Source organism: Roseovarius sp. MBR-79, from assembly GCF_053628555.1.
In genome coordinates, this window is record NZ_JBRJGP010000006.1 from 163,268 (window position 1) to 219,015 (window position 55,748).

The following is a 55,748-nucleotide window of genomic DNA, read 5'->3' on the forward strand; positions in this document are numbered from 1 at the left end:
AATGATGAACCCGATGAGGACGATCAACCGGACGCGGCGGTGATGCGTGTGAGAGAGCGCATGAAGATGCGCGGAAGAAGAGGCTGAGGCTCGCGCAATGGACAATGCCACGGCCCCAGCCGCGCTCTGGATTTACGCGTTTGTCGCGATCATCATCGCTCTGGTCATGCTTTTCACCGGACAGCCTTGGTGGGCAATCCTGATAACAGCGCCGATCTGGCCACTGTATCTCATGTTGGGGCAGTTCGCGGGTATCCGTCGCGGGAAACCCGCTGACATGGACGGGCCGCGTTGTGTCGCTCGACGCATGGCGCGACCTGACCGCATGGGAGCGACATGGGCCGGATGGGCGGCACTGGTGCGGAAAGCGGCGTGCATGGGTAACGACGACATGACCGGCGATGAACTGCGCGCCCTGCGAAGGCGAAAGGGGCTATCGCGCCCGGCGCTTGCTGCTTTGGCCGGGCTGCACCCCGATTCGGTGAAGTATTGGGAAGGCAAGCCGACGGTTGACCTTCGCGGCTGGGCACCGGAGCGGATATTGAACGCGCTGGGCTATGGCCAACTGTCGCAGAGGCATATTTACCCTTCCGCCCGTTTCCTTGCCCGACGGGAGAATTTCCGCCCACTAATGCGCGCGCGGGGTGGGGTGTTAGGCGGCACGGGAATTATGGCACCCCCTAAAAGGTGCGGGGCAGAGACGCGCAAGGGGACGCCATGCCGGGCCAAGCCATTACCGGGCAAGCGGCGGTGCAAATTTCACGGCGGAATGAGCACCGGGCCGCGAACACCCGAGGGCCGCGAACGTATCGCAGAGGCGCAGCGTCAGCGTTGGCAAGCTTGGAGGGTGACGCGCGGTGCGGTATAACCTTCACTGTGCGTGCAAGGGCTGGGCTTCACTGGCACTAAATTTCTCGACAACGGGCGCTGAGTATCGTTTTTGTTACCACGCTTCACAGGGGGCAAAAAAATCAACGCGCTGGAATCGCCCGTTGCTCAACGTGCCGCCGAACATTTCGTAGCCAACGTATCCCCCCATCCTGTTTTTCCCATTTACCTCTCCGCAAACCCTGACCTCGCGTGAACCGTTGGAAAGCGAAACCTAAACGGCTCGAACGTCTCTGAATTGCGCTGATTCCGGGTCGAAAAATCCTTTGGTAACAGTGTCTTGTATTTGCGCGACCTGCGCGGGGGATAAGCTAACAGGCTTACTTTCCTCAATCTTGGAAAAGGTAGATGCATTGCATCCTGCTAAAAAGGCTACAACCCATACGGAAATAAAATGTCTGTTTACTCTCATGCCCTGTACCTGACGAACCCATATAGTTCGAGGCTATCGGTGGGCTTGGAGTGTGTCAACATTGTGGGGCTAGTTTCGCCAGACAAGGAACGCTGTCTTTCACGTCAACTCTGTCCGATTGAGCGCGAGACAAAGGGTGTATAATTAGGGGGATAAGATAAAAGTGGCCTATCATTTTTTCCATTAAAAACAGGAACTTGCCTGATTTTAATGGTGCCGCTTAGGTGACTCGAACACCTGACCCCATCATTACGAATGATGTGCTCTACCAACTGAGCTAAAGCGGCTTAACCCTTCACACACGGCCATACTATGGCCTTACTAACTTTCAGTCACCAGCCCCAACCCGCTGGCTTCGAACGTCATTCTCGGGCGGACCCGCGCATTACGAATGAAGTGCTCTACCAGCCGAGCCATTGGGGCCACGCGATGCCCCGTTTAAACGACGAAGCGCCGACGTGCAACAGCAATTGAGCGCCGTCACCGGCTCTGCTACCTCTTTGTCATGGCAGACAATAACCGTGGACGAGACACAGGCAAGCTGCGGTTTACGCCCCTCAGGCGCGTGACCCTGCAACCATGTCCGAAGCGGAGGCCGCAGTGCCATCGGGTTCAAAAGAGATGATATCGAAACCGGCGCCATCGTCCTCCAAGGCGACATGAACGACTTTGTCTGCAAGATCAGGCAATCAGGACCGTCTTGCCCCTCGTCGCATCATCCCAAGCCAGCGCGGCGATTGCCGTTGACTTGTCGATCTGGTGCGAGGCGACGCGGCAGAGCATCGCGTCATGCGGATCGTTCGCGGGGTCATCGGTCAGGCCCCGCCGCCCGCTCCATGAGGTCAAACTTCGTGCGAGCGGGCCGGGCAGATCGTCCGGGGTGTGGAAAGTCTTGATCGTGTGGCCCTCGCGTTCCGTGGCACCTCCGCCACGCGCCCCACAGCCGCCTCGCCCGTGACAGGCCGGAACACCCTTGCCCACCATCCGCCAGACGTCGCCCACTGGAACTGCCCCAACTTCCACGTTAAACGGGGCGCGACGCAGGACAAGGGCACAGGCAGGATGGCACGGCATCTCATCACCTCGGCGATTCCCTATATCAACGGGATCAAGCATCTGGGCAACCTGGTGGGCAGCCAGCTTCCCGCTGATCTCTACGCCCGCTACTGCCGCGCGCGGGGGCATGAGGTGCTGTTTCTCTGCGCCACGGATGAGCATGGCACCCCAGCCGAGCTGGCCGCCGCCAAGGCGGGCAAGCCGGTGGCCGACTATTGCGCCGAAATGCACAGCGTTCAGGCACGGATCGCAGAGGGCTTCCGCCTCAGCTTCGATCATTTCGGGCGCTCCTCCTCGCCGCAAAACCACCGGCTGACCCAACATTTCGCCAAGCGCCTGCATGAGGAGGGCCTCATCCGCGAGGTGTCGGAGACGCAGATGTATTCGCCCACCGACGGGCGCTTTCTGCCCGACCGATACATCGAGGGCACCTGCCCCAATTGCGGGTTCGACTCTGCGCGCGGCGACCAATGCGACAACTGCACCAAGCAGCTCGATCCGGTTGACCTGATCAATCCCCGCTCGGTCATCTCGGGGGCCACCGATCTGGAAATGCGCGAAACCAAGCATCTTTACCTGTGCCAGTCTCAGATGAAGGACGAGCTTGAGGCGTGGATTGATTCCAAGACCGACTGGCCGGTCCTCACCACCTCGATTGCCAGGAAATGGCTCAACGATGGCGACGGGCTTCAGGATCGCGGCATCACCCGCGACCTTGACTGGGGCATCCCGGTCAAGCGCGGCGACGAGGACTGGCCGGGGATGGAGGGCAAGGTGTTCTATGTCTGGTTCGACGCCCCCATCGAATATATCGCCTGCGCGCAGGAATGGGTCGAGGCGGGCAAGGGCGCGGATTGGGAACGCTGGTGGCGCACCGACAAGGGCGCGAATGATGTCCGCTACACGCAATTCATGGGCAAGGACAACGTGCCCTTTCACACGCTCGGCTTTCCCGCCACGATCCTTGGGTCGCGCGAGCCGTGGAAGCTGGTGGATTACATCAAGTCCTTCAATTACCTCAATTATGACGGCGGCCAGTTCAGCACCTCGCGCGGGCGCGGCGTGTTCATGGATCAGGCGCTCGAGATCCTGCCCGCCGATTACTGGCGCTGGTGGCTCCTGAGCCACGCGCCCGAAAGCTCGGATTCCGAGTTCACATGGGAGAATTTCCAGGCATCGGTGAACAAGGACCTCGCCGATGTTCTGGGCAATTTCGTTTCCCGCGTGACCAAGTTCTGCCGCTCGAAATTCGGCGAGGCGGTGCCCGAGGGCGGATCATACGGCCCACAGGAAGAGGCGCTGATCGCCCGCCTGACAACCCGCATCCGCGAATATGAGGCGCATATGGAGGCGATGGAGGTGCGCAAATCCGCCGCCGCCCTGCGCGCCATATGGGTCGAGGGCAACGAATACCTGCAAGAGGCAGCCCCCTGGTCCACATTCAAGACCGATCCCGGACAGGCCGCCATGCAAATCCGCCTCGCGCTCAACCTGATACGGCTTTATGCGGTGCTTTCAGCGCCGTTCATCCCCGACGCCGCCGCGTCGATGCTGGCCGCGATGCACACGCCGGAGGGGGGCTGGCCCGGCGACGCGGCCACGGCGCTGGAGGCGCTCAAACCCGGCCACGCCTTCGAGGTGCCAGAGGTGCTCTTTGCCAAGATCACCGACGAGCAGCGCGAGGATTGGGAGGTGCGGTTCGCGGGCGTGAGGGGGTGAGGCCGCACGACGGGGCGACCGGGCGACGGCGGTAGCAGCGCGCCGGAATTCCCCTCTCCACGTTCGGGATCATGGCTCTGTTGGCCTTGCGCGCGCTCTCCCAACCGTCTAGGCCGCGCGACGCATTGCACGAGATAAGCGGGAAGTTCAATCGCCTGCACGCTCTTGGGTCCGCCCGGGAAAGGCGAATGAGGCCAGCGCGCTGGATCGGGGCTTGTGGAACTGGCAGGGCCATAGTGGGGCCAAGACAGAGAGAAGTGGCGCGCCAAGGCGCGCCTCGATTCCGCGCAAGGGGACCTTGCCGTCAACGTCCCCTCAACGCCAAAACCGCCCCCCCCCTCGCACAGCGCCTCGCCCCGGAGGCGACCTAGCGCCTGTCGCGGCTGCGTCCGGTGAGCCGTCCGATCAGGAACGAGGTGCGCGGCGACCAGACATAGGCGGTGCGGGTTTCGGCGCCGGGTCGCTTCCACATCCGCCAGAATCCGAACACCACCAGCGCCCCGTGGCCCATGGCGATCATGTAGAACATGGCAGGCGGGCCGTAGGCCTCTATCAGCGTCGAGGCCATGAGCGGCGCGGCGATGGCCCCCACGGCAAAGAAGAACATGAGCGCGGCCGAAAGCTCCACCCGCTCGGAGGCGTCGGCGAAATCATGGGCATGGGCCGCAGAGATCGAATAGATCGGAAACGTTGTCATGCCGAAGAAGAAGGCCGTGGCCAGAATGCCGGGGGTGCCCAGCCCCTCGATGGTCGCGGTCGTGAGGCACGACAGGATCGCCGCGAGCGAGAGGCCGATGAGCACCCGGCGGCGGTCATGGCGATCCGCCAGCCAGCCCACCGGATATTGCGCCACCGCGCCCCCCAGCACGAAGATGGCCAGAAACCCCGCGATCTGGTCGATGGCAAGGCCGACCTGCTGGCCATAGAGCGGCCCGACCATGCGGAAGGACGCACTCGACAGTGCCGCCACCAGCACCCCCGCCGTGGCGAGCGGCGAGCAGGCGACAAGCAGCATCGGGCGCAGGCGCGGGGCCTCGGGCGTCTCTGGCTCGCGCAGGCGCGACAGGGTGAGCGGCAAAAGCGCCGCGCAACACAGCATGGCCAGCAGGTTGTAGGAGACATAGGCGGCCGGCGTCAGCACCGAGATGATCAGTTGCGCCGCCAGAGACGCCCCCATATCCACCACCCGGTAGACCCCCATGGTGCGCCCGCGCGTCTCGTTGGTGACCTTGGCCTGCAACCAGGCCTCGATCACCGTGTAGCACCCCGCCACGCACAGCCCCGACGCCACCCGCATCAGCGCCCAGGCATAGGGGTTCGTCACCATCATATGCGCCAGAAGGCCGATGGCACCCGCAGCGGTGAAGGCGGCGAAGGCGCGTGAGTGCCCGATCGAGCCCATGAGGCGCGGCGCGAACCAGCACCCGATGAAGAAGCCCACGAAATGGGCCGATCCAAGCAGGCCGATCTCGGTGGTGGTAAAGCCCAGAACGATCCCCGAGAGCGCATCGAGCGGCCCGACGCCGCCGGTCGAGAGTTGCAGGAGCACGACCGACAGGAAAAGCGCGGTGAAGGAGATGAGAAGGCGCATGGTAGGCCCAGCATCGCAGGACCGGGCGCGGCGAACCATACGTTTTCGACATGATCGCGTCGGATTCGGCAAAGGGCCGGGATTGCCGGGCGAGGTGGGGCGACCTCGTCTCCGTGCGCCCGGTCATCCCCGCGCAGGCGGGGATCTCCTGCTGGCAGGAGACCCTCGGGTCAGGCCCAAGGGTGAGACGGGCAAAGGCAAAGGCTGATGTCGGCGCGTGGCGCGCTCAGAGCATGGCCTTGACCTTGGCGGCCACCGCTTCGGCCGTGATGCCGAATTTCTCGTAGAGCACTTCGGCCGGGGCGGAGGCACCGAAATCGTGCATGCCGACGAAATCGCCCTTCTCGCGGCGGCCCCGCTCGCCGTAAAGCCAGCGGTCCCAGCCAAAGCGGATTCCCGCCTCGATGGCCACGCGCACCGGGCCCGCAGGCAGGACGCGGCGGCGATAGCTGTCATCCTGCTCCTCGAAGAGCTCCCAGCAGGGCATGGAGACGACACGTGTGCCGATGCCCTCGGCCTGCAACAGATCGCGTGCGGCCATGGCAATCTCGACCTCCGAACCGGTGGCCATGAGGATCGCCTGACGCTTGCCTGTCGCATCGGCCAGCACATAGGCGCCTTGCGCGGTGAGGTTCTTCGCCTTGTGCTCGCGGCGCAGCGTGGGCAGGTTCTGGCGGGTGAGCGACAGGACCGACGGCGTTTCCCTGGTGCTGAACGCCAGTTCCCACGCCTCGGCGGTCTCGACCGTGTCGCAGGGGCGGAACACCCAGGTGTTGGGCGTGGCGCGGCTGATCGCCAGGTGCTCGACCGGCTGGTGGGTCGGGCCATCCTCGCCCAGACCGATGCTGTCATGGGTCATCACGAACACGGTCGGGATTTTCATCAGGGCGGCCAGACGCATGGCGGGGCGGGCGTAATCGGTAAAGCACATGAAGGTGCCGCCATAGGGGCGGATGCCGCCATGCAGCGCCATGCCGTTCATCGCCGCCGCCATGCCATGTTCGCGGATGCCCCAATGAATGTAGCGGCCCTTGCGGTTATCCACGTCAAAGACGGTCATGTCGCCCGAGCGGGTGTTGTTGGAGCCCGACAAATCGGCAGAGCCGCCGATGGTCTCGGGCAGGATCGGGTTCACGATCTCGAGCACCATCTCGCTCGATTTGCGGGTGGCAACCTTGGGGGCCTCCTCGCTGACCTGCTTCTTGAGCGCCTTGATCCGGGCCGAGAGCTTGGTAGGCACCTCGCGGGCGAAGATGCGCGCGATCTCGGCCTTCTTGGGCGAGGCGGCAAGCCGCGCCTGCCAGTCGGCATGGGCCGCCGCGCCGCGCCGCCCGATGGCCTCCCAAGCCGATTTCACCTCTGCGGGGATCTCGAAGGGGCCATGGGGCCAGCCATAGGCATCCTTGGCCGCCCGAAGCTGTGCGGCGTCGGTCAGCGCGCCATGTCCCTTGGAGGTGTCCTGCGCCGCGTGGCCAAGCGCGATATGGGTCTTGCAGGCGATCATCGTGGGCAGGTCGCTCTTTTTGGCGGCGCTCAGGGCGGCGTCGATGGCAACCGGATCGTGCCCGTCGATCTCGATCACCTCCCATCCGCTCGCGCGGAAGCGCGCGACCTGATCGGTGCGGTCCGCCAGATCAACGGTGCCGTCGATGGTGATGTTGTTGTTGTCCCACAGCACGATAAGCCGCGACAGGCGGTGCCGCCCGGCAAGGCCGATCGCCTCCTGGCTGACACCCTCCATCAGGCAACCGTCGCCGGCGATCACGTAAGTATGGTGATCCATCAGTTTCGCGCCGAAGCGCGCGCGCAAGGATTCCTCGGCCATGGCAAAGCCGACGGCGTTGGAGATGCCCTGACCAAGCGGGCCGGTGGTGGTCTCGATGCCCTTGGCATGGCCGTATTCCGGGTGGCCCGCCGTCCTGGCACCCCATTGGCGGAAATTGCGGATCTCTTCGATCGTCATGTCGGCATAGCCGGTCAGATGCAGGAGCGCGTAAAGCAGCATCGAACCATGGCCCGCCGACAGGATGAACCGGTCACGATCCGGCCAGTCGGGGTTGGCCGCGTCGAATTTCAGGTGCTTCTCGTAGAGCACGGTGGCGGCGTCGGCCATGCCCATGGGCATGCCGGAATGGCCGGAATTGGCGGCGGCGACCGCGTCGAGCGTGAGCGCGCGGATGGCGGTGGCCTTCATCCAGTGATCGGGGTGCGCTTGGCGCAGGGCGGCGATGTCCAAGGGGAGCGTCCTTTGAGTGTGGCTGCGATTGCCCCGCTCAATATCAGCCCGACCGGGAAGATCAAGCGCGGGCCCCCGATGGGGGGCGCATTCGGCGTGTTTACGGGCTAGACTTGCACAAAACCGGGCTGCCTGTTGATTCGTCGCGGCTTTGGTTTCAAAAAAGCAAGGCAGGAAAGCGAGGGATCGGGAAGATGAGCCAGATCGACGAGTTGCAGGCGCGCATCATGGAGGCGCTCGACCGGATCGGGCGCGGGGTCGAGGCGCGCGCGGCAATGGACGATACGAACCAGGGCGGCGCGTCGGAGGCTGCGCTGTCGGAGGCCGAGACCCGCGCAAGCGCCGCCGAGGCCGCGAAATCCGAGGCTGTGGCCCGCGCAGCGGCGTCCGAGGCGGCGCGCAGAGAGGCAGAGGCCCTTGTGACGGCGGCTGAAGAGGCCAGGACCGAGGCTGAAGCGCGCGCAGATGCGGCAGAGGCGGCGAGGGCCGCCGCCGCGCGCGAGGACGGCGTCGATGTCGCGGCGCTGCAAGAGGCGCTCGAGGAGGAAAAGCTCGCCAATGCGCAGCTTGAAGAGCGGGTGAAGGTGCTCCACGCGCGGCTGGCCGAGGCGGAAACCGCACCGACAGGAAAGGGCGACGCGCAGAGCGAGGCGTTGCGCAAGCTCGATGCCGATCTGCAATTGCTGCGCCGCGCCAATGACCAGTTGCGCGATAGCAACGCGGCCCTGCGCGCGGCCCACGAGGCGGGCGTGGCCGAGCCGCATCTGATCAACAAGGCGATGATGGCCGAGCTCGAGGCGCTGCGCGCGGCGCGCGAGGCGGATCGGGACGAGGTGGCGCTTGTGCTCTCGGAGATCGACCGCGCCGTGGCCGGGGCCGACGGCCAGACGGAGGACGCATGATGGCGGAAGTGACGATTGAAATCGGCGGGCGCGCTTTCGAGGTGGCCTGTCAGGCGGGCGAAGAGCCGTATCTGCTGAGCGCGGCCAGGATGCTCGACGAGGAGGCGGCCGTTCTGGCCGCGCAGATCGGGCGCATCCCCGAGGTGCGGATGCTGCTGATGGCGGGGCTGATGCTGGCCGACAAGACCGCCAATCTTCAGGACCGGCTGGCGCAGGCCGAGGCGGAACTGGCCGGGCTTCGCGGCGCGCCCGCGCCCGAGGCCGAGCGGGTGGAGGTGCCGGTGGTGCCAGCTGCGGTGATCGACACGCTGGCCGAGATCGCCGCCCGCGCCGAGGCCCTGGCCGACACGCTCGATCCGGCAGAGGCGGGCTAGGCCGTGCTGCGCCTCGCCGCGCTTGTCGTTCTGGCGCTCTCGGTGGCGCTTGTCGCGTTCATCCGGCTGGCGCCCTCGGACCCCGCGCGCTGGCACCAGATGCCCGGCACGATCACCAACCGCGATCTTGAGGGGGGCGCGATGCGCCGGGTGGCGGGCGATCTGGCCGCGCTCGATGCGATTGCTCGCGCCACGCCGCGCACGCGGGTCCTGGCAGGCTCGGTCGGTGAGGGGATGATCACCTATGTGACGCGCTCGCGCGTCATGGGTTTTCCCGATTACACGACGGTGAGGCAGTCGGACGAGATGCTGGAGATTTTCGCACGGCTGCGGTTCGGGCGCTCAGATCTGGGCGTCAACGCCGCCCGTGTCGACGGCTGGCTGCAACGTCTGGCCGAGGCCCGATGACAGGCAGCCGTCGCTGACCTTGCGCCAGATCGGCACGTTGAGCGACATGCCGCATTTGGCCATGAACATCTTGCCATCCACGCGCAGGCAGATCATTTCGCCCAGTTCGACCCGCGCGCCCTGCGTGTCGGTGCAATAGCATTCCACCGTCTTGCCGCCGATGGTGGCATCGGGAAGCGCGGGCGTGGCCGCGAGCAACAGAAGGGGCAACAGCAATCTCATGTGCATAGTATAGCAACGAAACTGGCCTTGACCAAGTCACGATGATGGGACAGAGGATCGCCCCCATGGTGCCCATGGACAGATTGCAGCAGATCGCCGAACGCTTCGACTATATCGAGGCGCAGATGGCGGCGGGTGGCGGTGATATCGCACGTCTGGGGCGCGAATATGCCGAGCTGCGCCCCGTGGTCGAGGAAATCCGCGCCTACCGGCAGGCGCTGAGCGATCTGGCGGCGGCGCGGGCCTTGCTCGATGATCCCGAGATGCACGAACTGGCCGTCGGCGAGGTGGCCGACATAGAGGCCCGGCTTCCGGAGATGGAGCGCGCGTTGCATCTCGCGCTCTTGCCGCGTGACGTTGCCGATGCCCGGCCGGCCATCCTCGAGATCCGGCCCGGCACGGGGGGCGAGGAGGCGGCGCTTTTCGCCGCGGACCTCATGCGCATGTATCAGCGCCACGCCGAGGCGCACGGCTGGGCCTTCGAGGTGATCGAGGAACAGACAAGCGAACTGGGCGGCATCCGCGAGCTGGTGGCGCGGGTGCGCGGCGAGGGGGTCTTTGCCCGGCTCAAGTTCGAATCGGGCGTCCACCGCGTGCAGCGCGTCCCCGAGACCGAGAGCGGCGGACGCATCCATACCTCTGCCGCCACCGTGGCGGTGCTGCCCGAGGCGGAGGCGGTCGATATCCGCATTGATCCGAACGATCTGCGCATCGATACGATGCGATCCTCGGGCGCGGGCGGGCAGCATGTCAACACCACCGATTCGGCCGTGCGGATCACCCATATCCCCACCGGCCTTGTGGTCACGAGCAGCCAGAAATCCCAACACCGCAACCGCGACATCGCCATGGAGGTGTTGCGCGCGCGGCTTTTCGACATGGAGCGGCAGAAGGCGCATGGCGACCGCGCGGCGGAGCGCGCGGCGCAGGTGGGATCCGGCGACCGGTCCGAGCGCATCCGCACCTATAATTTCCCGCAAGGGCGGGTGACGGATCACCGGATCGGCCTCACGCTCTACAAGCTCGATCAGGTGATGCAGGGCGATCTGGACGAGCTGACCGAGGCGTTGACGGCGGATGCGCAGGCGCGGCTTCTGGCCGAGATGACATGACCGGGGCCGAGGCGCTCCGCGCGGCCGTGCGCAGGCTGGAGGCCGCGGGAATCGATGGCGCGGGGGGGGATGCGCGCGCGCTTCTGGCCGAGGCGATGGGGGTGGCGCGCGACCGGCTCACGCTGCATCTCGGCGATGAGATGGGGGGCGGGGCCACGGCGCGGCTCCACGCGATGCTGGCGCGGCGCGCGGGCCGGGAGCCGGTGGCGCGGATCCTCGGGCGGCGGCTCTTCTGGGGCCGGGAGTTTACCGTCACGCCCGATGTGCTCGACCCGCGCCCCGAGACCGAATGCCTGATCGCGGCGGCGCTGGAGGGAGCCGCGCCCGCGCGGCTGATTGATCTGGGCACGGGAACGGGCTGCATCGCGGTGACGCTGCTGGCCGAGTGGCCCGGCGCGCAGGGCGTGGCGAGCGATCTGTCACCCGCCGCGCTCGCCGTTGCGCGGGCCAATGCGGCGCGGCACGGGGTGGCGGCGCGGCTCGATCTGGTGGAAAGCGACTGGTTCGCCGGAATCGACGGGCGGTTCGATCTGGTCGTGTCCAACCCGCCCTATATCTCCGAGGCCGAGATGGCGGGGCTGGCCCCCGAGGTGCGCGGCCACGATCCCCACATGTCGCTTGGCGATGGCGGTGATGGCCTCTCGGCCTATCGGGCGCTGGCGGATGGCGCACGCGCGCATCTGGTGCCGGGGGGGCGGATCCTTGTGGAAATCGGCTGGCGACAGGGCGCGGCGGTGGCCGGGATTTTCGCCGCTGCGGGGCTGACAGGCATCCGCGTGATGCCCGATCTCGACGGGCGGGACCGGGTGGTGGGCGCTCACCTGCCCGACAAAACCGCGTGAGAGTGGCGAAAAACCGCGCTGCGCGCCGGGAGTCGCGCGCTTTTCGCTTGTCAGGGGGCGGACCGCGTGGTTAGTGGGGACATCGCGCAGGCGGAGGCCCTGACCGGCATCCCGCGCGAGGATCAAGCCAAGACATGTCCGACCCGGCATATTTTCGCGCAACCGCGCATCGCCCGGATCAAGCGGCACTCAGACCACAAGGCTGGACTACATACATATGAGACCAACGAAGTCACGTTCGCGCAACAAGTCGAACAACCGCAACCGCACCGTCGGCAATGTCATCAACCGGGTGTTCGACAGTTCCGGCCCCGAGGGCAAGGTGCGCGGCACGCCGCAGCAGATCATCGACAAGTTCAACCAGCTTGCCCGCGACGCACAGCTTTCCGGCGACCGCGTGGCGACCGAGAATTTCCAGCAGCACGCCGAGCATTATCAGCGGATGCTGAACGAGGCGGCGCGCGAGCAGGAAGCGCGGCGCGAGGAGCACGAGCGCCAGAACCGCGACCGCCAGAATGACCGGGACCGGGGCCAGAGCGGCAATGGCGGGCAGGGCGGCAATGGCGGGCAGGGCGGCCAGGGTGGCCATGGCGGGCAGGGCGAACGCCCGGACCCCGCACAGGCCCCGCAGCCCGATATTTTCGCGCCTGTGACCGGCGAGGAGAGCGGCCTTGTCGAGACGCCCGAGAGCCGCCACGAGACGCGACCCGCCGAGGTGCCGGAGGCATCGCCGGTGAAAAAAACCACGCGCAGGCCCCGCACCCGCAAGCCCAAGCCGGAAAACGGCAACGGCAATGATGGTGGCAATGACGGTGGCACTGGCGGCGGCCCGGAGCAGTCTTCCGGTCCGGCGGAAGCGGCCGAGTAACCGGCTCGCGCGCTTGATCGCAGATGACCGACCCGCAGCCTCGCCAGCCCGTCTTTGTGCTCGTGCGCCCGCAGATGGGCGAGAATATCGGTGCCGCCGCGCGGGCAATGTGGAATTTCGGCCTTGACCGGATGCGCCTTGTCGCCCCCCGCGACGGCTGGCCCAATCCGGCGGCGGGTGCCATGGCCAGCGGGGCGGGGCGGCTGCTGGATGAGGCCGGTCTTTTTGGTGATCTGGGCGATGCGATTGCCGATTGCTCTTACGTGATGGCCACGACCGCGCGCACGCGCGGCCTGACCAAGCCTGTCTTTTCCCCCGAACACGCCATGGCCGAGGCCGCCCGCCGTATAGCGGAGGGCGAGCGGGTGGCGGTGCTCTTCGGGCCAGAGCGCGCGGGGCTGGAAAACGAGGATGTGGCGCGCGCCAACGCGCTCATCTCCGTGCCGGTCAATCCCGACTTTCCCAGCCTCAACCTTGCGCAATGCGTGCTGCTCTGCGGCTATGACTGGCGGCGCGTCACCACGGAAGTTGTGGCCGCGCGCGTGGACATGGCCGGTGCCGACTGGGCCGATCTGACCGAGATTGACCGGCTGGCCGCACATTACGAGGAGCGGCTGGACGCGGCGGGGTTCTTTTTCCCCGAGGACAAGGCAGCGCGGATGAAACTGAACCTGCGCAATCTCTGGAGCCGGATGCCTCTGACGCGCGCCGATGTGCGGATCCTGCACGGCATCATGCGGCAGATGGTCCGGTGGGCCGGGCGTGGTTGAAGGCGTGGGGCGCGCGGCCTAATCTCTGGCGCGATCAGGAACGAGGCGGAACATGGCCAAAAAACGCAGCATTTTCGAGGAGGTGGGCGAGGCGCGCGCCCCCGGGCCCGTGCCGCAAGGCGGGCTCATCGACACAGGGCGTCGCGGCGCGCGGCGGGGTATCCGGCTCTGGCTCATGGGGCTCTTCGCCTTGGTGGTGGTGATGATCGCGGTCGGGGGGCTGACGCGGCTGACCGATAGCGGTCTCTCGATCACCGAATGGCGGCCCGTCACGGGCGCGCTGCCGCCCATGTCCGAGGCGCACTGGCAGGTGGAATTCGACAAGTATCGCGCCATTCCGCAATATGAATTGCTCAACAAGGGCATGACCCTGGCGGAATTCAAATTCATCTACTGGTGGGAATGGGGCCACCGGCAACTGGGCCGCGTGATCGGCCTTGTCTGGGCAATCGGCTTTTTCGGCTTCCTCGTCGCGTGGCAGATTCCGCGCGGCTGGACCGGGCGGCTCTTGCTTCTGGGGGCGCTTGGCGGCGCGCAGGGGGCAATCGGCTGGTGGATGGTGTCCTCGGGGTTGCAGGGCGAGATGATCGCGGTGGCCTCCTACCGGCTGGCCACGCATCTGGGGCTTGCCTTTGTGATCCTCGGCCTTATCGCCTGGTATGTCTTTTCGCTTGGCCGCGAGGAGCGCGAATTGATGCAGGCGCGGCGCGGGCGCGAGGACCGGCTGTTCCGTCTCTCCACCGGGTTCATGCATTTCGCCTTGTTGCAGATCCTCATCGGCGCGTTGGTGGCCGGGATCGACGCAGGCCGCACCTATACCGACTGGCCGCTGATGGCCGGGGGCTTTTTGCCACCCGACATGATGGAATTGAAGCCCTGGTGGCGCAACCTCTTCGAGAACCCCGGCACGGTGCAGTTCATTCACCGGATGAGCGGCTATCTGCTCCTGGCTTTCGGGATCGTGGTCTGGCTGCGGGGACGGCGCAGCGCGCATGGCACCACGCGCGGGGCATTCAATGCCGTCTTTGCCGTTCTGCTGTTGCAAATGCTGCTGGGAATCATGACGGTGCTTTACATTGCGCCCTGGCAACTGGCGATCACGCATCAATTCGTGGCGGTCGTGCTTTGGGTGCTTGTTCTGCGCGCGCGATTCCTGAGCCTTTATCCGCGCGCGCAATCCATCCGGGGAGGATGACATGGCGGCCCATGACGATCTGATGGCGCGCGAGCGCGAAAGTGCCGCTCTGGCGCAGGTGGCGGGACGTCTTGGCTGGGACCAGGAGACGATGATGCCGCGCGGCGCGGCCGAGCAGCGCTCCGAGGAGATGGGTGCCATGCAGGCGGTGCTGCACGAGCGGCGCACCGATCCCGCGCGCGGGCACCTGCTGGCCGAAGCCGAGGAGGAGGCCGACCCCGAGGACACGCAGAGCATGGCCGAATTGCGCCTCATCCGCCGCGATTTTGAGCGGGCCACACGCGTGCCCGCGCGCCTTGCGGTGGCGCTGGCGCGGCTGACAAGCCGGGCGCAGGGCATATGGGCCGAGGCGCGTGCCGCCGACGATTTCGCGGCTTTCGCGCCCACGCTGGCCGAGGTGCTGGCGCTGAAACGCGAGGAGGCGGCGGCGGTCGCGGATGGCGCTGATGCCTATGATGCCCTTCTGGACGAATACGAGCCGGGGATGACGGCGGCGGCGCTGGAACGGCTCTTTGCCGCGATGCGCCCGCGTCTGGTGGCCCTGCGCGGTGCGGCGCTTGATGCGCCCTGGCCCGCGGTCAACGGGCATTTCGCGCATGAGGCGCAGATGCGGCTAGCGCGCGAGGTGGCGCGGCGGTTCGGTTATGACTTCACGCGCGGGCGGCTTGATCTGGCGGTGCATCCGTTCAGTTCCGGCTCGGGCGACGATGTGCGCATCACCACGCGGGTGAGCGAGCGCGATCCGTTCAACTGTCTCTATTCCACGATCCACGAGACCGGCCATGCCTGCTACGAGCAGGGGATCGACCCTGATTACCGCCTGACGCCCTTGGGGCAGGGCGTCTCGATGGGGGTGCATGAAAGCCAGAGCCGCATCTACGAGAACCAGTTGGGCCGCAGCCGGGCGTTCTGCGGCTGGCTTTTCGGGCGGATGGTCGATGCCTTCGGCGATTTCGGCATTGCGGACGAGGACGCCTTCTATCGCGCGGTCAATGGCGTCCATCCCGGCCATATCCGCACCGAGGCCGACGAGGTGCAATACAACCTGCATATCATGCTGCGCTTTGATCTGGAGCGGGCGCTCATTTCCGGCGACCTGGCGGTGCGTGATCTGGAGGCGGCGTGGAACGACCGTTTCGCCGCGGATTTCGGCCACCGGGTCGCGCGCGCCTCGGAGGGGGTGTTGCAGGATGTGCATTGGTCGCTCGGCCTCTATGGATATTTCCCGACCTATAGCCTTGGCAATGTCTATGCCGGCTGCCTGCACACCGCGCTGCGCGCCGATCTGCCCGATCTTGATGCGCATCTCGCCGCCGGAGAGCCGGGTGTGGCGGGCGAATGGCTGCGCGAGCGGGTGCAGCGGCATGGCGGGGTCTACCTGCCCGCCGATCTCATTGCCGGGGCCTCGGGCGCACCGGTCAGCGCGGAGCCGCTGCTCGATTACCTGGAAGAAAAATTCGGCGCGCTGATCGGCTGAGACGGGGGAGGCCCGGCGTGGGCGCGTCAGGCGCGCCCCGCCTCCGACGACAGCATCAGCGCCGAGACACCCAGCCGCGCCAGCGCCGCCTCCCATTTTCCCGCATCCGGCGTGGCAAAGACCAGATCGCTGTCCGCCTCGCAGGTGAGCCAGCCGTTTTGTGCCAGTTCCTGCTCCAGCTGCCCCGGCCCCCAGCCGGCATAGCCAAGCGCGAGAATCGCGCGCTCCGGTCCGTGCCCTGCGGCCAGATCCTCCAGAATGTCGAGCGTGGCGGTCATGCCGAAACCGCGATCCACAGTCAGCGTTGCCAGGTTCGAGCGGTAGCCGTCATCATGCAGCACGAAGCCGCGCCCATGCTCGACAGGGCCACCGAAATGCACCGGCAGGTTGCGCATCGCGTCGCCGGGGGTGATCGAGAGATGGTCGAGCAGGTCCGCCATCCGCAAATCCTCGGTCGGCTTGTTGATGATCAGCCCCATCGCCCCCTCGGGGGAATGCGCGCAGAGATAGACCACCGAAAGCGCAAAACGCGGATCGCCCATCCCCGGCATGGCGATGAGACATTTGCCGGTAAGATCGACCGGCGCGGTGTCTTGATCGGTGTCGCTCATGACCCGAGAATGGGGGGCCGCCTTGGCCGGCGCAAGCGGCGTGTTGACGCTTTGGCAAGAATTCTCGCTCGAATGTGAGTTGGCTTTGCGGGCGAATTGCCCCATTTGACAGTCATGATTAGAACCGCGCTCATCTCGCTTGTCCTCGCGGCGCTTGCGCTGACCGGCCCACTGGCTGCGCGCTCGCCTGACGACATGGTGCGCGTCACCGTGCTTCCGGGGTGGCGCGATGCCGATGGAACGCAGGTGGCTGCTTTGCGGTTCGAGTTGGCCCCTGGCTGGAAAACCTACTGGCGCGCGCCGGGTGAGGCGGGGATTCCGCCGCGCTTCGACTGGCGCGGCTCGCGCAATCTGGGTGCGGTGGAAATCCTGTGGCCGACGCCGCAACAGACCACCACCAACGGGATGCGCACAATCGGGTATGTGCATGACCTTATCCTGCCTGTGCGCCTGACACCCACGCGCGCCGGACAGCCCATCACCCTCTCTGCCGATGTCGAAATCGGGATCTGCAACGATATCTGCGTGCCGGTGGATGCCCGGGTGCATCTTGAACTGCCGCTTGACGCGGGCCCGCGCGATCCGCGCATTGCCGCGGCGCTTGCCGCGCGCCCCTACACGGCCGCCGAGGCCGGCGTGGGCCGCGTCACCTGTGCCGTCTCCCCGATCGAGGGCGGACTTCGCGTCGTGGCCGAAATCGACATGAAACAGATGGGCGCGGCCGAGATGGTCGTGCTTGAGACCAGCAATCCGGACCTATGGGTGGCGCAGTCCGAAAGCGCGCGCACAGGTTCCCGCCTGCGCGCAGAAACCGAGGTCTATCACGCCGACGGGCGTGGCTTTCTGCTTGATCGCAGCGGACTGCGCCTGACCGTGCTCAGCACCGGCGACGCGGTCGATATCCGGGGCTGCGCGGGAAACTGAGGCTCAGAACTTGGGCCGCGCGGGCCGGGTATCGGGCAGCGAGATATTGGCCACCTGTTCGGAAATCGGATCGTTCACCAAGGGATGCGCGTGTGCCCGAAACTCGTCGGGATCGCGCATTCTTTGCCAGCGCCCCCCGGCATAGACCTCCAGCCCGGAATACGCGGCCTTGTAGCCCATCTTGTCGCTGCCCGGCACCCAATAGCCGAGATACACATAGGGAAGCCCGTTTTCGCGGGCGATTTCGATATGATCGAGGATCACATAGGTGCCAAGCGATGCCTTGGGCCGGTCCGGCTCGAAGAACGAATAGACCATGCTCACCCCGTCATCGAGAATGTCGGTGAGGCAGGTCGCCACCAGCGAACCGTCGGGATCGGCATATTCCACCACCCGCGTGCGCACCGGCGTTTCCTCGATCATCGCGGCGAATTCGAACGTGTCCATATCCGCCATGCCGCCGGTCGCATGGCGGCTCTCGAGATAACGCCGGAACAGGGTATATTGCTCTTCGGTGGCCCAGGGCGAGGTGGCGCGCCGGATCAGCCCGGCATTGCGACGGATCGTGCGGCTCTGGCTCTTGGTGGGTGTGAAGGCCGCCACGTTGATCCGCGCCGAGAGGCAGGCCGCGCAATCGGTGCAGGAGGGCCGGTAAAGCACGTTTTGCGACCGCCGGAACCCCTGTTTCGACAACCCGTCATTGAGCCGTTTCGCACCTTCGCCCTGAAGTGCCGTAAACAGCTTTCGCTCCATCCGCCCCGGCAGATAGGGGCAGGGTTGCGGGGCCGTCACATAGAATTGCGGCGCGATCGGCAGCGTGTGGCGCATGAAGTATCCCAAGGTATCCCGGCAGACTCAACGGGACGATAACAACACATTCCCGTGTCGCCAAGAGCCTTGTCACGCCCCTGTCACATCGCCGCACGACGGTTCACCGCGACCGTGCCGAGCACCAGATCGCTCAGCCCCTGACGGCGTGGCTGTGTCAGCATCAGCACGATGGAGATGACCTGCAACACCGGAAGACCAAGGGAAATCGCCAGCCCGAGCGTATGCGCAAAGGCAAGCCCGGTATCGAAGCGGCCCCCGTCGCGCGCACGGAACTCGATCGCCACGAGCTGCATCCCCCACGTGGCCGAGCCGCGCGCGATGGTCACGACCCGGTAAGCGAACCCCACCACGGCCATCAGAACGGGGAAGAAAAAGAGGCCCGTAAAGGCCGTGAACGGCACGATCAGCAGGCTCAGCCCAAGGATCACCACCGTGTCCGCGACAAAGGCCACGAGCCGCTTGGCCGGCACATCGGCGTAGAACTCGGGCTGCGTCTCGGGGTCGGGCAGGTGAAAGATGTCTTGCATGGTCATGAGCCTTAGCTTGGGGGCGCGGTGGCGATTTGCAAGAGGGCCTTGCCGAAATCCTAGCGTTCCAGCACCAGCTTCCCGCCGGTGATCTCGACCCTTGAGAAGCGTTGCAGATATTCCATGCCCAGCAATGATCCGGCCATGTCGCCGCCGTTGACGACCGCGCGCACATCGCCGTCGCGGATCGCCCCCACCTCGACGCGGTCAAGGCGCACCGGTGCCGTGCGCACCTCGCCATTGGCGGTGAAGGCGCGCCCGGTATAGACAAGGCTGCCCGTGTCGATGCCTGCGCGCCGCGCATCCTGCCGGCTCAGCACGATCTGGCTCGCCCCGGTATCGACGACAAAGCGCAGCGGCACGCCATTGACCTGCGCCGTCAGGTAATAATGCCCGTCCGGCGCGCGCGGCAGCTCTATCCGGCCCTCGGCCATCACGCTCTGGCGCGGCTGCACCGTCTGGCGGATATCGCCCCAGAGGCCCACCACTGCGACGGCGCCCAGAAAGATCAGCCCCCAGATCGCCGCATATTGCGCCAGTTTCCCGAGCGACTCGCGGCTTTGCACAAAGAACCAGAGCCCGATGACCGCGCCAAGGATCACCAGATAGACAAGACGGGTTGTGTCAAGCTGTTCCATGCGCGTGATATAGGCGCTCAGCCCGTCAGGCCAAAGCCGCGCAAGCCGTCAAGCACGAATTGCACCGCCAGCGCCGCCAGAAGCATCCCCAGAAGCCGTGTCACCACGTTGATGCCCACCTTGCCCAATGCGCGTTCCAGCAGGCTGCCCATGAGAAACATGAGGAACACCAGAACGATCACCGACAGCATCACCCCGATGACATAGGCCAGCCCCTCGATCCCCGGTTTTTGCCCTGCGAGCAGGATCACCGTTGCGATGGACCCCGGTCCGGCAATCAGCGGAATGGCGATGGGAAAGATCGACGGATCGTCGCCCTCATCCTCTTCGGCGGCGTCGGCCTGTCCCTTGCGGCGTTGGCTGCGCCGCTCGAACAGCATGTCAAGCGCGGTCAGAAACAAGAGCATCCCCCCGGCGATGCGAAAGGCGGGCATGGAAATGCCGACGAACCCCAGCACGGCCTCTCCGAGCGCGGCGAAAAGGATCAGCAAAAGCGCCGAGGTGACACAGGCGCGAATGGCAATCGCCCGCCGCTGTGCCGTGCTCATGCCCTGCGTCAACGCCACGAAAAGCGGCGTCATGCCAATGGGGTCGATGATCACGAAGAGCGTGACAAAGGCGGTGATGAGGAATGCGGTGTCCATGGCGCGTAGCCTATCGCGGTTTTGGGCGGTGCGCCATGGCGTGCGATGCGCTCAGACAGGCGACAAAAAATTTCCGCGATCTGGTGACTTCCGTTCGGTGGTCGCTATTTCCAAAGGCGTGGCGGGTCGGTCCTTTCCCGGCAGCGCCTGTTTGCGTTCGAGACGGTATCGGGCGGCAGCAAATACGCCGATGGTCGCCCGAACACCCACTTGGCATGACATATGAAACACAAAGGCAGGACAGGATCATGACAACCAATTCCTATAGGACGTGGGCGCTTCTCGGAGCGGCCGGCGGTGCGGGCTTTGGGCTTTTTGCCGTTCCATTGATCTACATCCTGGTCAATCTCTTCGCGGGTGGCGTGACAGTCGGTGAGACCGTTCGCTTTGCCATTGCCAACGGGATCACCTGGGGCGTTCTGGGCCTGTTTGCCGGTGTGTTCTGCGGGGTGGTCTACAGGATGCGGACGTCATCCGAGGAGGAGTGATCGCGGCCATGGAGACGGGCGTGACGCAGATGGCGGGTGTCAGGCGTCGAACCGTCGCCTGAGACCGGCTGATCCTAACGCTCCGCCGCCTCCAGCCGCTCCTGTGCCTCGAGCCAGAGCTGCTCGGCCAGCGCCAGCCCGTTCTCGATCTCGGCATATTTCTTCTGCCACTCGGTCACGCCGTGGATGTCGTCATAAAGTGCCGGATCGGCCAGCTTGTCAGCGACCTTCTTTTCCATGACATGAAGTTTTTCAATGCGTTCCTCGCATTTCTTCACGTCCTGCCGCAGCTTCAGAATCGCCTCTTTCGACGGTTTCTTCGGCTTGGCGGTCTTGGGCGGTGCGGGCTTGTCGCTGTCCTGACCGCCCAGAAGCATCGCGCGATACCCGTCAAGATCGCCCTCGAACGGGGCCACGCGCCCGCCATTCACCAGCCAGAGCCGGTCCGCCACCAGCCCCAGAAGATGCATGTCGTGGCTCACGAGGATGATCGCGCCGGTATAGGCCGTCAGCGCCTCCACGAGCGCCTCGCGGCTCTCGATATCGAGGTGGTTGGTCGGCTCGTCGAGGATGAGCATATGCGGCGCGTCCACCGTGGCCAGCATCAGAGAGAGCCGCGCCTTTTGCCCGCCCGATAGGTTTTTCACTAGCGTTTCAGCCTGTTCCGGCCCGATGCCAAAGCCTGCAAGGCGTGCGCGCAGCTTCGCGGGCGTCTCGGTCGGGCGCAGGCGGCGGATATGGTCGAGCGGCGTCTCGTCAAGGTGCAACTCGTCCACCTGATGCTGCGCGAAATAGCCGACACGCAGCTTGGCGGCCTTGTGAACACGGCCCTCAAGCACATCAAGTTTGTCCGCCAAGAGCTTGGAAAGAGTGGATTTCCCCTCGCCATTGCGGCCCAGAAGCGCGATCCGGTCATCCTGGTCGATCCGCAGGTCCAGACGGCTCAGCACCGCCGCCCCGTCATAGCCGACCGAAGCCCCCTCCAGCCGCAGGATCGGCGGCGAGAGCTCTTCCGGCTCGGGAAAGGTGAACCGCCGCAGCGCCGCCTCTTGCGGGGCGGAAATGGGCTGCATCCGCGCCAGCGCCTTGATCCGCGCCTGCGCCTGCCGCGCCTTGTCGGCCTTGTAGCGGAAGCGGTCCACGTAGGATTGCAGATGCGCGCGCCGCTGTTCCTGCTTTTTCGCCTCCGATTGCGCAGCCATGAGCCGCGCCGCGCGGGTCTCGGCGAACTTGTCGTAACCGCCTTGATAAAGCGTCAGTTTCCGGTCCTCGAGATGCAGGATCGCGCCGACCGCGCGGTTGAGCAGCCCGCGGTCATGGCTGATGATCAGCACGGTGTGCGGATAACGCGCGAGATAGGTTTCCAGCCAGAGCGCGCCTTCGAGATCGAGATAGTTGGTCGGCTCGTCCAGCAACAGCAGGTCCGGCGCGGCGAAAAGCACCCCCGCCAGCGCCACCCGCATCCGCCAGCCGCCCGAAAAGGCCGAACAGGGCATGGCCTGTTCCTCGTAGGTGAACCCCAGCCCCTTGAGGATCGCGCTGGCCCGCGCCTCGGCGGACCATGCGTCGATATCGGCCAGCCGTGTCTGGATTTCGGCGATTCGTGCGCCATCGGTCTCTGAAGTGGATTTTTCAAGCAAATCAGAGCGTTCCGTGTCGAAGCTCAACACCGTGTCGAGGAGAGAGACGTCATTGCCCGGCACCTCCTGGGCCACGCCGCCGATACGCGCGCGCGGCGGCAGGCTGATGCTGCCCCCCTCGAGCGCCAACTCGCCCCGGATCAGCCGAAAGAGCGTGGTCTTGCCGGTGCCGTTGCGCCCGACAATGCCCACCTTGTGGCCTTCGGGAATGGTGGCCGAGGCCCCTTCGAGAAGGCGCTTTCCGGCAATGGCATAGGTGATGTCGTTGATGGTCAGCATGGGGGGGAGATGCCGCAATGCGCCGCCCCCGTCAATCGCCGCTTTTCATGACGCGGCCCCCATGCTATCGGGGCCGCGACCTGATCGCGCGGGGCAATCCCGCGCGGCGCAAACCCTGACAAAAGAGGCTGAAATGGCTGTGGAACGCACGCTGAGCATCATCAAACCCGACGCCACCCGGCGCAACCTCACCGGCAAGATCAATGCCAAGTTCGAAGAGGCCGGGCTGCGGATCGTCGCGCAAAAGCGCATCCACCTGACCAAGGCGCAGGCCGGTGTTTTCTATGCCGTGCACGCCGCGCGCCCGTTCTATGACGAGCTGTGCGAATTCATGGCCTCAGCCCCGGTTGTCGTGCAGGTGCTCGAGGGTGAGGGCGCCGTGGCCAAGAACCGCGAAGTGATGGGGGCCACCAACCCCGCCGATGCCGCACCGGGCACGATCCGCGCGGAATTCGCCGAGAGCGTCGGTGAAAACTCGGTCCACGGCTCGGACGCGGCAGAGACCGCCGCCGTCGAGATCGCCTATTTCTTCTCGGGTCTCGAACTGGTCGGCTGATCTGAGAACCACATCAGGAAAGGCCGCAACCCTCTGGTGTGCGGCCTTTTTCATGTCATATGCTGGCGTAATCGCGGAATGTCGGGGCGGGCGCGGGTTTCGGTTTGCCCGTGCCCGGAGAGGGCGCGGGTTTCCCGCCCTTTGGGGGTGTTGCCTGTGGCATCTGCCTCTTCCTTTTTTTGAGGCAGGGCCGCCAAACAGGTGCCCCTGCCATTGATTATCCTTTCAGGAGAGCACGCTATTGTGGCGAAAATGCGGCAGGCTCAGGCCGCCATGTCATCGACGACCGTCACCCCCGCACCGCCGCCATAGCCATCCATTGCCGCAAGCGCCGCGCCAAGACCCGAAAGCCCGATCCGCCGGGTGATGAGCCGCGCGGGATCAAGCCGCCCTGCCGCGATCATGTCGAAAAGGGCTGCAAAGCGGTGCGCCCCGATGCCGCGCGTGCCGTGGAGCGTGATCTGCCGGGAATAGACCAGATCGAGCAGCGGCAGATCCGGGGTGGCGTGGGCCCCGAGCGGCATTCCGATCTGCACATGACGGCCCATCTTGCGCAGGCTTTTCAATGAGTTGTGAAACGTCGCCGTGATTCCGAGGGCGTCGAGCGAGACATGTGCGCCGCCTTGCGTCAGGTCGCGGACGGCCGCGCCGACATCGCCCACGCCGCGCGCGTCAAGCGTCGCGGTGGCCCCCAGATCACGGGCGATGGCAAGGGCGTCGGGCGTCACATCGACCGCAAGGATGCGCGCGCCGAGCGCCGCGCCGATGAGAATCGCCGAGAGGCCCACACCGCCGCAGCCATGCACCGCCAGCCACTCGCCGGGCCGGATCTGCGCGCGGTCCACCACGGCGCGAAACGAGGTGGTGACGCGACAGCCCATCCCGGCGGCCACGGCATAGTCCATTCCCTCGGGCAGGCGCACGAGGTTGAAATCGGCGCGCGGAATCGCAACGCGCTCGGCGAAGGCACCCCACTGGCTGAAGCCGATGACCTGCTGATGATCGCAGATCGTCGGCTCGCCCGCGCGGCAATCGGGACAGGTGCCGCAGCCGAGGATGAAGGGCGCGGTCACCCGGTCGCCCACCCGGAAGGCATGGCATTCCGGCCCGGTCTCGATCACCTCGCCCGCGAATTCGTGCCCCATCACATGGGGCAGCACCACGTCCGGATCGGCCCCTTTCCAGGCGTGGTGATCCGAGCGGCACACACCGCAGGCGCGCACCGCGATGAGCGCGCCATCGCGCGGACAGTCGGGATCGGGCACCTGGGTGATCTCTACGGGGGTGTCGTAACGGGTGAGCAGGGCAGCGCGCATCGGTGGGGGGTCCTTCGGGCCGTTTGGACGAGCCTAGGCGCGCGCCGCAGTCGCGGCAAGGCCCCTCAATCCATCACCGCCACGAGATGCCAGCGCAGCGCGTCATTGGGAACCGGATCGAAATGTGTCACCCGTTTGGAGAGCACCACAAGCTGTGTCACATGAAAGGGGATGAGGGTGCCCGATGTCTCTGTCAGGTAGTATTGCGCCTTGTGGTAAAGCGTGCGCCGCCGGTCGAAATCAAGCTCGGCGCGCGCCTCGCCAAGCATCCGGTCGAATTTCGGGTTGTTGAAATGGCTTTCGTTCCACTTGGCCTCGGAATGGAAGGCCTCGTTCAGGACCTGATCGGCGGGGCGTTCCCCCCAGGAGGTGGCGAACGCGTCCTTTTTCATCCAGACATTCGACCAGTAACCATCGGCGGCGGCATTCACCAGTTCGACCCGGATGCCCGCAGGGGCAGCCTGTTCCTGAAAGGCGACCCCGATCACCGGCCAGCTTTGATCGAGCGAGGAGACGTGAATCTTCACGTCGAGCCCGTCCGGGTGGCCCGCCTCCGCCAGAAGCGCGCGGGCGCGCTCAAGATCGCGCGGGCAGTCCATCTCGGCGCGATACTGGTCGTTGGGGGCCACCGGCGTGTCGCAGGAGATCACCCCGCCGCCGTCAAGCGCCAGTTGCAGCATCTCTTCGCGGTCCACCACCAGACGCAGCGCACGGCGCACGCGCACATCGTCGAAAGGGGCCACGTCATTGCGGAAACTCAGCCCCATCCAGTTCCCCGTGGGGATTTCAAGAAGTTGATATCGCAGGGATTTGTCGAGCGCGCGGCGCAGCACCGGCGCGATCCCGCGCTCCATGTCAAGCTGACCCGAGAGAAACGCCTGAAGCCGCGCCTGCGCGTCCGGTACACCGATCACCTCGATCCGGGCAAGCCGTGGCGCGCCCTCCCAATAGTCCTTGTTGGCGGCGAGGACGGTGATGCCGTCGGGGTCGAACTTCTCGACCTTGAAAGGACCTGTGCCGATGCCTGTCTGATCGACCGTATCGCCCGAGCCCTCGGGGATGATGCGCAGGCGCGGGTCCATGAGTTGCAGGGGAAAATCGGCGAAGGTGGACGACAGCGTCATGCGCACGCTGAGCGGGCCGGTGGCCTCGACATGCTCGATCATCTTGACGGCGGCGCGGGCGGGGCTTCCGTAATCTGGGTCGATCACGCGCGCGATGGAATAGACCACGTCCTCGGCGCGCAGCGGGCGGCCATCGTGAAAGCGCACGCCCTCGCGGATCTGGAATGTCCAGACCGTGCCGTCTTCATTGGGAAACCAGCGGGTCGAGAGATCCGGCTCGGGCGTGCCGCCCCGACCGGGGCGCACAAGGCGGCTCTGGATTTTCTCGATGATCTGGAGAACGCGGCCCTTCGAGGCGGGATCAAGGCTCGATTGCGCCCCGAATCCCACGTTATGGGCGTGGCGGAACGTGCCGCGCGGCTCGGCCCAAGCGGCGGAGGTCAGGACAACAAGGGCAATCAGAGCGAAACGCATCCGGGGCGGGCCTTGGTCAAGTGACGCTGATACGGTTGTCGCAAGACCGCGCGCGAAAGGCAAGTTTTCCGGCAGTCACGTTTTGCGGTCGATGCGCAACGGGGGCCGATCGCCCGTCGTTTTAGGCCGCGCCGGGGATCTGCACCCGGCGGGCACCTTCCTCGAACCCGTTCATGGACTGCGGCCAGACCGCGCCCGGCCAGCGGATCTCCATCTGTTGCAGGCGCGGGCGATAGACGGCTGTGTAGAGCGTGCCGAAGCCCACGGAAAAGGCGGTGGAATAGAGCGGCGGGCGCAGGAAGGCGTTGATGAACCTGTCCTCCGGGTCGCGGTGCAGGGCCAGCCGGTGCAGCAGAAAGCGCTCGCGCTCGACCGTGGCGGTAAAGCGCGCGTGGCTGATCCAGTCGATGTTTTCCTGATGGTTGGTGGCGACGGCGGCATGGGTGATGATCGCGGCGCGGTCGGGGGCCATCATCGCGGTCAGGTATTTGCGTTTGGCATCGAGCACGGTCACGTTATAGCTCATGTGCGTGGGCAGGCGGGCCAGCGCGCGACCTGCCTCCTCGGCGGTCTCGCAGGTCTGCAAGACATAGCGCAGGATCAGCGGCACGCCAAAGCCGTTGCCGACCACGCGCCGCCCGCCGAATGTCAGCGAGATGGCAAGGCCTGCGTCGTTCATCCCGTCAACCAGCCCCCACAGGCCGTCCGAGGTGCCCATCACGCGCCGCCCCTGCCAGCAGGTATTCAGGATCAGGCTGTCGAACGCCTTGGGGTCGTAATCGTAATTGCGCACCAGCACCGGCTCTTCGCCGGTCCAGATCGCCTGACTGCATCCCGAAAGATAGGGCGGCGGGCAATAGAAGCTGAGAAAGCGCGCCGCCTGATCGCCACCGCCCGCGAGGTCGCACAAGGTATCGTAAAGCGGCACGATCTCGGGCATGTGGTGTTCAAGGGCGCGGCGGCTTTCAAGGTACTTCGGGCGTGCGCCGTCGCCATCCCTGAGCCACCACCGCCGGTAATGCGGCCAGTAATCGGCGAAAAGCCCGGCCCATTTCGGGCCGGGCAGGTCTTCACGCAAGGCACGCCAGAGCATGGGCCTTTCCTACAGGATCTTGAACGCCGGGTCCGCGAGCGCGGGGCCTGCATCGACCACCGGCAAGGGATTGCCCGCAACGCCCTGCTTGATGCCGTGGATCCATTTCCGGGCGCGTTCGTTCAACTGGAAGCCCTTGGTCATCGAGCGCCCGCGCGTGACCAGAATACCGATATCGGCCCCCTCGTAGCGGTAATCACCGGGCTGAAGGATGCGCAGGAAGAACGCCTCGTTCTCGGATTCAACCGCGCGGCGGTGATAGTCGAAACGATCGAACACGACGCGGCCATCCTCGAGCATCTTGTAGATGCCGGTCTCGGGGCTGGCGGTGCAGATATCGACGCTGTCATCCGTGTGCTTGATCACCATCTGCGACCAACTGTCGATCATGTCCGGGTTGGCCCAGCGGGCATTCAACTCGTCCACGTCGAGATCGAATTTCTTCTTGGAAAATTCCAGCAGGTGGAACAGGAACAAGGGCGCATCGGCATGGGCAAAGGCGGCGTGGTTGGTCATCGACGACGCCCCGGTGATGCGCGGATTGAGCTCGCCCAGCCACAGGTCGCCGGTCTTCTTGTCGATCAGGAAATCAAGCTCGAAATAGCCGCGATAGCCCTCCTTGCGAAGCTGTTCGCCGAATTTGAAGGTCAGTTCGCGCGCCTTCTGGCGCACCTTGGGCGGAAAGGCGGTGGACAGGATTTCATTGCCGCACCAGCCGCCGCGATAGGGGGTGAGGTCCTTGAAGCCCACAAGCTCGGTCATCAGCGGGCCGACGATGGTGCCTTCCTTGGTGGCGCAGGCCTCGATGGCTGACCCCCGGCAATCAATCCGCTTCATGATCTTGATCTCGCCCTCGCCCACGATCTCATGTTCGTGGCGGCGGAAATCGGCCTCGGACTTGATGAAGAACGTTGTGTGGCCGCTATCGCCGAAGGCCGATTGCAACACCAGATCATGCCCTATCCCGGCCTTTTCGCAGGTCGCGCGCAGATCCTCGTAGGATGTCACCTCGGCCAGAACATTGGGCACGGAAGGAACCCCGGCCTTGTTGCCGATCCGCACGGTCTCGATCTTGTTGTCCATCGCGGTGCGCAATTTGGCCTTGGGAAACCAGACATCGGCGCCAAGCTCCCTGGACAGGCGTTCGGTTTCCTCGTCGAACATAAGGAACACGAATTTCGGCTTGCCGCCGCGCCGCTTGATGAAATCAATCACCTCCTTGTGCTGAAGCAGGTAGTTGTTGATGTCCTCGATCGACTGAAACTCGGCATGGGGCTGCTCGGAGGGGCAGAACACGTTGGGATGCTTGCCGCCGTAACAGTCGATATAGCAGATGTATTTGAAATTCTTGACCCATTCATCAAGCCCCAGAAGATTGAAGTTCGTCGCCGAAATGAAATAGATCGGGTCCTCGTTGCGATGAAAGAAGCGGCGTATCTCGGAGATGTTCCTCAGTGTCGTGGGCATTTTTTCATGTCCTCCCTTATTCGGCTGCGGTCTTGATCTGTTTGGCCTTGGGCAAGGCGGCCAGGGCCTCTGGCGTAAAGACGCGCAAACCGAGATCGGCGCGGTAGCCGTGGATCTCATTGACGTCGAGCGCGCGCATGAAGGCAAGGATTTCCTTGCTGATCACCTGCCCCGGCACCAGGATCGGGAACCCCGGCGGGTAGGGGATGATGAAGCTGGCCGAGACCACCTCCTGCCCGGCTTCCAGCGCGTCCTTGAGCGAGCCGTCGAGTTCCAGATAATCGCAGTTCTTCTCGTCGTAACTGAGATAATAGGCGGTCCTGATGTCGCCCTCGGGCGTCAGGTTGTCGGGGCGGAACGCATCGTGAAAGCGGCTGAAATCCGGCAGCGGCGGGTAGTTTTCTGTCAGGTTCCTGACCCGGCGGTCGAAGGACAGGCGTTCCATCTTGGACGCGTCGTCAAGCAGATCGTCAAGATCGCGGGCGATTTCCACAAGCACCTCGATCAGATAGGCGACCGACGAGCGCGTGGTGCCGATATTGGTCATGAAGAGCACGGTATTGCGTGAGGTCTTGTTGATCTGGATGCCGTATTTGTCCATCAGGATATCGGTCTTGAACGTGTCGCCATCCCATCCGGTCCCGCCCACGGCCAGCGTGACGCGGGTGGCGTCGAGCACGAAATCGTCCAGCTCCCAGCAATCCCACATATCGGTCCAGCCCTGTTCGTTGTCGAAATAGCTGGTGACGCCGCTTTGGCGGTATTGTTCGGGGATCATGTCACCGGCGGTCAGCACCTTGAAATACTTCTGCAACAGCGCATGGCTGCTGATCGCCTTGCGCATCGACATCGCCGCCTCGATCTGGCGCTGCACGAATTCGAACCCTTCCAGTTCCACCTGACGGCGGCCCACATCAAGCGACGCGATGATCTGGTAATTCGGCGAGGTCGAGGTATGGGTCATGTAGGCTTCGTGGAATGACTGCTCGACCTCGCCTTTGAAGTCCTGATCGTTGACATGGATCATCGAGCCCTGCCGCAGCGATGTCAGCGTCTTGTGCGTCGATTGCGTGGCATAGACCCGAACGCGCGCATCGGGCGGCGGAACAAGACGGGTGTCGAGCCATGTCTCGTCAGGGGCATCGGCCAGCGCCTCCTGCTGCGCCTCATAGGTGCGGCGGTGTCCGTCGGTGCGCAGCCGCTTGCGCAGGTTGTTGGCGGTGCGCATGGCGGTGCGCTGGCGATAGGTCGGGCTGAAACGGGCAAAGGCAAACCACGCCTCATCCCACAGGAACACAAGATCGCGCTTGATCGCCAGACACTCCTCCATCACGCGCTCGACGTTGTAGACCAGCCCGTCAAAGGTGCAGTTGGTGAGCAAGAGCATCCGCACACGGTCAAGCTTGCCCGCCGCCTTCAGCGCCAGAAGCTGATGCTTGATCTCGCGCAGCGGCACTGCGCCATACATCGAGTATTCATTGAGCGGATAGCTGTCGAGATAGACCACCTCGGCCCCGGCGAGGACCATGCCGTAATGGTGCGATTTGTGGCAATCGCGATCGACCAGCACGATATCGCCGGGCCGCACCAGCGCCTGCACCACGATCTTGTTGCAGGTCGAGGTGCCGTTGGTGGCAAAGAAGGTCTGTTTGGAGCCGAACGCCCGGCTGGCCAGTTCCTGCGCCTGCTTGATGGGGCCGTGCGGCTCCAGCAGGCTGTCGAGCCCGCCGCTCGTGGCCGATGTTTCCGCCAGAAAGATGTTGGGGCCGTAAAACGCGCCCATGTCCTGAATCCAGTGGCTGCGGCTGATCGACTTGCCACGGCTGATCGGCATCGCGTGAAACACGCCGGTGGGCTGCTTGGAATAGTTCACGAGCGCGGTAAAGAACGGGGTCTTGTTGCGTGCCTCGACCCCGCGCAGGATGTTGAGGTGCAATTCCATGAAGTCTTCCTGATTGTAGAAGACGCGCCGGCAAATCCCCAGATCAAGCCCCGCGATATCCTCGACAGAGCGTTCGGTGACGAGATAGGCATCCAGTTCCGGGCGCACCCGGTCAATCAGGCGGCACAGCTCGGGGCCATAATTCTCGGGCAGCATCTCGTCGATATTGTCCGATCCGCTGGCATTGCTGAGGTATTTTGCCAGGATTTCGTTTTCATTCCTGGATTTCAGAACCAGACCGGGGCGCACCACGATGGCCTGGATGTTGTGGTTGAACAGCACCGCGATCAGCGCATCCTCGAGGCTGGGCACGACAACCGCCTCGTAGTGGAACGGATCCTCCGCGCGGCGCATCCGGGTGACGTTGGAGCGCAACCAGCGTTCCTGCTGCTCGTTGACATTGTCGACGATCAGCACCTCGAAATAGGGGCGCGCCATGGCGCGCGCCTCGGGCGACAGCATCGCCTCGTCATTGTGTTCCTCGTCGTCAAGGCTGTCGCGTTCCAGCGGGATCGTGCGGCGCCGGTAGGCCCCCGTGGTCAGCGCGCGCGTCACCCGCTGGACGCCAAAGGCCAGATCCTCGAAATTGCCGTGATCGAAATGACGCCACAGGTGATCAAAGGCCGACATGCCGGGAAAGGCCCAGTAGGGTTCTATCACCTTGAGGGCTTCGAAAAGGTCGGATACCCGCGATTTCAGCGCGGCGATCTTTCTGGCCTCGGTTTCCCGGCCGATCGAGGTTGTCGCCTCGCGCAACGCGCTCCAGCGGTCAAAGCGCAGCTGCGTTGCCGAATAGTAGTCACTTACCGAGTCCATCGATCAGCCTCCCGCCTGTCGGGCCAGAACGCGATCAATGGTCAAAGGCCGGTATGGCCCGTAATCCTGCGGTCTAACCTACCGTTGTTCTACCCTCGAAAGGGGTCGTTCCGTATCCAAGCGCCCGCTTGTGATTGCGTGCCTCCGCCTCGGCATCGGCGGGGACATCCACATGCAACCCCGCGCGAGAGCCCTGTTGGGGTATTTCAAGCGGCCCAAGTGTCTTCAAGTAGTCGTCCGTGCCACTGTTGCGGTCATAAACGGAAAAATCAACCGATCTGTCACGAAAGCTCTTGAGCACCTGCCCCAGCCCCTTCATGCCCGTCTCGCGCTGACGGCGCACCATCGACAGATCCACCTCGATCGGGAACATGTCTTCCTGACCCGCCGACTGATGCAGCACCAGCGATGTCGGATCGACCACCAGCGATTTGCCGACGCCGCCCGCACCAAGCCCGTTCACGTCGAACACATAGCATTGGAACTGCGCCGCCGTGGCGCGCGCGATGGCCAGTTCCGCGTCGCGGTCGGTGGTGCCGGTCAGCACCGGATGAAGCAGCACCTCGACCCCCTGACTGGTCAGTTCCCGCGTGGTTTCCGGAAACCACATGTCATAGCAGATCGACAGCCCGAAACGGCCCACATCGGGCACATCGAAGACACAGAAATCCGTGCCTGCCGCGATCCCGGCCTCGTAGGGCAGGAAGGGAAACATCTTGGCATAACGGCGGATCACCTGCCCGTCGGGGTCGATCACGACGGCGGTATTGTAGATGCGCCCGTCCACCGGCGAGGTCAGGAACATCGAGCCGGGCACAAGCCAGAGCCGATAGCGCCGCGCCGCCTCGCAAAAGCGGTCGATGACCTCGTTTTCGACGGGCAGGGCGAACTTGTCGAGCGGCCCGAACGGCGCAAGCTCGCTGAACAGGACCATCTGCGTCCAGGGAAAACGCGCCATCAGCACATCCAGCCGATGCAACATGCCATCGACATTCGGTTGCAGGGCGTTGACATACATCTGAACGCCGGCGATCGCAAAGGGGGTCATTGTCTGGGTTCTCCGTGCTTGCAGAGCGGCCCGTCCGGGGCATGATTGATCACTGCTGTTGCGACCTTTTACGCCCTTCCCACCGGAACGGAAACAGCCAATCCGCGCGTGCCGGGCAAGCGGCACCCGGGCGATTCAGCCGTTGACGGCGGGATGGTGTTGCAAGAAATCACGGAATGTCACAAACTCGGGACAGAATGGGTGATGCAGCGGGCATATGTCTATCTCGCCTGCAAAATAGAGACGGTCCGCGTCGCGGGGCCGGAAAGGGATGGTATGTGCCAGGTCTGTAATGCGGCGCTTGCGCGCGGAACGCTTGATTTCTGCCTCTGCGGCGCGCCGGTCACGCAGGCGGCCTTTGCCCGGATCGAGGCCGACTTGCGCCGCCGCGAGATGCTGGGCGGCATGGCGGCCGTCCTGGGGCTGTTCGCGGGTTTTGGTCTGGCACCCGAGCGCGCATATGGGCAGGACGCGGGCCAGCCGATCCTTCTGACGAACCTGCGGTATTTCGACGGGACAACCCTTGCCATGCAGGCGGGGCAGGACATCCTGATCGAGGGCGGGCGCATCGCCGCGCTCATTCCGGCGGGGCAGGGTCCCGAGGGCGCGCGGCGCGTGGATTGCGGCGGGCGGGCGGTCATTCCGGGCCTCATTGACGCGCATTGGCATTCAACGCTTGTGGGGGTGACGCAGCTTCAGGCGATGAGCGCCGATATCGGCTTCGTGCATCTGATGGCGGGGCGGCAGGCGGGGGCGACCCTTTTGCGCGGCTTCACCACGGTGCGCGATGTGGGCGGCCCGGCCTTCGGGCTGAAGCTGGCGATTGATCGGGGCGTGGTGGCGGGGCCGCGTATTCTTGCGGCGGGCGCGATGATCTCGCAGACCTCGGGCCATGGCGATTTCCGCATGGTGAACGAGGTGCCGCGCGCCGATGGCGATCTCAGCTACAGCGAAAAGGCGGGCGTGGTGGCGATTGCCGACGGGCGCGCCGAGGTTCTGCGGCGCACGCGCGAGCAGTTGATGAAGGGCGCGAGCCAGATCAAGATCATGGCCGGGGGCGGCGTCACCTCGCTCTACGATCCGCTCGAAAGCCTGCAATTCACCGAAGACGAGATGCGTGCGGCGGTCGAGGCAGCCGAGGATTGGGGCACCTATGTCTGTGCGCATGTCTACACGCCGCAAGGCATCCAGCGGTGTTTGCGCGCAGGCGTCAGATCCATCGAGCACGGCCAACTGGCCGATGCGGACACGGTGCGGATGATGCGCGATACGGGCGCGTGGTGGTCGATCCAGCCGTTTCTATCGGATGAGGATTCAAACCCCCGCGCCGACGCGCGCCAGCAGGCCAAGGCCGACGAGGTGTCGGTAGGCACGGTGCGCGCCTTCGAGATGGGCCGCGCGGAGGGCGTAAACATGGCCTTTGGCACCGATATCCTGATGAACCCCGAAGGTGCCGCGTCGCAGGGCCGTCAACTGGCCAAGCTGACCCGCTTCATGCCGCCCCTGGAGGCGCTGCGCATGGCGACGGGCGCGGCGGGCGACTTGCTGGCCATGTCCGGCGCGCGCGCCTCCTATGACGGGCGGCTCGGGGTGATCGCGCCGGGGGCGATGGCCGATCTTCTGGTGGTGACGGGCGAGCCAGAGGCGGGGCTTGACTGGCTTGAGCGGCCCGAGGAAAGCCTTGCGCTGATCATGAAGGGCGGGGCGGTGGTGAAGGAGGCGCTTTGATGCTGCGCCGGATTGCCGTCACTCTGGCACTGGTCATGCTGACGCTCCCGGCCTCGGCGCAAGAGCGGGTATTCCAGCTTACCCCGTATATCTGGGGCAGCGGCGTTGGCGGCACGGTGCGGCCCGTGGCGGGCGGCCCGTCCCTGCGGTTCAGCGAGGGGCTGCGCGACGTGCTCGAGGATCTGGACAGCGCGTTCTTCCTCTCCGGCCTATACCGGCAAAACCGTTTTGTGCTGCTCGGGGATTATTCCGCCTCGCGCAGTTCGCGCGGCGGCACGGTGCCGGGTCTCGGCCTGCCCGTGACCGGACGGCTGGAACAGAGCTCGTTCACGCTTGCCGCAGGCTATCGCGCGCTGGCGACGGAGCGCGCGACGGTGGATTACCTTGTGGGCTTGCGGCATTGGGACATAGAGGCGCGCGCCAGAACGCCGGTGCCGGGTCTGGCGGCCGGGCTCTCGGTCGATTTCACCGATCCGATCATCGCCGCGCGCACCAATCTCCGCCTGAATGATCGCTGGTCGGTGATCGGCTATGCCGATGTCGGCGGATTCGGCGCCGGGTCGGACCTCACGTCTCAGCTTATGGCGACGGTCAACTGGCAGGCCCGTGACCGGCTGTTTCTCTCGGCGGGCTACCGGCATCTCTATGTCGATTACGACGATGGCGGCAGAGGCTTCGAAGGCAGCTTCTCGGGGCCGATCCTGGGGCTGAGCCTGCAATTCTGAGGTTCACGAAAAAGGCACCTCTGCCGGGGCAGGGTGCCTTTTTGTCATGATCTTGCGACCGGGTTCAGCCCTGGGCGGGCTTCGGCTCTGCCGGTTTCGGTGCCTGTGCGGCGGGTGCTGGTGCCTGCGGGGCGGGTTTCTGACCGCCCTTGTTGCTGGAGAGCGGGTCCTCCTGCCGTTGGACGGAACCCTCGAAATGCGCACCCGATTCGATGGCGATGGTCTTGTGGATGATGTCGCCCTCGACCCGCGCGGTGGAGGTCAGCCGCACCTTGAGGCCGCGCACACGCCCCACGACGCGGCCGTTGATCACCACATCATCGGCGATCACCTCGCCCTTGACGGTCGCGCCCTCGCCGACGGTCAGAAGATGGGCGCGGATATCGCCCTCGATCGTGCCTTCGACCTGAATATCGCCGGTGGTGCGCAGGTTGCCCTGAATGTGCAGATCCGAGGACAGAACCGAGGCGGGCGGCTTGGCCTTGGGGGCCGCAGGCCGGTAATCGCTGCCCGTATCGGGGCGGGCCGCGTCGAGACGGTTCTCCGTGGCGGGCTTCGGCTCGGCGGGTTTTTGCGCAGGTTCGTTGATCTTGCTCTTAGAAAACATCTCTCGCAGCCTTGATATAGGTCATGGGGTTGATCGGCCTGCCGTCCACGCGCACCTCATAGTGAAGATGCGTGCCGGTAGAGCGTCCTGTGTTGCCCATATCACCAATCCGGTCCCCGCGCGAGACCCTTTGACCGGGGCTCACACGGATTCTGGAAAGATGGGCATAGCGGGTTTCGATTCCGAAGGCGTGGTCAATCTTGATGAGTTGGCCGTAACCGGATTGCCAGCCTGCATGATCGACGACACCATCGGCGGTGGCATAGATCGGCGTGCCGTGGGACGCCGCGAAATCGGTCCCGGCATGAAGCCGACCCCAGCGGTTGCCGAAGCCGGAGGTGTAGCGGAAACCGCCGCGCACGGGCAGGGCGAGCGGCACCTTGTCGGCGGCCAGACGGTAGAGGTGCAACTCGTCGAGCCGCCCCAGGATGCGGTTGGCGCGCTCGGCCTCGGGCGACGGCGCCTCGCCCCGCGTCGACAGCGATATCGGCATGAGCGGCCCGCCGCGCCCCGAATAGCCGCGCCGCACCGTGTTGATGAGGCGGTCGGGATCGAGGCCCGCATTGCGGAACATCCGTTCCAGCGGCTCGACCGAGATGGTCATGGCATCTTCGAGCTGGCCGAAAATCTCGGCGTTACGCTCGTTCACGAGGCGCAGCTCATAGGCCATGTCCTCGGCCTGGCGCAGGGCTTCCTCGGCATCGGCAAGCGTCTGGTCACGCTCGCGCGCCGCATCCGCCAGCGCCGCCGAGAGGAAATCCACCGTCGCATCGCCGGGTCGGTTGCCGCCCGCCTCGGTCAGGACGCCGCCGCCCTCCAGTGCGGCGGCAAGACGTGCGGCCTCTTTGCCGGCAAGCTCGCGCTCGGTCATCGTGCGGCGCAGCGTGCTCTGGATCACCTCGATCCCGGTCTCAAGCTCGCGCCGCCGGGTCTCGGAACGCAGAAGCTCGGATTGCATCGCGGAAATCTGCGCCAGCGCCGAGGCGAAGCGTTCCTGTGCCGCCACCGCCTCCTGGGCGCGCTTGTCACGCTCGGAGGCAAGCGCATTGAGGCGGTTTTCATAGCCTTGCAGGTCGCGCTTGGCCTGTTCGCGGAAATTGCCCGCCCCGATGGAATCCATCACCAGAACCGAGGTGGCGATGATCGCCCAGGCGACCATGGCCGCAGCCCCGGTGGTGGCGATCAACTGTGTCACGGGGCGCAGGCGGATGAACCGCGTATCCTTGTCCGAACGCAGGAACACCCGACGTTCGGGGAAATAGCGCTCGAGGATGTCATGCAGTCTTATGGCCAGTCGTGTGCGCACGCGGATGGTCGTCCTTCCTATCCTTTCCGGGTGACGCTCTTCAATCGGTGCCGGGCGTCTTGGACAGGTGATTAGACAGCGAGGACAGGGTGGGCAAGGTTTTTGACCACGGGAGGATTATTTATCGGTGATATTCCGCCAGCTTGGCGGATTTTCGCCGATTGGCGCGCGCTATTGGTCAGGCCTTGGCGGTGCGCGTCCCGGCCAGCGGCCAATAGAAATCGGGCGGCAAACCGGCCTCGGCGCGCTTTTCCTCGTTGAAGGGCGGCTTGAGTTGGCCGTGGAAATAGCGTCGCACCAGATCGTGAAACGCCTCCTTCGGGTCGAGATCGTGACGCCCACAGAGAAAGTGAAACCACTTGGAGCCATAGGCGACGTGGTGCACCTCCTCGGCATAGATCACGCGCAGCGCCGCGACCGCCGAGGTCAGGCCCGCCCCCTCGAAAAGCGCGATCATGCCCGGCGTCACGTCAAGCCCGCGCGCCTCGAGCACCATGGGCACCACGGCAAGGCGGCCCATCAGGTCATGGGCGGTGTCCTCGGCGGCGCGCCACATGCCGGCATGGGCGGGCAGGGCCCCGTAATGGCTGCTCATCTCCTCAAGGCAGTCGCACAGGAGGTTGAAATGCTTTGATTCCTCGTCCGCCGCCTTGACCCAGTCATCGTAGAATCCCATGGGCATGGCGGTGTCGGTAAACCGCGCGATGATGTCCCAGTGCAGGTCCACCGCGTTCAATTCGATATGCGCCACCGCGTGCAGCATGGCAAGGCGGCCCTGCGCGCTGCCGGGGCGGCGGCGGGGAACGTCGCGCGGATCGAGCAGATCCGGTTTGCCCGGGCGCGCGGGGCGGTCGGGCGGTGTGGCGCGGCCCACAGGCAGGGCCGTGCCCGCCGCCCGCCACGCCGCCGCGTGCCGCCGCGACAGGGCAGTTTTCTCGCGCCCGTCGGCGGTGTTGAGCACCGCGATGGCCATTTCCGCCAGCGTCATGGTCACAGGGCGCGCACCGCCTCGAGCACCTCCTCGGCATGGCCCGGCACCTTGACCTTGCGCCATTCCCGCGCGATCCGCCCCTCGGCGTCGATCAGGAAGGTGGAGCGTTCGATGCCCATGAACGTCTTGCCATACATGCTTTTTTCCTTCCAAACGCCGAACCGTTCGCAGGTATCGCCGTCCTCGTCCGACAGAAGCGGGACGGTCAGGCCATGTTTGTCGCGGAATTTCTCGTGGCTGGCGACGCTGTCCTTGGAAATGCCGAAAACCTGCGCGCCGAGGGCGTCGAACTCGGCCTTGAGGCCGGAAAAGGCCACCGCCTCCTTGGTGCATCCCGAGGTGTCATCGCGCGGGTAGAAGAACAGCACCACCGGTGCGCCGCGCAAGGCGGCAAGGCGGACCGCATCGCCGCCATCGCGCGGCAGGGTCACATCGGGGGCAGGTGATAGCGTGTCGGTCATGGCAACCTCTCGGGCTTGTGATGCGAATTTGTGAGTTCCATATTAGGCTGCAAAAGGCGAGAATAAAGTCGTGAGGCAGAGCCGGGGCCAAACCACAGTCCCCAAACCGGAACAGATGACCGAAACCAAAACGCCAGCCCCCGCAGCGCCCGCGCCCCCGCCGGGCGCGCGCCGCCCGTGGGCGCGTGCGATGCTGCATCATCTGGGCCAGTTATGCCTTGGTTGCGCGACATTCGTTCTGGTGATCGCCGTGGCGCTGCTCGGGGTGCTGGCGGCAGGGGTGGGCGCGCCGGGCTGGCTGCGCGACCGCGCGGCGCAGGAGATCAGCGCGGCGCTGCCCGAGCACCGGCTGACGTTTCAGACGCTGGGATTGGGCCTCGGCGAGGGAATGGCGCCGCGCGTCAGCTTGCGCGGCGTGAGCCTTCGCGATGCGGGCGGCGCGCCGCTGATTGACTTGGCCGCGCTCGAGGTCACGCTGTCGCGCGCGGCGCTTCTCGGTGGCGAGGTGAAGCTGTCCCGGGTCAGGCTCGACGGTGGGCGGCTGGCGCTCTGGCGGCGCGAGACAGGCGAATTGTCGGTCGCTTTCGAGGGCGGCAATGGCACGGGGCGTCATCCCGCGAGCGACCGGCCGCTGACCGAACAGATCGGCGCGATGCTGGCACAGCCCGCGCTTGCCGCGTTGCGCGAGGTCAGCGCCGAGAACATCAGCCTGCGTTACGAGGATGCGCGCACGGGCGTGGCGTGGTCTGCCGATGGCGGACGGGCATCGCTCACCCGAAATGGCGATGCGATCGCGCTACGTGGCAATGTCACCGTGCTGGGTGCGCGCGGCTATGCGAGTTCGCTGGAGCTGAGCTATCAGGGCCGGGTCGGTGACGCGGCGGCGGATATCGGCATCCGCTTCGAGGATTGGCCTGCGCGCGAGATCGCCGGACAATCTCCGGCGCTCGCGTGGCTGGGCGCGCTGGAGGCACCGATTTCCGGCGCTTTGCGCGCCGGGGTCGATGAGCGCGGGCAGCTTGGGCCGCTGAGTGCCACGCTTCAGATCGGCAAGGGGGCCTTGCGCCCCAACCCGGCGACTTCGCCGATCCCGTTCCGGTCGGCGCGCAGCTACCTGACCTACGACCCGGACGCGCAGGAGATCACGTTCAACGAGCTGTCGGTCGAGAGCGATTGGGGCAGTGCCCGCGCCGAGGGGCGCGCGCGGCTCATCGGCATGGAGGCAGGCTGGCCAAGCGGGCTTGAGGCGCAGATCCGGCTGGGAGAGATCGCGGCCAATCCGGCGGGGCTATACCCCGCGCCGGTGGTCTTCGAGGGGGCGGGGGCGGATATCCGGCTGGAATTCGCGCCCTTCGCGCTCGATCTGGGCGACTTCCGGCTGCGCGATCAGGGGCAGGTGCTGCGCCTGAGCGGACGGGCGCGGGCCGAGGTCACTGGCTGGTCGGCGGTCATCGAGGGGCGGATGGACGCGATCACGCCCGAGCGGTTGCTTGCGCTCTGGCCGCTGACGGTCAAGGACAAGGCGCGCGCCTGGCTGGCCGAGAACGTTCTGTCGGCGCGGCTGAGTGACATTCAACTGGCCCTGAGCGTGACACCCGACGCGCCGCCCGATGCGTTTCTGGGCTTCGACTTCGCGGATTTCTCGGCGGTCTACGTGCGTGACGTGCCGCCCATCGAGGGCGCGGCGGGCCATGGCTCGATCCGTGACAACCGGCTCGGCATCTTTGCCGAGCGCGGGCATGTCACCCCGGCAGAGGGCGGGCGGCTCGATATTTCCGGCACCTCCTTCATCATCCCTGACCTGCGGATCAAGGAGACCCCCGCCGAGGCCCATCTGCGGGTCAGCGGCCCGATCACCGCCGCCCTGTCGCTGCTTGATGCGCCGCCCTTCCGGTTCATGGAGAAGGCCGGGCGCGACGTGGCGCTGGCCGAGGGGCAAGCGGAGATCACCGGGCGGCTTGACCTGATCCTCAAGAAGGGGCTGAAGCCCGAGGAGGTGGCCTTTGACGCGCAAGGCACGCTCAGCGCGCTGCGCAGCGACACGCTTGTTAAGGGCCGCGTTCTGACCGCCGATACGCTTGGCATCACCGCGGATAACACCGAAATCGAGATCAGCGGCGATGCACGGTTAGGGCAAGTGCCGTTTTCGGGGGCCTGGACCATGCCGCTCGGTCCCGGCACGGGCGGTGAAAGCCGGGTGCGCGGTAGGGTGGAGCTGTCGCAGGCGTTCATCGACGAGTTCGGGATCGGCCTGCCGCCCGGTGCGGTGTCGGGGCGCGGGCAGGCGACGGTCGAGATTGCGTTGCCCAAGGAGGGCGTGGGGCAGGTGGCGCTCAACTCCGATCTGGCGGGGCTGGGGGTGCGCATCCCCGAGCTGAATTGGGCGCTGGCACCGGAGGCCACCGGGCGGCTGGATGTGGCGGCGACGCTTGGCACGCCGCCGCAGATCGACACGCTGGCGATTGACGCGGGCGGCCTGCGCGCGCGCGGCGAGGTGCGGCTGACGCCGGAGGGCACGCTCGAGGCGGCGCGCTTCACCCGGCTTGAACTGGGCGACTGGCTCGATGTGCAGGCGGCGCTGATCGGGCGCGGCGCGAACGTGACACCGGGGGTGGAGGTAACGGGCGGGCGCGTCGATCTGCGGGGCGGCTCTTTGGGAGAGGGCACCGGCGACGGCGGACCGGTCAGCCTGCGCCTTGACGAATTGCGCATCACTGACGGCATCGCGCTGACCGGGTTCCGCGCCGATCTCGAGACGCGCGGCGGGACGCAGGGCCGCTTTACCGCGCAGGTGAACGGCAAGGCCGACATAACCGGCGATATCGTGCCGATGGCCGGGCGCAGTGCATTCCGCATCCGTGCGCAGAACGCTGGCGCGCTGCTGGCGGCGGCGGACATGTTGCAGGATGCGCGCGACGGCACGCTCGACATGTCGCTCCGGCCCGCCGAGGGCGAGGGCAGCTATGACGGGGTGCTCTCCATCGAGCAGATCCGCATCAAGCGCGCGCCCGCGCTCTCGACCTTGCTCAACGCCGTGAGTGTGGTGGGCCTCCTGGAACAGCTCAACGGGCAGGGTCTGCATTTCGCCGAGGTGGCGGGCCGGTTTCGCCTGACGCCCGACCGCCTGACGCTGCTTGAGGGCAGTGCTGTCGGGGCCTCTGTGGGCATTTCCATGGACGGGTTTTTCGATCTGACGCGCAAGCGCATGGACATGCAGGGCGTGCTTTCGCCGGTCTACGTACTCAACGCCCTTGGCGGTGCGCTGACGCCGCGCGCGGGCGAGGGGCTCATCGGGTTCAACTTCACGCTGCGCGGGTCGGTTGACAATCCGGTGGTGGCGGTCAATCCCCTCTCGGCGCTGGCCCCCGGCTTTCTGCGCGAGATGTTCCGGCGGCCCGCGCCGCAGGTGGAGGGCGCGCCGCCCGCGGTTTCGGGACAGAGCGTCGCGCCGCGCGCCCCTGATGACTTTGAGAGAAACGACAGATGAAGCTGGCTGATTTCGATTTCGACCTGCCCGAGGCGCTGATTGCCACGCGGCCCGCCCGCCCGCGCCGCGCCGCGCGGCTGCTGGTGGCCGAGGGGGGCGCGATCACTGACAGCACCGTGGCCGATCTGGGGCACTGGTTGCGCGCCGGTGACCGGCTGGTGCTGAACGACACCAAGGTGATCCCCGCCCGCCTGTCGGGCACCCGGGCGCGGGCGGGGGGCGCGGGCGCGCGCATCGAGGTGACGCTGCTGGAGCCGCAGGCCGACGGGACATGGTCGGCGCTGGTCAAGCCGCTGAGAAAACTGCGCGAGGGCGAGGTCGTGGTTTTCTCCGACACGCTCTCGGCCACGCTCGAGGCGCGCGGGGAGGGGCAGGCGCGGCTGCGCTTCAACCTTGCGGGTGAGGATTTCGACACCGCGCTCAACGCCGCCGGTGCGATGCCGCTGCCGCCCTATATCGCCGCGCGCCGTCCCGCCGATGCGCAGGACCGCGAGGATTATCAGACCGTCTGGGCACGCCGCCCCGGTGCCGTGGCCGCCCCCACCGCATCCTTGCATTTCGACGAAGTGGTTCTGGCCGATCTGGCGGCGCGCGGTGTCGTGTTCAGCCATGTCACGCTGCATGTCGGCGCGGGCACCTTCCTGCCGGTCAAGGTCGAGGACATCACCACCCACAGGATGCATGCCGAATGGGGCGAGGTCAGCGCACGTGCCGCCGCCGAAATCGCGGCCACGCGCGCGGCGGGTGGCCGGGTGATCCCGGTGGGGACCACCGCGCTGCGCCTTATCGAGACGGCGGCGCGCGCCACCGGAGAGATCGCGGCGTGGCAGGGCGAGACCGATATCTTCATCTATCCCGGCTTCGAGTTTCGCGTCGCCGATGCGCTGATGACAAATTTCCACCTGCCGAAATCGACGCTCATGATGCTTGTTTCGGCGCTGATGGGGGCCGCGCGCATCCGCGCGCTCTATGCCCATGCCATAACCGAAGGATACCGTTTCTTCTCTTATGGCGACGCGTCGCTGTTGATCCCGGGGCCAAAGCCTGACAGGGCGGGCGCGACCGCGACGGATTGAGTCGCAATTGGCGGTGCGGCGCGCGCGCTCCGGCGACAGGGTGGGGCGGATGGAAAGGGGAAACGATGCTGAAGGTCCTTTCAGGTGCGTGGGCGCTGCTTCTCGGGATGATGCTCTTGCAGGTCGGCAACGGCATGCAGGGCACGCTGCTGGGGGTGCGCGGCGCGCTTGAGGGCTTTTCCACCTACGAGATGTCGGTGGTCATGTCGGCCTATTTCCTTGGGTTCCTGTTCGGCTCGCGCATGGCGCCCGAGATGATCCGTCGCGTTGGCCATGTGCGGGTCTTTGCCGCGCTCGGCTCGATGATATCGGCGGTACTGATCCTCTATCCCACGATCACCGAGCCATGGGCCTGGGCCCTCGGCCGGGTGCTGATCGGGTTCTGTTTCTCGGGGGTCTATGTGACCGCCGAAAGCTGGCTCAACAATTCGGCCACCAATGCCACGCGCGGCAAGGCGCTCTCGCTCTACATGATCGTGCAGATGGTGGGGATCGTCTCGGCGCAGGGCCTGATGGTGCTGGCGGACCCGTCGGGCTATGTGCTCTTCGTGATCCCCTCGGTGCTGGTGTCGCTCGCGTTCGCGCCGATCCTCTTGTCGGTCAGCCCGACACCCGCCTTTGATTCGACCAAGCCGTTGTCGCTGCGACGGATATTGGAAATCTCGCCGCTGGGCTGCGTGGGGATGCTTCTCACCGGGGGCGTCTTTGCCGCGCAATTCGGCATGGCCGCCGTCTACGGGGCCGAAGCGGGGCTGAGCGTGGGGCAGATTTCGGCCTTTGTCGCGTCCTTCTATATCGGCGCGGTGCTGGCGCAATATCCGCTGGGGTGGCTGTCGGACCGGATGGACCGGCGCAAGCTCATCGCGGGCGTGTCGCTGGTCACGGCGCTTGGCGCGGTGCTGGGCATGGCCTCGGCGGGGGATTACCGCCTGCTGCTGGCGGCGGCCTTTCTGGTGGGCGGCTCGTCCAACCCGCTCTATTCGCTGCTCATCGCCTATACCAACGACTTTCTGGAGCATGACGACATGGCCGCAGCGGCAGGCGGAATGGTCTTCATCAACGGGCTGGGGGCGATTGCCGGGCCGTTGATGGTGGGCTGGATGATGGGGGTCATGGGCCCCAAGGGCTATTTCCTCTACATCGCCGTGCTGATGGCCGCGCTCGTGGTCTATGCGCTCTACCGCATGACGCAGCGTGCTGCGCCGACGCCGTCGCAGACCGACAGCTACATGCCGGTCTCGCCCTCCTCCTCGCCGATGGCGGTGGAATTTGCGCAGGAAATCGCCATCGAGGCCGCGCAGGACGCCGAAGAATCCGCCAAAAGCGACGAAACATGACCCTTTTGAAGTAACATTTTACTAAGAAATGCTTAAGTTAAGGTGTAGCATGAATTTATTGTGACAGGGAAAGTGAGGAAAATCCCATGGTGTCGCCTGATGATGTGTTGCGCTTCTGGCTTGATGAGGTTGGCCCGAAGGGCTGGTATGAGAAGGATGACACGCTCGATGCGGAGATCCGGGCGCGTTTTCTCGGTGCCTGGGAGAACGCGCGCACCGGCACCTATGCGATGTGGCTGACATATCCCACCGGGACGCTGGCCTATGTCATCCTGACTGATCAGTTTCCGCGCAACATGTTCCGCGACGAGGCGCGCGCCTTCGAGACCGACCGCGCCGCGCTCGCGGCCGCCAAGGTGGCGATCAACCGGGGCTGGGACATGCGCATAGACGAGCCCGCGCGGCAATTCTTCTACCTGCCCCTGATGCATTCGGAAAATCTCTGCGATCAGGAACGCTGCATTCGCCTCATTTGCGAACGGATGCCCGAGCACGGGCCGGGCAACCTGCTTCATGCCCGCGCGCATCGCGAGGTGATCCGCCGCTTTGGCCGCTTCCCCTATCGCAACGCGGCGCTTGGCCGCGCCTCGACCGCGCCGGAACGCACGTTCGAGGACGAGGGCGGTTATGGCGCGCTTGTCCGGCAGGTGCAAAAGGCCGCCTGAGCGGCCCTGCATCCCGTGCATGGCAGGTTTTCCGGCCTGTGCTGCAATGCGGCGTTGTGATCTTTCGGAAAATAGTTTAACGCTGAACTAGTTTTCGGGGATGGAGGACCGCATGGCACCGCAAAGCTTTGACATGATCGTAATCGGGGCGGGACCGGGGGGCTATGTGGCCGCCATCCGGGGCGCGCAGCTTGGCCTCAAGGTGGCCATCGTCGAGCGCGAGCATATGGGCGGCATCTGCCTCAACTGGGGCTGCATCCCCACCAAGGCGATGCTGCGGTCCTCCGAGGTCTTTCACCTCATGCACCGGGCCAAGGAGTTCGGGCTGAGCGCGACAGGGATCGGCTATGATCTCGACGCGGTGGTGAAACGCTCGCGCAACGTGGCCAAGCAATTGAGCGGCGGCGTCGCACACCTCATGAAGAAGAACAAGGTCACGGTGGTGATGGGCGCGGCAAGCCTTCCCGCCAAGGGCCGTGTCAGCGTCAAGACCGACAAGGGCACCGAGGAACTGGCGGCCAAGCATATCGTGCTGGCCACCGGCGCACGCGCCCGCGAATTGCCGGGGCTGGAGGCGGACGGCGATCTCGTGTGGACCTACAAGCACGCGCTGGTGCCGCCGCGGATGCCGAAAAAGCTTCTGGTCATCGGCTCGGGCGCCATCGGGATCGAATTCGCCAGTTTCTACAACACGCTCGGATGCGATACGACCGTGGTCGAGGTGATGGAGCGCATCCTGCCGGTGGAGGATGCCGAAATCTCGGCCTTTGCCAAGAAGTCCTTTACCAAGCAGGGCATGAAGATCATGGAGAAAGCCATGGTCAAGCAACTCGACCGGGGCAAGGGCACCGTCACCGCGCATATCGAGATGGGCGGCAAGGTCGAGAAGCACGACTTCGACACGGTGATTTCCGCCGTCGGCATCGTCGGCAATACCGAGGGGCTGGGGCTGGAAGAGTTGGGCGTCAAGGTCGACCGCACCCATGTGGTCACCGATGAATACTGCCGCACCGGCGTGGATGGGCTCTATGCCATCGGCGATATCGCGGGCGCACCCTGGCTTGCGCACAAGGCCAGCCACGAGGGCGTGATGGTGGCCGAGCTGATCGCGGGCGGCCATCCGCACCCGGTGAAACCCGAGAGCATCGCAGGCTGCACCTATTGCCACCCGCAGGTGGCCAGCGTCGGCCTGACCGAGGCCAAGGCCAAGGAAAAAGGCCATGACATCAAGGTCGGCCGTTTCCCCTTCATCGGCAACGGCAAGGCGATTGCACTTGGCGAGCCGGAAGGTATGATCAAGACCGTGTTCGATGCGAAAACCGGCGAGCTTCTGGGCGCGCACATGATCGGCGCGGAAGTTACCGAACTTATTCAGGGCTATGTGGTGGGCCGTCAGCTTGAGACGACCGAGGAGGACCTGATGAATACGGTCTTCCCGCATCCCACCCTCAGCGAGATGATGCACGAAAGCGTTCTGGACGCTTACGGGCGCGTGATCCATATCTGACTGGGACGGCGCATGGCCCCGTCCCCAAGGCGAAAGCCACGAGAGGGACGGAATGAAACGCATATATCTGGACTGCAACGCCACGGCGCCGTTGCGCCCCGAGGCGCGCGCGGCGATGGTGGCGGCGATGGATGTCATCGGCAACCCGTCCTCGGTCCATGCCGAGGGGCGCGCGGCCAGGGGTCTTGTCGAGCGGGCGCGCGCGCAGGTCGCGGCGGCCTTCGGGGCCGAGGGGGCGGATGTGATATTCACCTCCGGCGCGACCGAGGCGGCGGCGCTTGCGCTCGAGGGGCGCGGCCTGGTCGGGGCGGGGATCGAGCATGACGCGGTGCGCGCCTGGATCACCGAGGATCTGGAGGTCGGCGCAAACGGGCAGGTTGCCGTAAAAGACCCCGCGCGCAGCACGCTGCAACTGGCCAATTCCGAAACCGGCATCCTCCAGACCCTGCCCGAGGGCCTTGCCGTCAGCGACATGACGCAGGCCTTTGGCAAGCTGCCGGTCGCCTTCAACTGGTCGGGCGCGCAGATGGCGCTTGTCTCGGCGCACAAGCTGGGCGGGCCAAAGGGCATCGGCGCGCTGGTGGTGCGGCGCGGCACCGATCTGGCGGCGCGGATCAGGGGCGGCGGGCAGGAGATGGGCCGCCGCGCGGGCACCGAGAACATCATCGGTATCGCCGGTTTCGGGGCTGCGGCCGAGGCGGCGGCCCGCGATCTGGCCGCCGGTGTCTGGGCGCGCGTGGAAAAAATTAGAAACATTCTAGAATCCGCTATTGCAGAGATTTCTAATGAGACTATTTTTGTCGGGAAAGACTCGCCCCGGCTGCCGAATACAAGCTGCTTCCTGACACCGGGATGGAAAGGGGAGACGCAGGTCATGGCGCTCGATCTTGCAGGCTTTGCCGTTTCGGCAGGGTCGGCCTGTTCCAGCGGCAAGGTGCAGGCCAGCCGGGTCTTGCTGGCCATGGGCTATGACGTGCCCGCCGCATCGTCGGCGCTGCGCGTCTCGCTCGGGCCGGAGGTGACGGAGGAGGATGTCATGCGCTTTGCCGAGGCCTGGGCAAAACGCTGGCAGCGACACAGGGCCAGACTGGCCTGAGAATTGGAGTGACGCGATGGCGGTTGTGGACGAAGTGCAGATCAAGGAAGGCGTCGATCAGGAAACGGTCGATGCGGTCCGGCAAGTGGGCAGCGCCTACAAGCACGGCTGGGAAACCGAGATCGAGATGGATTTCGCGCCCCTGGGCCTTGACGAGGATATCGTGCGCCTGATCTCGTCGAAGAACGAGGAACCCGAGTGGATGACCGAATGGCGTCTCGGGGCCTATCGCCGCTGGCTGAAGATGACGGAACCCGACTGGGCGATGGTCGATTACCCCAAGATCGACTTTCAGAACCAGTATTACTATGCCCGTCCCAAGTCCATGGAAACCAAGCCGAAATCGCTTGACGAGGTCGACCCCAAGCTGCTGGCCACCTATGCCAAGCTGGGCATCCCGCTCAAGGAACAGATGATCCTTGCGGGCGTCGAGGGGGCCGAGGACGCGCCCGCCGAGGGCCGCAAGGTGGCCGTGGATGCGGTTTTCGACAGCGTGAGCGTCGGCACCACCTTTCAGGCCGAGTTGAAACAGGCCGGCGTCATCTTCTGCTCGATCTCCGAGGCGATCCGCGAGCATCCCGAACTGGTTCGGAAATATCTCGGCTCGGTTGTGCCGGTCTCGGACAATTACTATGCCACGCTCAATTCGGCGGTGTTCTCGGATGGCTCCTTCGTCTACGTGCCGCCCGGTGTGCGCTGCCCGATGGAGCTTTCCACCTATTTCCGCATCAATGCCGAAAACACCGGCCAGTTCGAGCGCACGCTCATTATCGCCGACAAGGGCGCTTATGTGAGCTACTTGGAGGGTTGCACCGCGCCGCAGCGCGACACCAGCCAGCTTCACGCCGCGGTGGTGGAACTCGTTGCGCTGGAAGATGCCGAGATCAAGTATTCCACCGTCCAGAACTGGTATCCCGGCGACGAGACCGGCAAGGGCGGGATCTACAATTTCGTCACCAAGCGCGCCGATTGCCGGGGCGACCGCTCCAAGGTGATGTGGACGCAGGTCGAGACCGGCAGTGCGGTGACGTGGAAATACCCGTCCTGCATCCTGCGCGGGGACGAGTCCCAAGGCGAATTCTACTCCATCGCCATCACCAACAACTATCAGCAGGCCGATACCGGCACCAAGATGGTGCATCTGGGCAAGAACACCCGTTCGCGCATTGTCTCCAAGGGGATCAGCGCGGGCCATGCCCAGAACACCTATCGCGGGCTTGTGTCGATGCACCCCAAGGCGAAGAACAGCCGCAACTATACCCAATGCGACAGCCTGCTCATCGGCGACAAGTGCGGCGCGCATACGGTGCCCTATATCGAGGTCAAGAACAACTCCAGCCGGGTCGAGCACGAGGCGACGACATCGAAGGTGGATGACGATCAGCTCTTCTATTGCCGCGCGCGCGGCATGGACGAGGAGGAGGCGGTGGCGCTTGTCGTCAACGGCTTCTGCCGCGAGGTGCTTCAGGCGCTGCCGATGGAATTTGCCATGGAGGCGCAGCAACTGGTGGCCATTTCGCTTGAGGGGTCGGTGGGCTGAGCGCCCCCGCGTCACGATGACCGACACGCCCACCATCACCCGCCCCGAGCTGACCCTGCCCGAGGCCGAGGCCGCCCATCTGCGCGCGGCCTATGAGGATGCTTCGGCGATCCTCGAATACGGCTCGGGCGGCTCGACGGTGATGGCGTCGGAAATGCCGGGAAAACGCGTCTGGTCGGTCGAGAGCGACGAGGCCTGGGCGGCGATGATGCGCGGCTGGCTCAAGGCCAACCCGCCCGCCCCCGGGACGACGGTCGAGGTGATCTGGGCCGATATCGGCCCGACCGAGGAGTGGGGCCACCCCGCCGACAAGAGCGGCTATCTGCGCTATGCGCGTTATCCGCTGGGGATTTGGGAGCGCACGGATGTCATCCCCGATCTGGTGCTGGTTGACGGGCGGTTTCGCACCGGCTGCGCGCTGGCGGCGGCGCTTCATGCCAAGGGGCCCCTGCGGCTTCTCTTCGATGATTACGCGCCGCGCCGCCATTACCACCGGATCGAGGAGTTCATCGGCGCGCCCTGCCGGATGATCGGACGCATGGCCGAATTCGAGATTGCACCGCTCACCCTTGCGCCGCGCGACCTTGCCACCGCAATCGAGATGATGCTGCGGCCCTGACGCTGCAAGAAACACCTGAGAGGAAATAAAAATGCTGGAAATCAATAACCTGCACGTCGATCTTGAAGAAGAGGACAAGGCGATCCTCAAAGGCGTCAACCTCAGTGTCGAGGCGGGCAAGGTCCATGCGATCATGGGGCCGAACGGCTCGGGGAAATCGACGCTGTCTTATGTCCTCTCGGGGCGGGGCGGCTATACCGTCACGCAAGGCAGCGCCACGCTCGACGGTGCGGACCTGCTGGAGATGGAACCCGAAGAGCGCGCCGCCGCCGGACTTTTCCTTGCGTTTCAATACCCTGTCGAAATCCCCGGTGTGGGCAACATGACCTTTCTGCGCACCGCCGTGAACGCACAGCGCAAGGCGCGCGGCGAGGGCGAAATCAGTGCCGCCGATTTCCTCAAGCTCGTGCGCGAAAAGGCCAAGGCGCTCAAGATCGACGCCGACATGCTCAAGCGCCCGGTCAATGTGGGCTTTTCGGGCGGCGAGAAGAAGCGCAACGAGATCCTGCAAATGGCCATGCTGGAGCCGCGCATGTGTATCCTCGACGAAACCGATTCGGGCCTTGACGTGGACGCGATGAAGCTGGTGGCCGATGGTGTGAACGCATTGCGCGACGCAGGGCGTGGATTTCTGGTTATCACGCATTATCAACGACTTCTGGACCATATTGTGCCGGATGTGGTGCATATCATGGCCGATGGCCGGATCATCAAGTCGGGCGGGGCCGATCTTGCGCTCGAGGTGGAGAAAAACGGTTATGCCGACATCCTGACGGAGGTGGCATGATGGCGAGCCCGCAGGCGAAGGAGGCCCCGGCCATGGATACCCGACCACTTCCCGCGGGCGGTGTCTGGATCACGGCGGCCCGCAAGGCGGCACAGGCGCGGCTGACCGGGATGGGCCTGCCGCAGCGGCGCGACGAATACTGGAAATTCACCCGTCCCGACAGCCTGACCGTGCCCGAGGCCCCGCGCGCCGCGCTGTTTCAGGGCGAGGTGCCCGAGGTGTTCGGCGCGCGTGACCGGCTGCGCATCGTGTTCGTGGATGGCGTGTTTGACCCGCAGGCAAGCGACGATCTGGCGCTTGAGGGCGTGCGGATCGAGCGGCTGGCGGAGGTCGAGGCGCAGGATATCCACTGGGCGCGCGATCTTTACGGCACGCTTGAGGCGCGCGGGCAAGATCCGGTGCCGCGCCCGCTGGCCGCACTGAACACGGCGCAGGCGCGCGACGGTGTCCTGATCCATGTCACGGGGCAGGCCCGCAAGCCGATCCATCTGGTTTATGTCCATAAATCAGAGGTTTCCGACGCGATCTTGCACCATTGCATACGTCTTGATGCGGGGGCCGAGCTGACCCTTCTCGAAACCGGTCCGGCCGCCGCGCGGTTCAACAAGGTGATGGAGGTGGACGTGGCCGATAGCGCCGCCTTCCACCACCTGCGCATCCAGGGGCCCGACCATGAGCGCCGCGCGATTACCCATATCTTTGCCCGTCTGGCGCAAGAGGCGGTGTTCAAGACCTTCAGCCTGACAGCGAATGGCGTGCTCACGCGCAACGAATGCGTGATCGAGATCGCGGGCGATGATGCCAGCGCCCATGTCGCGGGCGCTGCGATGGGGGGCGGTGATTTTCACCATGATGACACGGTGTTCATCACCCATGACGCGCTGCGCGGCGAGAGCCGGCAGGTCTTCAAGAAGGTGCTGCAAAACGGGGCGACGGGCGTGTTTCAGGGCAAGATCCTCGTGAAACCCGGCGCGCAGAAAACCGATGGCTACCAGATCAGCCAGGCGCTGCTGCTCGATGACGACAGCCAGTTCCTCGCCAAGCCCGAGCTTGAGATCTACGCCGATGACGTGGCCTGTTCGCACGGGTCCACCTCTGGCGCGATTGACGAGGACGCGCTTTACTACCTGCGCGCGCGCGGCATCCCGAAACCCATCGCGACCGACCTGATGGTGCTGTCCTTCCTGGCCGAGGCGGTGGCCGAGATCGCCGATGAGGGGCTGCGCGACGAGATCATCGGCCATTTCGAGGCCTGGCTGGAGCGGCGGCACGGCTGATGCCCGTCGCACAGGATATTGCGGCCACCTATCGGGGGCCGCGCCGGGTGGTGGCGCGGCTTCTGGCCATGGGGCCGCGCGAGGATCGCGCACTGGCGCTGCTGATGGGGGGCTGTGCGCTGGTGTTCGTGGCGCAATGGCCGCGACTGGCACGAGAGGCGCATCTGGCCCACGAGGCGCTCAACCCGCGCCTTGCGGGTGCGCTGCTGGGCTGGATCGTGATCGCGCCGCTGATGTTCTATCTGCTGGCCTTCATCAGCCAGTTGATCGCGCGGCTGATCGGCGGGCGGGTGACGGGGTATGGTGCGCGGATCGCCCTTTTCTGGGCGTTTCTCGCCGCGGCACCGGTTCTGTTGCTGCACGGGCTGGTGGCGGGGTTCATCGGTCCCGGCGCAGGGATGACGATCATCGGCGCGATCTGGTGTGGCGTTTTCCTGTGGTTCTGGCTATCGGGTCTGCGTGAGGCAGGATGGAGCAGGCGATGAACGGCGCGGATTTCTGGGCATTGGTGCGGCAGACCCTGTTTCAGCCGCGCGCGGCCGCCGCGCACCTCCTGGCGCTGCGTGTGCGCCCCGAGGCCGGGTGGCTGGGGCTGGCGCTCATGGCGGTGCTCAACACGCTGGTCTATACGCTCTCGATCCGCATGAGCCCGCCCTCTGACCCGATGGCCATGGGCATGGTGGGGCCGGCCTTTCACATGCCGGTGCTCTTTGCACTCATGCTCTTTGGCGCGCTTGCCTTCACCGTGCTGGCGCTGACCCATGTGGGGCGCTTCATGGGCGGGCAGGGTGGCGTCGGCGACGTGCTGATCCTGCTCACCTGGATGCAGGTGCTGCGGCTTCTGGTGCAACTTGGCGTCGTGGTGCTGGCACTGGTTGTGCCGGTTTTCGGCGCGCTGGTGGTGCTGGTGGCGGCGGTCTGGGGAATCGTGATCCTTCTGGCCTTTGTGGATGTGGCGCACGGGTTCGGGAGCCTCTTTCGCGCGGCGGGTGCGGTGGTGGCATCCATCGTGGTGCTGGCGGTGGCGCTCAGCGTGGTTTTCAGCCTGCTTGGCGTGACCATGATCGGAGGAATGTGAGCATGTATGATGTCGAAACGATCCGGGCCGATTTTCCGATTCTCGCGCGCGAGGTGAACGGCAAGCCGTTGGTCTATCTCGACAACGGGGCCTCGGCGCAAAAGCCGCGCGCGGTGATTGACGCGGTGACGCAGGCCTATTCCCATGAATACGCGAATGTTCACAGGGGCTTGCACTACCTTTCCAATGTAGCCACCGAGAAATACGAGGCCGTGCGCGGCATCATCGCGCGCTTTCTCGGCGTGGCGGACGAGCGGCAGATCGTGCTCAATTCCGGCACCACCGAGGGCATCAACATGGTGGCCTATGGCTGGGCCATGCCGCGCATGGCGGCGGGGGACGAGATCGTGCTCTCGGTCATGGAGCATCACGCCAATATCGTGCCGTGGCATTTCCTGCGCGAGCGGCAGGGCGTGGTGCTGAAATGGGTGGATGTGGATGCGACCGGCCATCTCGATCCGCAAAAGGTGATCGATGCCATCGGGCCGAAGACGAAACTTGTTGCAATTACACATCTTTCCAATGTCCTGGGGACAATAGTTGATGTGAAATCCATCTGCGATGCCGCGCACACGCGCGGCGTTCCGGTGCTGGTCGACGGCTCTCAGGCGGCCGTTCACATGCCGCTCGACCTCGACGGGATGGGCTGTGATTTCTACGCCATAACCGGTCACAAGCTCTATGGTCCGTCAGGCTCTGGCGCGATCTTCGTGAGGCATGAGCGCATGGCCGAGATGCGCCCCTTCATGGGTGGCGGTGACATGATCCGCGAGGTGACCAAGGAGGCCGTGACCTATAACGACCCGCCGATGAAATTCGAGGCCGGCACGCCGGGGATCGTGCAGACGATCGGGCTTGGCGTCGCGCTCGAATACATGATGGGCGTGGGAATGGAGGCCATCGCGGCCCACGAGGGCGATCTTGCGCGTTATGCGCGCGCGCGGCTCTCGGGGCTGAACTGGCTTGGCCTTCAGGGCACGACCGAGAGCAAGGCCGCGATCTTTTCCTTTACCATGGAGGGCGCGGCGCACGCGCATGACATCTCGACCATCCTCGACAAGAAGGGCGTCGCGGTGCGCGCGGGTCAGCACTGCGCGGGCCCGCTGATGGATCACATGGGCGTGTCGGCCACCTGCCGCGCGTCGTTTGCGATGTACAACACGCGGGCCGAAGTCGACAAGCTCGTCGAGGCGCTGGAACTGGCGCATGACCTCCTGGCCTGAATTAGCGATTGCGGCACCGCGCGCGCGCGGCTATACCGCCCCGCGTGAGACGTTGAAATTCAACGGGCACCCATAGCTCAGCTGGATAGAGTGTCGCCCTCCGAAGGCGAAGGTCGTAGGTTCGAATCCTACTGGGTGCGCCATTTCGCAATTAGCCGATGAAATACCCCCTAACACCTTGAAGGGGAAAGAAATTTATTGGGTTCGAACACCCCGATTCCGGCAGTAGCCGATAGGCTCGACAAAAGCCAGTCTGAGCACCATTTGTTGCCCAGCCAAACTTGAATTTTTCCAAATTTACCAAGGATTTGCCTGGAAATTCATGGCGAGTTCGAACGACTCCTCAAAGGTATGCTTGGGCTTTCCAGCCGAAGCGATCTGCTCTTCGATCAGGATTCGGTCCTCTTCGAGCTTTTTAATCTTGCGCTCGAAGGCATTCCAGTACTCCGCCCGCGCCGTTAATATCGGCGCGAAGCTTGAGATGCGCTTCAAGACCGCGTGCACGGCGCGAAATATCATCGATAATGACAACGTGCGGGTCTTTCCGCTGGCGGCGCAGGAACGTGTGCATGTCCGCCATACCAGGGCGTGCGGTGAGGCTTCCCGACATAACCGTGAAGCGGTGAACCAGTTACTCGGCGCGTTCGACTTCTGGGAATACAAGCAGGAAGGCTGGAACCAGCAGCAGACCATCCCGGCCTTCAGCGACGACATTCCGCTCAGCGAGATAATCCCGTTTATTGGGCAAATCCGCTACAAGAACCCCGGCGATAGCTTGCAGCATTCGGCCATCATGGTCGTTCATGCGCCAGCACGCGCTCCTCGCCCGCGCGGCCGAGCGCCCGGTTGCGCTCGTCCCGGCCTGCCACGTCGAACTTGTGGGCGATGTGGAGCATCGGCTCCAGCTCATGCGGGGGCGGCTGGTTCGACAGCGTCGGCGGCGGCCTGATCCAGATCTGCGTCGCCTCGCGCAGGCCAGTGGCGGTTTGCAGCCCCGGTTGGCGCCCGAGCCAGGCCGGGTTCAGCGCCAGCCACCGCGCCACGGCATCCACCAAGGTCATCTGGAAGTTGAAAGCGGGCTTGTAGCCGGGGATCCAGTCCTCGCCGAGCCCCTTCAGCACCGCGCTGATGTTCTGGTGCTTGAACTCGACGGACCCCTCGGACCGGTCGTTCAGCAGCGGCAGGAGCGCGCGGCGATGCTCGGCCTTGCTGTAGCGGCGCGCAGAGATGTCGTCGGCCAGCATCGCGAAGTAATGCAGACCGATATTGTGCTCGAAAATGTGGTGTCGGCGCGCCGCATCGTGATCGACACCAAGTTCACCGAGATTGTCACAGCTGGCTGGCGGCGCGAGGCGACGCTGCGCAGCGGATATCTTTACCAAGTCTACGCCTATCTGCGCTCCCAGACAGGTCGGGGCGACGCGCTGGCGGACCGCGCCGAGGGCGTGCTTCTGCACCCAACGATCGGAGAAGCGATGGACCAAGCCATTTCTGTGCATGGACATCTGATTCGTTTCGCCACAGTCGATCTCGCAGCCGACGGCACGGCCTTTCGTCGGCAACTTCTCAAACTCACTCATCAGTTTCAGGGCGAGACACCCCCTGATGAACCTCCAGCCCCCTAGCGGCGTGCAGCTTGCTGCAGAGAACGAGTTTCAGCGTGCCTCCTTCAGCCGACCTTGCAGCCCCAGAACGAGGTGTGATCGGCGGCGAAGTAGCCGTCCGCGACCCGGAAATACCCCTGGAGCTCGACGGTATCGCCGGCAGTCAGAGGGACCATCGTCTGCAGCCAGATCGCGGTGGCGAGC

The 55,748-nt window shown here is 65.1% G+C and carries 52 protein-coding genes, 2 tRNA genes and 1 pseudogene; 31 read left to right on the forward strand and 24 right to left on the reverse strand.

Going from position 1 to position 55,748, the window contains the following annotated elements:
- Positions 1 to 670 precede the first annotated feature (670 nt).
- Positions 671 to 868, forward strand: coding sequence for an HGGxSTG domain-containing protein (locus tag ACSSV8_RS08295; protein ID WP_354540881.1), 198 nt, complete (start codon positions 671 to 673; stop codon positions 866 to 868).
- Positions 869 to 1,511: 643 nt separating this feature from the next.
- On the opposite strand, the gene ACSSV8_RS08300 is transcribed toward ACSSV8_RS08295, so the two are convergent.
- Positions 1,512 to 1,587 (reverse strand) — tRNA-Thr (locus ACSSV8_RS08300).
- 394 nt (positions 1,588 to 1,981) lie between these two features.
- On the reverse strand, positions 1,982 to 2,302 hold the full coding sequence (locus ACSSV8_RS08305) for a hypothetical protein (RefSeq protein WP_354540095.1): 321 nt from the start codon (positions 2,300 to 2,302) through the stop codon (positions 1,982 to 1,984).
- A 60-nt stretch (positions 2,303 to 2,362) separates the two neighbouring features.
- Here ACSSV8_RS08305 and metG point away from each other — a divergent pair, with 60 nt between their 5' ends.
- Positions 2,363 to 4,075, forward strand: coding sequence for a methionine--tRNA ligase (gene metG / locus ACSSV8_RS08310; protein ID WP_354540096.1), 1,713 nt, complete (start codon positions 2,363 to 2,365; stop codon positions 4,073 to 4,075).
- A gap of 367 nt (positions 4,076 to 4,442) precedes the next feature.
- On the opposite strand, the gene ACSSV8_RS08315 is transcribed toward metG, so the two are convergent.
- A complete protein-coding gene (locus ACSSV8_RS08315; RefSeq protein WP_354540097.1) occupies positions 4,443 to 5,666 on the reverse strand; it encodes an MFS transporter in 1,224 nt (407 codons plus the stop codon).
- A gap of 226 nt (positions 5,667 to 5,892) precedes the next feature.
- Positions 5,893 to 7,902, reverse strand: a complete 2,010-nt coding sequence (gene tkt / locus ACSSV8_RS08320) for a transketolase (RefSeq protein WP_454282115.1) — start codon at positions 7,900 to 7,902, stop codon at positions 5,893 to 5,895.
- A 194-nt stretch (positions 7,903 to 8,096) separates the two neighbouring features.
- Between tkt and ACSSV8_RS08325 the strand changes: the two genes are divergently transcribed.
- From ACSSV8_RS08325 to ACSSV8_RS08335, 3 genes are read left to right on the forward strand one after another with little or no spacing between them, the layout of a single operon-like run.
- Positions 8,097 to 8,804 (forward strand): hypothetical protein, encoded by a 708-nt coding sequence (locus ACSSV8_RS08325; protein WP_454282116.1) that lies wholly within the window; start codon positions 8,097 to 8,099, stop codon positions 8,802 to 8,804.
- Entirely contained in the window at positions 8,804 to 9,178 is a 375-nt protein-coding gene (locus ACSSV8_RS08330) for a cell division protein ZapA (protein ID WP_454282148.1), read from the forward strand. Before ACSSV8_RS08325 ends, ACSSV8_RS08330 begins: the two co-directional genes overlap by 1 nt.
- A gap of 6 nt (positions 9,179 to 9,184) precedes the next feature.
- Positions 9,185 to 9,586 (forward strand): DUF1499 domain-containing protein, encoded by a 402-nt coding sequence (locus ACSSV8_RS08335; protein ID WP_454282149.1) that lies wholly within the window; start codon positions 9,185 to 9,187, stop codon positions 9,584 to 9,586.
- Here ACSSV8_RS08335 and ACSSV8_RS08340 read toward each other — a convergent pair.
- Positions 9,521 to 9,808, reverse strand: a complete 288-nt coding sequence (locus tag ACSSV8_RS08340) for a hypothetical protein (RefSeq protein ID WP_454282117.1) — start codon at positions 9,806 to 9,808, stop codon at positions 9,521 to 9,523. The genes ACSSV8_RS08335 and ACSSV8_RS08340 overlap by 66 nt on opposite strands.
- 65 nt (positions 9,809 to 9,873) lie before the next feature.
- Between ACSSV8_RS08340 and prfA the strand changes: the two genes are divergently transcribed.
- The 6 genes from prfA to ACSSV8_RS08370 all read left to right on the forward strand — a co-directional run bounded on the left by prfA (position 9,874) and on the right by ACSSV8_RS08370 (position 16,072).
- Complete coding sequence (gene prfA, locus ACSSV8_RS08345) at positions 9,874 to 10,920, forward strand: peptide chain release factor 1 (RefSeq protein ID WP_454282118.1); 1,047 nt, start codon at positions 9,874 to 9,876, stop codon at positions 10,918 to 10,920.
- Entirely contained in the window at positions 10,917 to 11,762 is an 846-nt protein-coding gene (gene prmC, locus ACSSV8_RS08350) for a peptide chain release factor N(5)-glutamine methyltransferase (protein ID WP_454282119.1), read from the forward strand. Before prfA ends, prmC begins: the two co-directional genes overlap by 4 nt.
- A gap of 217 nt (positions 11,763 to 11,979) precedes the next feature.
- Positions 11,980 to 12,630, forward strand: coding sequence for a DUF4167 domain-containing protein (locus ACSSV8_RS08355; protein WP_454282120.1), 651 nt, complete (start codon positions 11,980 to 11,982; stop codon positions 12,628 to 12,630).
- A gap of 23 nt (positions 12,631 to 12,653) precedes the next feature.
- Positions 12,654 to 13,400: an RNA methyltransferase gene (locus ACSSV8_RS08360; protein ID WP_454282121.1), complete on the forward strand. Its 747-nt coding sequence runs from the start codon at positions 12,654 to 12,656 to the stop codon at positions 13,398 to 13,400.
- A gap of 52 nt (positions 13,401 to 13,452) precedes the next feature.
- On the forward strand, positions 13,453 to 14,595 hold the full coding sequence (gene ctaA, locus ACSSV8_RS08365; protein ID WP_354540105.1) for a heme A synthase: 1,143 nt from the start codon (positions 13,453 to 13,455) through the stop codon (positions 14,593 to 14,595).
- 1 nt (position 14,596) lies between these two features.
- On the forward strand, positions 14,597 to 16,072 hold the full coding sequence (locus ACSSV8_RS08370; RefSeq protein ID WP_454282122.1) for a carboxypeptidase M32: 1,476 nt from the start codon (positions 14,597 to 14,599) through the stop codon (positions 16,070 to 16,072).
- Between the two features lie 26 nt (positions 16,073 to 16,098).
- Here the strand turns inward: ACSSV8_RS08370 and ACSSV8_RS08375 are convergent, their stop codons facing one another.
- Complete coding sequence (locus ACSSV8_RS08375) at positions 16,099 to 16,683, reverse strand: YqgE/AlgH family protein (RefSeq protein ID WP_354540107.1); 585 nt, start codon at positions 16,681 to 16,683, stop codon at positions 16,099 to 16,101.
- 114 nt (positions 16,684 to 16,797) lie between these two features.
- Here ACSSV8_RS08375 and ACSSV8_RS08380 point away from each other — a divergent pair, with 114 nt between their 5' ends.
- Positions 16,798 to 17,607: a protein-disulfide reductase DsbD domain-containing protein gene (locus ACSSV8_RS08380; protein WP_454282123.1), complete on the forward strand. Its 810-nt coding sequence runs from the start codon at positions 16,798 to 16,800 to the stop codon at positions 17,605 to 17,607.
- Between the two features lie 3 nt (positions 17,608 to 17,610).
- Here the strand turns inward: ACSSV8_RS08380 and ACSSV8_RS08385 are convergent, their stop codons facing one another.
- From ACSSV8_RS08385 to ACSSV8_RS08400, 4 genes are all read right to left on the reverse strand, one after another.
- Positions 17,611 to 18,435 carry an arginyltransferase gene (locus tag ACSSV8_RS08385; RefSeq protein ID WP_354540109.1) on the reverse strand — a complete coding sequence of 275 codons (825 nt, stop codon included), beginning with the start codon at positions 18,433 to 18,435 and terminating at the stop codon, positions 17,611 to 17,613.
- A gap of 83 nt (positions 18,436 to 18,518) precedes the next feature.
- Positions 18,519 to 18,965 (reverse strand): RDD family protein, encoded by a 447-nt coding sequence (locus ACSSV8_RS08390; protein WP_454282124.1) that lies wholly within the window; start codon positions 18,963 to 18,965, stop codon positions 18,519 to 18,521.
- 59 nt (positions 18,966 to 19,024) lie between these two features.
- The gene (locus ACSSV8_RS08395; protein WP_354540111.1) at positions 19,025 to 19,603 is read right to left on the reverse strand and encodes a retropepsin-like aspartic protease family protein; all 579 of its coding nucleotides are present in this window, start codon (positions 19,601 to 19,603) and stop codon (positions 19,025 to 19,027) included.
- Positions 19,604 to 19,620: 17 nt separating this feature from the next.
- Positions 19,621 to 20,247 carry a MarC family protein gene (locus ACSSV8_RS08400; RefSeq protein WP_354540112.1) on the reverse strand — a complete coding sequence of 209 codons (627 nt, stop codon included), beginning with the start codon at positions 20,245 to 20,247 and terminating at the stop codon, positions 19,621 to 19,623.
- A gap of 248 nt (positions 20,248 to 20,495) precedes the next feature.
- Between ACSSV8_RS08400 and ACSSV8_RS08405 the strand changes: the two genes are divergently transcribed.
- Entirely contained in the window at positions 20,496 to 20,735 is a 240-nt protein-coding gene (locus tag ACSSV8_RS08405; RefSeq protein WP_454282125.1) for a hypothetical protein, read from the forward strand.
- Positions 20,736 to 20,809: 74 nt separating this feature from the next.
- On the opposite strand, the gene ACSSV8_RS08410 is transcribed toward ACSSV8_RS08405, so the two are convergent.
- Entirely contained in the window at positions 20,810 to 22,654 is a 1,845-nt protein-coding gene (locus ACSSV8_RS08410) for an ABC-F family ATP-binding cassette domain-containing protein (protein WP_454282150.1), read from the reverse strand.
- A gap of 133 nt (positions 22,655 to 22,787) precedes the next feature.
- On the opposite strand from ACSSV8_RS08410, the gene ndk reads away from it, so the two are divergent.
- On the forward strand, positions 22,788 to 23,210 hold the full coding sequence (gene ndk / locus ACSSV8_RS08415; RefSeq protein WP_454282126.1) for a nucleoside-diphosphate kinase: 423 nt from the start codon (positions 22,788 to 22,790) through the stop codon (positions 23,208 to 23,210).
- 263 nt (positions 23,211 to 23,473) lie between these two features.
- Here ndk and ACSSV8_RS08420 read toward each other — a convergent pair whose 3' ends face one another.
- From ACSSV8_RS08420 to ACSSV8_RS08445, 6 genes are all read right to left on the reverse strand, one after another.
- Positions 23,474 to 24,526: a zinc-dependent alcohol dehydrogenase family protein gene (locus ACSSV8_RS08420; protein WP_454282127.1), complete on the reverse strand. Its 1,053-nt coding sequence runs from the start codon at positions 24,524 to 24,526 to the stop codon at positions 23,474 to 23,476.
- Positions 24,527 to 24,591: 65 nt separating this feature from the next.
- Positions 24,592 to 26,064: an ABC transporter substrate-binding protein gene (locus ACSSV8_RS08425; RefSeq protein ID WP_454282128.1), complete on the reverse strand. Its 1,473-nt coding sequence runs from the start codon at positions 26,062 to 26,064 to the stop codon at positions 24,592 to 24,594.
- Positions 26,065 to 26,185: 121 nt separating this feature from the next.
- On the reverse strand, positions 26,186 to 27,157 hold the full coding sequence (locus tag ACSSV8_RS08430) for a C45 family peptidase (protein ID WP_354540118.1): 972 nt from the start codon (positions 27,155 to 27,157) through the stop codon (positions 26,186 to 26,188).
- 9 nt (positions 27,158 to 27,166) lie between these two features.
- Positions 27,167 to 28,624, reverse strand: a complete 1,458-nt coding sequence (locus tag ACSSV8_RS08435; RefSeq protein WP_354540119.1) for a biotin carboxylase — start codon at positions 28,622 to 28,624, stop codon at positions 27,167 to 27,169.
- Positions 28,625 to 28,640: 16 nt separating this feature from the next.
- Positions 28,641 to 31,382 (reverse strand): aminotransferase class I/II-fold pyridoxal phosphate-dependent enzyme, encoded by a 2,742-nt coding sequence (locus ACSSV8_RS08440; RefSeq protein ID WP_454282129.1) that lies wholly within the window; start codon positions 31,380 to 31,382, stop codon positions 28,641 to 28,643.
- Between the two features lie 73 nt (positions 31,383 to 31,455).
- Positions 31,456 to 32,430: a carbon-nitrogen hydrolase family protein gene (locus tag ACSSV8_RS08445; protein WP_454282130.1), complete on the reverse strand. Its 975-nt coding sequence runs from the start codon at positions 32,428 to 32,430 to the stop codon at positions 31,456 to 31,458.
- 276 nt (positions 32,431 to 32,706) lie between these two features.
- On the opposite strand from ACSSV8_RS08445, the gene ACSSV8_RS08450 reads away from it, so the two are divergent.
- Positions 32,707 to 34,158 (forward strand): amidohydrolase family protein, encoded by a 1,452-nt coding sequence (locus ACSSV8_RS08450; protein ID WP_454282131.1) that lies wholly within the window; start codon positions 32,707 to 32,709, stop codon positions 34,156 to 34,158.
- Positions 34,158 to 34,883 carry a hypothetical protein gene (locus ACSSV8_RS08455; protein ID WP_454282132.1) on the forward strand — a complete coding sequence of 242 codons (726 nt, stop codon included), beginning with the start codon at positions 34,158 to 34,160 and terminating at the stop codon, positions 34,881 to 34,883. The genes ACSSV8_RS08450 and ACSSV8_RS08455 overlap by 1 nt, the downstream gene beginning before the upstream one ends.
- A 64-nt stretch (positions 34,884 to 34,947) precedes the next feature.
- Here the strand turns inward: ACSSV8_RS08455 and ACSSV8_RS08460 are convergent, their stop codons facing one another.
- The 4 genes from ACSSV8_RS08460 to ACSSV8_RS08475 all read right to left on the reverse strand — a co-directional run bounded on the left by ACSSV8_RS08460 (position 34,948) and on the right by ACSSV8_RS08475 (position 38,248).
- On the reverse strand, positions 34,948 to 35,490 hold the full coding sequence (locus ACSSV8_RS08460; protein ID WP_454282133.1) for a bactofilin family protein: 543 nt from the start codon (positions 35,488 to 35,490) through the stop codon (positions 34,948 to 34,950).
- On the reverse strand, positions 35,480 to 36,796 hold the full coding sequence (locus tag ACSSV8_RS08465; RefSeq protein ID WP_454282134.1) for a DUF5930 domain-containing protein: 1,317 nt from the start codon (positions 36,794 to 36,796) through the stop codon (positions 35,480 to 35,482). Before ACSSV8_RS08465 ends, ACSSV8_RS08460 begins: the two co-directional genes overlap by 11 nt.
- 178 nt (positions 36,797 to 36,974) lie before the next feature.
- Complete coding sequence (locus tag ACSSV8_RS08470; protein WP_354540152.1) at positions 36,975 to 37,784, reverse strand: ferritin-like domain-containing protein; 810 nt, start codon at positions 37,782 to 37,784, stop codon at positions 36,975 to 36,977.
- 2 nt (positions 37,785 to 37,786) lie between these two features.
- Positions 37,787 to 38,248 carry a peroxiredoxin gene (locus ACSSV8_RS08475; RefSeq protein ID WP_454282135.1) on the reverse strand — a complete coding sequence of 154 codons (462 nt, stop codon included), beginning with the start codon at positions 38,246 to 38,248 and terminating at the stop codon, positions 37,787 to 37,789.
- A gap of 115 nt (positions 38,249 to 38,363) precedes the next feature.
- On the opposite strand from ACSSV8_RS08475, the gene ACSSV8_RS08480 reads away from it, so the two are divergent.
- From ACSSV8_RS08480 to ACSSV8_RS08545, 14 genes are all read left to right on the forward strand, one after another.
- Complete coding sequence (locus ACSSV8_RS08480; protein WP_454282136.1) at positions 38,364 to 41,735, forward strand: YhdP family protein; 3,372 nt, start codon at positions 38,364 to 38,366, stop codon at positions 41,733 to 41,735.
- Entirely contained in the window at positions 41,732 to 42,811 is a 1,080-nt protein-coding gene (gene queA, locus ACSSV8_RS08485) for a tRNA preQ1(34) S-adenosylmethionine ribosyltransferase-isomerase QueA (RefSeq protein WP_454282137.1), read from the forward strand. The genes ACSSV8_RS08480 and queA overlap by 4 nt, the downstream gene beginning before the upstream one ends.
- Positions 42,812 to 42,876: 65 nt before the next feature.
- Positions 42,877 to 44,148 (forward strand): MFS transporter, encoded by a 1,272-nt coding sequence (locus ACSSV8_RS08490; RefSeq protein ID WP_354540129.1) that lies wholly within the window; start codon positions 42,877 to 42,879, stop codon positions 44,146 to 44,148.
- Between the two features lie 86 nt (positions 44,149 to 44,234).
- Positions 44,235 to 44,813: a DUF924 family protein gene (locus tag ACSSV8_RS08495; RefSeq protein WP_354540130.1), complete on the forward strand. Its 579-nt coding sequence runs from the start codon at positions 44,235 to 44,237 to the stop codon at positions 44,811 to 44,813.
- 112 nt (positions 44,814 to 44,925) lie between these two features.
- Positions 44,926 to 46,320, forward strand: a complete 1,395-nt coding sequence (lpdA, locus tag ACSSV8_RS08500) for a dihydrolipoyl dehydrogenase (protein ID WP_454282138.1) — start codon at positions 44,926 to 44,928, stop codon at positions 46,318 to 46,320.
- A gap of 52 nt (positions 46,321 to 46,372) precedes the next feature.
- Positions 46,373 to 47,416, forward strand: a complete 1,044-nt coding sequence (locus ACSSV8_RS08505) for a cysteine desulfurase family protein (RefSeq protein WP_354540132.1) — start codon at positions 46,373 to 46,375, stop codon at positions 47,414 to 47,416.
- A 16-nt stretch (positions 47,417 to 47,432) separates the two neighbouring features.
- Positions 47,433 to 48,956, forward strand: coding sequence for a Fe-S cluster assembly protein SufB (gene sufB / locus ACSSV8_RS08510; RefSeq protein ID WP_354540133.1), 1,524 nt, complete (start codon positions 47,433 to 47,435; stop codon positions 48,954 to 48,956).
- A gap of 16 nt (positions 48,957 to 48,972) precedes the next feature.
- Complete coding sequence (locus tag ACSSV8_RS08515; protein ID WP_454282139.1) at positions 48,973 to 49,575, forward strand: hypothetical protein; 603 nt, start codon at positions 48,973 to 48,975, stop codon at positions 49,573 to 49,575.
- A 31-nt stretch (positions 49,576 to 49,606) separates the two neighbouring features.
- Positions 49,607 to 50,362, forward strand: coding sequence for a Fe-S cluster assembly ATPase SufC (gene sufC, locus ACSSV8_RS08520; protein ID WP_454282140.1), 756 nt, complete (start codon positions 49,607 to 49,609; stop codon positions 50,360 to 50,362).
- Positions 50,362 to 51,639, forward strand: a complete 1,278-nt coding sequence (locus ACSSV8_RS08525; RefSeq protein WP_454282151.1) for a SufB/SufD family protein — start codon at positions 50,362 to 50,364, stop codon at positions 51,637 to 51,639. The genes sufC and ACSSV8_RS08525 overlap by 1 nt, the downstream gene beginning before the upstream one ends.
- Complete coding sequence (locus ACSSV8_RS08530) at positions 51,639 to 52,124, forward strand: YIP1 family protein (protein WP_454282141.1); 486 nt, start codon at positions 51,639 to 51,641, stop codon at positions 52,122 to 52,124. Before ACSSV8_RS08525 ends, ACSSV8_RS08530 begins: the two co-directional genes overlap by 1 nt.
- The gene (locus ACSSV8_RS08535) at positions 52,121 to 52,717 is read left to right on the forward strand and encodes a YIP1 family protein (protein WP_454282142.1); all 597 of its coding nucleotides are present in this window, start codon (positions 52,121 to 52,123) and stop codon (positions 52,715 to 52,717) included. Before ACSSV8_RS08530 ends, ACSSV8_RS08535 begins: the two co-directional genes overlap by 4 nt.
- A gap of 2 nt (positions 52,718 to 52,719) precedes the next feature.
- On the forward strand, positions 52,720 to 53,940 hold the full coding sequence (locus ACSSV8_RS08540; protein WP_454282143.1) for a cysteine desulfurase: 1,221 nt from the start codon (positions 52,720 to 52,722) through the stop codon (positions 53,938 to 53,940).
- A gap of 66 nt (positions 53,941 to 54,006) precedes the next feature.
- A tRNA-Arg gene (locus ACSSV8_RS08545) sits at positions 54,007 to 54,083 on the forward strand.
- 154 nt (positions 54,084 to 54,237) lie between these two features.
- Here the strand turns inward: ACSSV8_RS08545 and ACSSV8_RS08550 are convergent.
- The 3 genes and pseudogenes from ACSSV8_RS08550 to ACSSV8_RS08560 form a co-directional block, all read right to left on the reverse strand.
- Entirely contained in the window at positions 54,238 to 54,471 is a 234-nt protein-coding gene (locus ACSSV8_RS08550) for a hypothetical protein (protein WP_454282144.1), read from the reverse strand.
- Positions 54,472 to 54,571: 100 nt separating this feature from the next.
- Positions 54,572 to 54,745 (reverse strand): hypothetical protein, encoded by a 174-nt coding sequence (locus ACSSV8_RS08555; RefSeq protein ID WP_354540140.1) that lies wholly within the window; start codon positions 54,743 to 54,745, stop codon positions 54,572 to 54,574.
- Positions 54,738 to 55,184 (reverse strand): annotated as a pseudogene (locus tag ACSSV8_RS08560) (DUF3883 domain-containing protein); the annotation flags it as partial. The gene ACSSV8_RS08555 and the pseudogene ACSSV8_RS08560, both read right to left, overlap by 8 nt.
- A gap of 9 nt (positions 55,185 to 55,193) precedes the next feature.
- Here ACSSV8_RS08560 and ACSSV8_RS08565 point away from each other — a divergent pair.
- Positions 55,194 to 55,565, forward strand: a complete 372-nt coding sequence (locus tag ACSSV8_RS08565) for an McrC family protein (RefSeq protein WP_354540141.1) — start codon at positions 55,194 to 55,196, stop codon at positions 55,563 to 55,565.
- The last annotated feature ends 183 nt before the right edge of the window (positions 55,566 to 55,748 follow it).

Excerpts from the sequence above, each read along its gene's own strand:
- ACSSV8_RS08295 (WP_354540881.1), top strand. The coding sequence starts at position 671 with ATGGCACCCCCTAAAAGGTGCGGGGCAGAGACGCGCAAGGGGACGCCA.
- metG (WP_354540096.1), top strand. The coding sequence starts at position 2,363 with ATGGCACGGCATCTCATCACCTCGGCGATTCCCTATATCAACGGGATC.
- ACSSV8_RS08315 (WP_354540097.1), bottom strand. The coding sequence starts at position 5,666 with ATGCGCCTTCTCATCTCCTTCACCGCGCTTTTCCTGTCGGTCGTGCTC.
- ACSSV8_RS08325 (WP_454282116.1), top strand. The coding sequence starts at position 8,097 with ATGAGCCAGATCGACGAGTTGCAGGCGCGCATCATGGAGGCGCTCGAC.
- ACSSV8_RS08330 (WP_454282148.1), top strand. The coding sequence starts at position 8,804 with ATGGCGGAAGTGACGATTGAAATCGGCGGGCGCGCTTTCGAGGTGGCC.
- ACSSV8_RS08340 (WP_454282117.1), bottom strand. The coding sequence starts at position 9,808 with ATGAGATTGCTGTTGCCCCTTCTGTTGCTCGCGGCCACGCCCGCGCTT.
- prfA (WP_454282118.1), top strand. The coding sequence starts at position 9,874 with ATGGTGCCCATGGACAGATTGCAGCAGATCGCCGAACGCTTCGACTAT.
- prmC (WP_454282119.1), top strand. The coding sequence starts at position 10,917 with ATGACCGGGGCCGAGGCGCTCCGCGCGGCCGTGCGCAGGCTGGAGGCC.
- ACSSV8_RS08355 (WP_454282120.1), top strand. The coding sequence starts at position 11,980 with ATGAGACCAACGAAGTCACGTTCGCGCAACAAGTCGAACAACCGCAAC.
- ACSSV8_RS08360 (WP_454282121.1), top strand. The coding sequence starts at position 12,654 with ATGACCGACCCGCAGCCTCGCCAGCCCGTCTTTGTGCTCGTGCGCCCG.
- ctaA (WP_354540105.1), top strand. The coding sequence starts at position 13,453 with ATGGCCAAAAAACGCAGCATTTTCGAGGAGGTGGGCGAGGCGCGCGCC.
- ACSSV8_RS08370 (WP_454282122.1), top strand. The coding sequence starts at position 14,597 with ATGGCGGCCCATGACGATCTGATGGCGCGCGAGCGCGAAAGTGCCGCT.
- ACSSV8_RS08375 (WP_354540107.1), bottom strand. The coding sequence starts at position 16,683 with ATGAGCGACACCGATCAAGACACCGCGCCGGTCGATCTTACCGGCAAA.
- ACSSV8_RS08380 (WP_454282123.1), top strand. The coding sequence starts at position 16,798 with ATGATTAGAACCGCGCTCATCTCGCTTGTCCTCGCGGCGCTTGCGCTG.
- ACSSV8_RS08385 (WP_354540109.1), bottom strand. The coding sequence starts at position 18,435 with ATGCGCCACACGCTGCCGATCGCGCCGCAATTCTATGTGACGGCCCCG.
- ACSSV8_RS08390 (WP_454282124.1), bottom strand. The coding sequence starts at position 18,965 with ATGCAAGACATCTTTCACCTGCCCGACCCCGAGACGCAGCCCGAGTTC.
- ACSSV8_RS08395 (WP_354540111.1), bottom strand. The coding sequence starts at position 19,603 with ATGGAACAGCTTGACACAACCCGTCTTGTCTATCTGGTGATCCTTGGC.
- ACSSV8_RS08400 (WP_354540112.1), bottom strand. The coding sequence starts at position 20,247 with ATGGACACCGCATTCCTCATCACCGCCTTTGTCACGCTCTTCGTGATC.
- ACSSV8_RS08405 (WP_454282125.1), top strand. The coding sequence starts at position 20,496 with ATGACAACCAATTCCTATAGGACGTGGGCGCTTCTCGGAGCGGCCGGC.
- ACSSV8_RS08410 (WP_454282150.1), bottom strand. The coding sequence starts at position 22,654 with ATGCTGACCATCAACGACATCACCTATGCCATTGCCGGAAAGCGCCTT.
- ndk (WP_454282126.1), top strand. The coding sequence starts at position 22,788 with ATGGCTGTGGAACGCACGCTGAGCATCATCAAACCCGACGCCACCCGG.
- ACSSV8_RS08420 (WP_454282127.1), bottom strand. The coding sequence starts at position 24,526 with ATGCGCGCTGCCCTGCTCACCCGTTACGACACCCCCGTAGAGATCACC.
- ACSSV8_RS08425 (WP_454282128.1), bottom strand. The coding sequence starts at position 26,064 with ATGCGTTTCGCTCTGATTGCCCTTGTTGTCCTGACCTCCGCCGCTTGG.
- ACSSV8_RS08430 (WP_354540118.1), bottom strand. The coding sequence starts at position 27,157 with ATGCTCTGGCGTGCCTTGCGTGAAGACCTGCCCGGCCCGAAATGGGCC.
- ACSSV8_RS08435 (WP_354540119.1), bottom strand. The coding sequence starts at position 28,624 with ATGCCCACGACACTGAGGAACATCTCCGAGATACGCCGCTTCTTTCAT.
- ACSSV8_RS08440 (WP_454282129.1), bottom strand. The coding sequence starts at position 31,382 with ATGGACTCGGTAAGTGACTACTATTCGGCAACGCAGCTGCGCTTTGAC.
- ACSSV8_RS08445 (WP_454282130.1), bottom strand. The coding sequence starts at position 32,430 with ATGACCCCCTTTGCGATCGCCGGCGTTCAGATGTATGTCAACGCCCTG.
- ACSSV8_RS08450 (WP_454282131.1), top strand. The coding sequence starts at position 32,707 with ATGTGCCAGGTCTGTAATGCGGCGCTTGCGCGCGGAACGCTTGATTTC.
- ACSSV8_RS08455 (WP_454282132.1), top strand. The coding sequence starts at position 34,158 with ATGCTGCGCCGGATTGCCGTCACTCTGGCACTGGTCATGCTGACGCTC.
- ACSSV8_RS08460 (WP_454282133.1), bottom strand. The coding sequence starts at position 35,490 with ATGTTTTCTAAGAGCAAGATCAACGAACCTGCGCAAAAACCCGCCGAG.
- ACSSV8_RS08470 (WP_354540152.1), bottom strand. The coding sequence starts at position 37,784 with ATGACGCTGGCGGAAATGGCCATCGCGGTGCTCAACACCGCCGACGGG.
- ACSSV8_RS08475 (WP_454282135.1), bottom strand. The coding sequence starts at position 38,248 with ATGACCGACACGCTATCACCTGCCCCCGATGTGACCCTGCCGCGCGAT.
- ACSSV8_RS08480 (WP_454282136.1), top strand. The coding sequence starts at position 38,364 with ATGACCGAAACCAAAACGCCAGCCCCCGCAGCGCCCGCGCCCCCGCCG.
- queA (WP_454282137.1), top strand. The coding sequence starts at position 41,732 with ATGAAGCTGGCTGATTTCGATTTCGACCTGCCCGAGGCGCTGATTGCC.
- ACSSV8_RS08490 (WP_354540129.1), top strand. The coding sequence starts at position 42,877 with ATGCTGAAGGTCCTTTCAGGTGCGTGGGCGCTGCTTCTCGGGATGATG.
- ACSSV8_RS08495 (WP_354540130.1), top strand. The coding sequence starts at position 44,235 with ATGGTGTCGCCTGATGATGTGTTGCGCTTCTGGCTTGATGAGGTTGGC.
- lpdA (WP_454282138.1), top strand. The coding sequence starts at position 44,926 with ATGGCACCGCAAAGCTTTGACATGATCGTAATCGGGGCGGGACCGGGG.
- ACSSV8_RS08505 (WP_354540132.1), top strand. The coding sequence starts at position 46,373 with ATGAAACGCATATATCTGGACTGCAACGCCACGGCGCCGTTGCGCCCC.
- sufB (WP_354540133.1), top strand. The coding sequence starts at position 47,433 with ATGGCGGTTGTGGACGAAGTGCAGATCAAGGAAGGCGTCGATCAGGAA.
- ACSSV8_RS08515 (WP_454282139.1), top strand. The coding sequence starts at position 48,973 with ATGACCGACACGCCCACCATCACCCGCCCCGAGCTGACCCTGCCCGAG.
- sufC (WP_454282140.1), top strand. The coding sequence starts at position 49,607 with ATGCTGGAAATCAATAACCTGCACGTCGATCTTGAAGAAGAGGACAAG.
- ACSSV8_RS08525 (WP_454282151.1), top strand. The coding sequence starts at position 50,362 with ATGGCGAGCCCGCAGGCGAAGGAGGCCCCGGCCATGGATACCCGACCA.
- ACSSV8_RS08530 (WP_454282141.1), top strand. The coding sequence starts at position 51,639 with ATGCCCGTCGCACAGGATATTGCGGCCACCTATCGGGGGCCGCGCCGG.
- ACSSV8_RS08535 (WP_454282142.1), top strand. The coding sequence starts at position 52,121 with ATGAACGGCGCGGATTTCTGGGCATTGGTGCGGCAGACCCTGTTTCAG.
- ACSSV8_RS08540 (WP_454282143.1), top strand. The coding sequence starts at position 52,720 with ATGTATGATGTCGAAACGATCCGGGCCGATTTTCCGATTCTCGCGCGC.
- ACSSV8_RS08555 (WP_354540140.1), bottom strand. The coding sequence starts at position 54,745 with ATGAACGACCATGATGGCCGAATGCTGCAAGCTATCGCCGGGGTTCTT.
- ACSSV8_RS08565 (WP_354540141.1), top strand. The coding sequence starts at position 55,194 with ATGCAGACCGATATTGTGCTCGAAAATGTGGTGTCGGCGCGCCGCATC.